General features: G+C 71.1%; 50 protein-coding genes and 1 tRNA gene (1 of these 51 cut by a window edge). 30 read left to right on the top strand and 21 right to left on the bottom strand.

Annotated features, from left to right (window positions below):
• Both Adu01nite_RS19825 and Adu01nite_RS19820 read left to right on the top strand, forming a co-directional pair.
• On the top strand, positions 1-156 hold the end of the coding sequence (locus tag Adu01nite_RS19825) for a DNA polymerase ligase N-terminal domain-containing protein (RefSeq protein WP_203728390.1). 933 nt of this gene lie to the left of the window's left edge; 156 of the gene's 1,089 nt are visible here — the last part of the coding sequence; its start codon lies beyond the left edge, outside the window; its stop codon occupies positions 154-156.
• Positions 157-416: 260 nt separating this feature from the next.
• Positions 417-1,751: an MGH1-like glycoside hydrolase domain-containing protein gene (locus Adu01nite_RS19820; protein WP_239132545.1), complete on the top strand. Its 1,335-nt coding sequence runs from the start codon at positions 417-419 to the stop codon at positions 1,749-1,751.
• Here Adu01nite_RS19820 and Adu01nite_RS19815 read toward each other — a convergent pair.
• The 4 genes from Adu01nite_RS19815 to Adu01nite_RS19800 all read right to left on the bottom strand — a co-directional run bounded on the left by Adu01nite_RS19815 (position 1,748) and on the right by Adu01nite_RS19800 (position 5,633).
• Positions 1,748-2,833, bottom strand: a complete 1,086-nt coding sequence (locus tag Adu01nite_RS19815; protein WP_203728388.1) for an S-(hydroxymethyl)mycothiol dehydrogenase — start codon at positions 2,831-2,833, stop codon at positions 1,748-1,750. The genes Adu01nite_RS19820 and Adu01nite_RS19815 overlap by 4 nt on opposite strands.
• A 41-nt stretch (positions 2,834-2,874) precedes the next feature.
• Positions 2,875-3,345: a MarR family winged helix-turn-helix transcriptional regulator gene (locus tag Adu01nite_RS19810; RefSeq protein WP_203728387.1), complete on the bottom strand. Its 471-nt coding sequence runs from the start codon at positions 3,343-3,345 to the stop codon at positions 2,875-2,877.
• Positions 3,346-3,508: 163 nt separating this feature from the next.
• A complete protein-coding gene (locus Adu01nite_RS19805; RefSeq protein WP_203728386.1) occupies positions 3,509-3,898 on the bottom strand; it encodes a cupin domain-containing protein in 390 nt (129 codons plus the stop codon).
• A 19-nt stretch (positions 3,899-3,917) separates the two neighbouring features.
• Positions 3,918-5,633 carry an EAL domain-containing protein gene (locus Adu01nite_RS19800; protein ID WP_203728385.1) on the bottom strand — a complete coding sequence of 572 codons (1,716 nt, stop codon included), beginning with the start codon at positions 5,631-5,633 and terminating at the stop codon, positions 3,918-3,920.
• A 387-nt stretch (positions 5,634-6,020) separates the two neighbouring features.
• On the opposite strand from Adu01nite_RS19800, the gene Adu01nite_RS19795 reads away from it, so the two are divergent.
• Both Adu01nite_RS19795 and Adu01nite_RS19790 read left to right on the top strand, forming a co-directional pair.
• Entirely contained in the window at positions 6,021-7,631 is a 1,611-nt protein-coding gene (locus tag Adu01nite_RS19795; RefSeq protein ID WP_203728384.1) for a restriction endonuclease, read from the top strand.
• A gap of 25 nt (positions 7,632-7,656) precedes the next feature.
• Complete coding sequence (locus Adu01nite_RS19790) at positions 7,657-8,247, top strand: DUF4190 domain-containing protein (protein ID WP_203728383.1); 591 nt, start codon at positions 7,657-7,659, stop codon at positions 8,245-8,247.
• On the opposite strand, the gene Adu01nite_RS47880 is transcribed toward Adu01nite_RS19790, so the two are convergent.
• A complete protein-coding gene (locus Adu01nite_RS47880; protein WP_239132544.1) occupies positions 8,233-14,052 on the bottom strand; it encodes an arginase family protein in 5,820 nt (1,939 codons plus the stop codon). The two genes, Adu01nite_RS19790 and Adu01nite_RS47880, sit on opposite strands and share 15 nt — an antisense overlap.
• Before the next feature lie 569 nt (positions 14,053-14,621).
• Here Adu01nite_RS47880 and Adu01nite_RS19775 point away from each other — a divergent pair.
• The gene (locus Adu01nite_RS19775; protein ID WP_203728382.1) at positions 14,622-15,944 is read left to right on the top strand and encodes a hypothetical protein; all 1,323 of its coding nucleotides are present in this window, start codon (positions 14,622-14,624) and stop codon (positions 15,942-15,944) included.
• A gap of 399 nt (positions 15,945-16,343) precedes the next feature.
• On the opposite strand, the gene Adu01nite_RS48720 is transcribed toward Adu01nite_RS19775, so the two are convergent.
• From Adu01nite_RS48720 to Adu01nite_RS19755, 4 genes are all read right to left on the bottom strand, one after another.
• Positions 16,344-16,604 (bottom strand): helix-turn-helix transcriptional regulator, encoded by a 261-nt coding sequence (locus Adu01nite_RS48720; RefSeq protein ID WP_203728381.1) that lies wholly within the window; start codon positions 16,602-16,604, stop codon positions 16,344-16,346.
• 337 nt (positions 16,605-16,941) lie between these two features.
• Positions 16,942-17,712, bottom strand: coding sequence for an SDR family NAD(P)-dependent oxidoreductase (locus tag Adu01nite_RS19765; RefSeq protein ID WP_239132543.1), 771 nt, complete (start codon positions 17,710-17,712; stop codon positions 16,942-16,944).
• A gap of 681 nt (positions 17,713-18,393) precedes the next feature.
• Positions 18,394-19,062 (bottom strand): hypothetical protein, encoded by a 669-nt coding sequence (locus Adu01nite_RS19760; RefSeq protein ID WP_203728379.1) that lies wholly within the window; start codon positions 19,060-19,062, stop codon positions 18,394-18,396.
• Positions 19,063-19,708: 646 nt separating this feature from the next.
• Complete coding sequence (locus tag Adu01nite_RS19755) at positions 19,709-20,086, bottom strand: YbaB/EbfC family nucleoid-associated protein (protein ID WP_203728378.1); 378 nt, start codon at positions 20,084-20,086, stop codon at positions 19,709-19,711.
• A gap of 91 nt (positions 20,087-20,177) precedes the next feature.
• Here Adu01nite_RS19755 and Adu01nite_RS19750 point away from each other — a divergent pair, with 91 nt between their 5' ends.
• The 5 genes from Adu01nite_RS19750 to Adu01nite_RS19730 all read left to right on the top strand — a co-directional run bounded on the left by Adu01nite_RS19750 (position 20,178) and on the right by Adu01nite_RS19730 (position 26,162).
• The gene (locus Adu01nite_RS19750; RefSeq protein WP_203728516.1) at positions 20,178-21,464 is read left to right on the top strand and encodes an AAA family ATPase; all 1,287 of its coding nucleotides are present in this window, start codon (positions 20,178-20,180) and stop codon (positions 21,462-21,464) included.
• Between the two features lie 38 nt (positions 21,465-21,502).
• The gene (locus Adu01nite_RS19745) at positions 21,503-22,531 is read left to right on the top strand and encodes a beta family protein (protein ID WP_203728377.1); all 1,029 of its coding nucleotides are present in this window, start codon (positions 21,503-21,505) and stop codon (positions 22,529-22,531) included.
• 106 nt (positions 22,532-22,637) lie between these two features.
• Complete coding sequence (locus Adu01nite_RS19740) at positions 22,638-23,495, top strand: bifunctional DNA primase/polymerase (RefSeq protein ID WP_203728376.1); 858 nt, start codon at positions 22,638-22,640, stop codon at positions 23,493-23,495.
• Positions 23,492-24,166: an activator of HSP90 ATPase gene (locus Adu01nite_RS19735; RefSeq protein WP_203728375.1), complete on the top strand. Its 675-nt coding sequence runs from the start codon at positions 23,492-23,494 to the stop codon at positions 24,164-24,166. The genes Adu01nite_RS19740 and Adu01nite_RS19735 overlap by 4 nt, the downstream gene beginning before the upstream one ends.
• Positions 24,167-24,431: 265 nt before the next feature.
• Complete coding sequence (locus tag Adu01nite_RS19730) at positions 24,432-26,162, top strand: GAF domain-containing SpoIIE family protein phosphatase (RefSeq protein ID WP_239132542.1); 1,731 nt, start codon at positions 24,432-24,434, stop codon at positions 26,160-26,162.
• Here Adu01nite_RS19730 and Adu01nite_RS19725 read toward each other — a convergent pair.
• From Adu01nite_RS19725 to Adu01nite_RS19715, 3 genes are read right to left on the bottom strand one after another with little or no spacing between them, the layout of a single operon-like run.
• Positions 26,159-27,577 carry a hypothetical protein gene (locus tag Adu01nite_RS19725; RefSeq protein ID WP_203728373.1) on the bottom strand — a complete coding sequence of 473 codons (1,419 nt, stop codon included), beginning with the start codon at positions 27,575-27,577 and terminating at the stop codon, positions 26,159-26,161. The two genes, Adu01nite_RS19730 and Adu01nite_RS19725, sit on opposite strands and share 4 nt — an antisense overlap.
• On the bottom strand, positions 27,574-28,656 hold the full coding sequence (locus Adu01nite_RS19720) for a hypothetical protein (protein WP_203728372.1): 1,083 nt from the start codon (positions 28,654-28,656) through the stop codon (positions 27,574-27,576). The genes Adu01nite_RS19725 and Adu01nite_RS19720 overlap by 4 nt, the downstream gene beginning before the upstream one ends.
• Entirely contained in the window at positions 28,653-29,213 is a 561-nt protein-coding gene (locus Adu01nite_RS19715; RefSeq protein WP_203728371.1) for a hypothetical protein, read from the bottom strand. Before Adu01nite_RS19715 ends, Adu01nite_RS19720 begins: the two co-directional genes overlap by 4 nt.
• A 152-nt stretch (positions 29,214-29,365) precedes the next feature.
• On the opposite strand from Adu01nite_RS19715, the gene Adu01nite_RS19710 reads away from it, so the two are divergent.
• Complete coding sequence (locus tag Adu01nite_RS19710) at positions 29,366-29,653, top strand: DUF427 domain-containing protein (RefSeq protein ID WP_203728370.1); 288 nt, start codon at positions 29,366-29,368, stop codon at positions 29,651-29,653.
• Positions 29,654-29,669: 16 nt separating this feature from the next.
• On the opposite strand, the gene Adu01nite_RS19705 is transcribed toward Adu01nite_RS19710, so the two are convergent.
• Positions 29,670-30,002 (bottom strand): hypothetical protein, encoded by a 333-nt coding sequence (locus Adu01nite_RS19705; protein WP_203728369.1) that lies wholly within the window; start codon positions 30,000-30,002, stop codon positions 29,670-29,672.
• Positions 30,003-30,048: 46 nt separating this feature from the next.
• Positions 30,049-30,453, bottom strand: a complete 405-nt coding sequence (locus Adu01nite_RS19700; RefSeq protein ID WP_203728368.1) for a YbaB/EbfC family nucleoid-associated protein — start codon at positions 30,451-30,453, stop codon at positions 30,049-30,051.
• A 173-nt stretch (positions 30,454-30,626) separates the two neighbouring features.
• Here Adu01nite_RS19700 and fxsA point away from each other — a divergent pair, with 173 nt between their 5' ends.
• Genes fxsA through Adu01nite_RS19685 form a run of 3 tightly spaced genes read left to right on the top strand, consistent with a single transcriptional unit; the run spans position 30,627 to position 34,119 of the window.
• Entirely contained in the window at positions 30,627-30,812 is a 186-nt protein-coding gene (gene fxsA / locus Adu01nite_RS19695; protein WP_239132541.1) for an FxSxx-COOH cyclophane-containing RiPP peptide, read from the top strand.
• 15 nt (positions 30,813-30,827) lie between these two features.
• Positions 30,828-32,402 carry an aKG-HExxH-type peptide beta-hydroxylase gene (locus tag Adu01nite_RS19690; RefSeq protein ID WP_203728367.1) on the top strand — a complete coding sequence of 525 codons (1,575 nt, stop codon included), beginning with the start codon at positions 30,828-30,830 and terminating at the stop codon, positions 32,400-32,402.
• A 31-nt stretch (positions 32,403-32,433) separates the two neighbouring features.
• On the top strand, positions 32,434-34,119 hold the full coding sequence (locus Adu01nite_RS19685; protein WP_203728366.1) for a putative bifunctional diguanylate cyclase/phosphodiesterase: 1,686 nt from the start codon (positions 32,434-32,436) through the stop codon (positions 34,117-34,119).
• Here the strand turns inward: Adu01nite_RS19685 and fxsT are convergent.
• On the bottom strand, positions 34,114-36,534 hold the full coding sequence (gene fxsT, locus Adu01nite_RS19680) for an FxSxx-COOH system tetratricopeptide repeat protein (RefSeq protein WP_203728365.1): 2,421 nt from the start codon (positions 36,532-36,534) through the stop codon (positions 34,114-34,116). The genes Adu01nite_RS19685 and fxsT overlap by 6 nt on opposite strands.
• A 73-nt stretch (positions 36,535-36,607) precedes the next feature.
• Here fxsT and Adu01nite_RS19675 point away from each other — a divergent pair, with 73 nt between their 5' ends.
• On the top strand, positions 36,608-36,925 hold the full coding sequence (locus Adu01nite_RS19675; RefSeq protein WP_203728364.1) for an STAS domain-containing protein: 318 nt from the start codon (positions 36,608-36,610) through the stop codon (positions 36,923-36,925).
• Here Adu01nite_RS19675 and Adu01nite_RS19670 read toward each other — a convergent pair.
• Complete coding sequence (locus Adu01nite_RS19670) at positions 36,915-38,207, bottom strand: MFS transporter (protein WP_203728363.1); 1,293 nt, start codon at positions 38,205-38,207, stop codon at positions 36,915-36,917. The genes Adu01nite_RS19675 and Adu01nite_RS19670 overlap by 11 nt on opposite strands.
• Positions 38,208-38,278: 71 nt before the next feature.
• Here Adu01nite_RS19670 and Adu01nite_RS19665 point away from each other — a divergent pair, with 71 nt between their 5' ends.
• The 9 genes from Adu01nite_RS19665 (at position 38,279) to Adu01nite_RS19625 (ending at position 47,199) form a co-directional block, all read left to right on the top strand.
• The gene (locus tag Adu01nite_RS19665; RefSeq protein WP_239132540.1) at positions 38,279-39,247 is read left to right on the top strand and encodes a GlxA family transcriptional regulator; all 969 of its coding nucleotides are present in this window, start codon (positions 38,279-38,281) and stop codon (positions 39,245-39,247) included.
• Between the two features lie 67 nt (positions 39,248-39,314).
• Entirely contained in the window at positions 39,315-40,982 is a 1,668-nt protein-coding gene (locus tag Adu01nite_RS19660) for a GspE/PulE family protein (RefSeq protein WP_203728361.1), read from the top strand.
• Between the two features lie 123 nt (positions 40,983-41,105).
• Entirely contained in the window at positions 41,106-42,245 is a 1,140-nt protein-coding gene (locus Adu01nite_RS19655; RefSeq protein WP_203728360.1) for a type IV pilus twitching motility protein PilT, read from the top strand.
• Positions 42,246-42,249: 4 nt separating this feature from the next.
• Positions 42,250-43,482 (top strand): type II secretion system F family protein, encoded by a 1,233-nt coding sequence (locus Adu01nite_RS19650; RefSeq protein ID WP_203728359.1) that lies wholly within the window; start codon positions 42,250-42,252, stop codon positions 43,480-43,482.
• 94 nt (positions 43,483-43,576) lie between these two features.
• The gene (locus Adu01nite_RS19645) at positions 43,577-44,038 is read left to right on the top strand and encodes a prepilin-type N-terminal cleavage/methylation domain-containing protein (RefSeq protein WP_203728358.1); all 462 of its coding nucleotides are present in this window, start codon (positions 43,577-43,579) and stop codon (positions 44,036-44,038) included.
• A gap of 65 nt (positions 44,039-44,103) precedes the next feature.
• A complete protein-coding gene (locus Adu01nite_RS19640; RefSeq protein WP_203728357.1) occupies positions 44,104-44,892 on the top strand; it encodes a prepilin peptidase in 789 nt (262 codons plus the stop codon).
• A 20-nt stretch (positions 44,893-44,912) separates the two neighbouring features.
• On the top strand, positions 44,913-45,938 hold the full coding sequence (pilM, locus tag Adu01nite_RS19635) for a type IV pilus assembly protein PilM (protein ID WP_203728356.1): 1,026 nt from the start codon (positions 44,913-44,915) through the stop codon (positions 45,936-45,938).
• On the top strand, positions 45,938-46,627 hold the full coding sequence (locus Adu01nite_RS19630) for a PilN domain-containing protein (protein ID WP_203728355.1): 690 nt from the start codon (positions 45,938-45,940) through the stop codon (positions 46,625-46,627). Before pilM ends, Adu01nite_RS19630 begins: the two co-directional genes overlap by 1 nt.
• Positions 46,627-47,199, top strand: coding sequence for a type IV pilus inner membrane component PilO (locus tag Adu01nite_RS19625; protein WP_203728354.1), 573 nt, complete (start codon positions 46,627-46,629; stop codon positions 47,197-47,199). The genes Adu01nite_RS19630 and Adu01nite_RS19625 overlap by 1 nt, the downstream gene beginning before the upstream one ends.
• Here Adu01nite_RS19625 and Adu01nite_RS19620 read toward each other — a convergent pair.
• Positions 47,196-47,348 carry a hypothetical protein gene (locus Adu01nite_RS19620; protein ID WP_203728353.1) on the bottom strand — a complete coding sequence of 51 codons (153 nt, stop codon included), beginning with the start codon at positions 47,346-47,348 and terminating at the stop codon, positions 47,196-47,198. The genes Adu01nite_RS19625 and Adu01nite_RS19620 overlap by 4 nt on opposite strands.
• Positions 47,349-47,374: 26 nt before the next feature.
• On the opposite strand from Adu01nite_RS19620, the gene Adu01nite_RS19615 reads away from it, so the two are divergent.
• The gene (locus Adu01nite_RS19615) at positions 47,375-48,028 is read left to right on the top strand and encodes a GntR family transcriptional regulator (RefSeq protein ID WP_203728352.1); all 654 of its coding nucleotides are present in this window, start codon (positions 47,375-47,377) and stop codon (positions 48,026-48,028) included.
• Here the strand turns inward: Adu01nite_RS19615 and Adu01nite_RS19610 are convergent.
• On the bottom strand, positions 48,022-48,915 hold the full coding sequence (locus tag Adu01nite_RS19610; RefSeq protein WP_239132539.1) for an LLM class flavin-dependent oxidoreductase: 894 nt from the start codon (positions 48,913-48,915) through the stop codon (positions 48,022-48,024). The two genes, Adu01nite_RS19615 and Adu01nite_RS19610, sit on opposite strands and share 7 nt — an antisense overlap.
• Before the next feature lie 96 nt (positions 48,916-49,011).
• Between Adu01nite_RS19610 and Adu01nite_RS19605 the strand changes: the two genes are divergently transcribed.
• From Adu01nite_RS19605 to Adu01nite_RS19595, 3 genes are read left to right on the top strand one after another with little or no spacing between them, the layout of a single operon-like run.
• Entirely contained in the window at positions 49,012-49,401 is a 390-nt protein-coding gene (locus Adu01nite_RS19605) for a response regulator transcription factor (RefSeq protein WP_203728351.1), read from the top strand.
• Between the two features lie 12 nt (positions 49,402-49,413).
• Entirely contained in the window at positions 49,414-49,872 is a 459-nt protein-coding gene (locus Adu01nite_RS19600; protein WP_203728350.1) for a response regulator, read from the top strand.
• 26 nt (positions 49,873-49,898) lie between these two features.
• A complete protein-coding gene (locus Adu01nite_RS19595; protein ID WP_203728349.1) occupies positions 49,899-51,920 on the top strand; it encodes a sensor histidine kinase in 2,022 nt (673 codons plus the stop codon).
• Positions 51,921-51,955: 35 nt separating this feature from the next.
• On the opposite strand, the gene Adu01nite_RS19590 is transcribed toward Adu01nite_RS19595, so the two are convergent.
• Genes Adu01nite_RS19590 through Adu01nite_RS19580 form a run of 3 tightly spaced genes read right to left on the bottom strand, consistent with a single transcriptional unit; the run spans position 51,956 to position 55,310 of the window.
• Entirely contained in the window at positions 51,956-53,095 is a 1,140-nt protein-coding gene (locus tag Adu01nite_RS19590; protein WP_239132567.1) for a glycosyltransferase 87 family protein, read from the bottom strand.
• Positions 53,096-53,130: 35 nt separating this feature from the next.
• Positions 53,131-54,459: a polyprenol phosphomannose-dependent alpha 1,6 mannosyltransferase MptB gene (mptB, locus tag Adu01nite_RS19585; RefSeq protein WP_203728347.1), complete on the bottom strand. Its 1,329-nt coding sequence runs from the start codon at positions 54,457-54,459 to the stop codon at positions 53,131-53,133.
• 53 nt (positions 54,460-54,512) lie between these two features.
• Complete coding sequence (locus Adu01nite_RS19580; RefSeq protein WP_203728346.1) at positions 54,513-55,310, bottom strand: S-methyl-5'-thioadenosine phosphorylase; 798 nt, start codon at positions 55,308-55,310, stop codon at positions 54,513-54,515.
• A gap of 71 nt (positions 55,311-55,381) precedes the next feature.
• Here Adu01nite_RS19580 and Adu01nite_RS19575 point away from each other — a divergent pair, with 71 nt between their 5' ends.
• Both Adu01nite_RS19575 and Adu01nite_RS19570 read left to right on the top strand, forming a co-directional pair.
• Positions 55,382-55,975 carry a YqgE/AlgH family protein gene (locus Adu01nite_RS19575; RefSeq protein ID WP_203728345.1) on the top strand — a complete coding sequence of 198 codons (594 nt, stop codon included), beginning with the start codon at positions 55,382-55,384 and terminating at the stop codon, positions 55,973-55,975.
• A 53-nt stretch (positions 55,976-56,028) separates the two neighbouring features.
• Positions 56,029-56,101 (top strand) — tRNA-Ala (locus Adu01nite_RS19570).
• The last annotated feature ends 117 nt before the right edge of the window (positions 56,102-56,218 follow it).

Raw genomic sequence — 56,218 nt, 5'->3', positions numbered from 1 at the left:
TTCCCTGGTGGCGGGCCGTTCGCGGTGGAGACGGCCCGCACCCAGGGACTACACACGGTGGTGGCCAAGCGGCTCGATTCGCCCTATTTGTCGGGCGAGCGCAGCGATCTCTGGCGGGAGATCGCCGTCCAGGGCCACGAAAATCACTCCGGATGACAGGTTGAACACGCGTCGCTTCGGAATGGGATGAGATCGAGCGGCCTGGCGGAATCGGACCGTCCGGATGCAGACCGCGAGCGCGAACGCGGCTAAAGTTCAGCGCCGAAGCCGCCGATGGGTGATCTGGACGCCCGGCGCACCCATGGTCCGTGCCGCGACCGCGACCTACCGGTTCCCTGACGGGACCCCATCGCAGCGGAAAGGGTTCTGACCAGATGCACGACAACCTTCCCCCGACCCCTGCCTCGAAGACTGAGATGTCTGCCGAACTCTGGAATTCCGCCGTCCGCGTGCTCGACACCAACTGGGCCGGCGACCACATGGTCCCCTCCCGCCGTCTCTATCCCCATCAGTGGAGCTGGGACGCCGCCTTCATCGCCATCGGTCTGGCCTACGTGAACCCGACCCGAGCCTGGCGTGACCTGCGGAGCCTGTTCGAGGCGCAGTGGCCGGACGGCCGCGTGCCGCACATCGTCTTCGACCCGGCCACCGCCGAGGGCGACTACTTCCCGGGCCCGGCGTTCTGGGACGTGCCGGCCTACGGCAACCGGGCCGCCCGCGGCAGCACCGGCATCATCCAGCCGCCGATGCACGCGATCGCCGCGTGGGAGGTCTACCGGCGCGCGTCGGCGCACGGCGCGAACTGCGGCCAGGAGGCCCGCACCGAGCTCGAGTGGCTCTACCCGCGCCTGGTCGCCCAGCAGCGCTACCTCACCACCGACCGCAACCTGGGTCGCGGCGGGCTGGCCAGCATCGTGCACCCGTGGGAGTCGGGTCTGGACAACAGCCCGGCCTGGGACGAGGCGATGGCGAACGTGCCCGCCGACCTGGCCCTGCTGACCACCCACCGGCGCCGCGACCTGGACGTCTCGCACGCCGCGCACCGCCCGACCGACCTGGACTACTCGCGGTACGTGGGCCTGGTGCTCAGCTACCGGGCCGACGGCTACGCGGACGCCGGCCTGCTCGACCGGCACGCGTTCGCGGTGGAGTGCCCGGCGTTCAACTCGATCCTGGCCGCCGCCGAGCTGTCGCTCGCCCAGATCGCCCGCGAGCTGGGGCTTCCGGCCGAGGCGGCCGCGCACCGCGACCGGGCCGAACAGCTCACCACGGCCATCGTGAAGCGGCTGTGGAACCCGGCGACCGGCACCTTCCACGCCCTGGACGTGCACACCGGCAAGCTCAGCCCGGCGAACTGCGTGAGCGGCCTGCTGCCGTTGATGCTGCCCGACCTGCCCGCCGAGCTCGTCGAGTCGATCATGACGGAGATGCGGTCGGAGCGGTTCGGGCTGCCGGTGCCGAGCTACGACCGGACCGCGGCCGATTTCGACACGATGCGCTACTGGCGCGGCCCGGTCTGGATCAACGTGAACTGGCTGATCCGGCGCGGTCTGCTGGTGCACGGCTTCCGGGACGAGGCCGAGGAGCTGCGGCTGGCGATGGTCCGGCTGGTGCACCGCAACGGGCACTTCGAGTACTTCCACCCGGCCACGGGTGAGGGCCTCGGCGCGCCGACATTCAGCTGGACCGCGGCCCTCTCCCTCGACCTGCTGGCCGACCGATCAGTGCCGACCTACGTAAAAGCCGGTTAGAACAAAACGACCGAGCGGAGTACGCCTCCGCCGTGCATCTTGCCGAAGGCCTCCTCGACCTGGTCCAGCGTGATCTCCTCGGAGACGAACGCGTCCAGGTCGAGGCGGCCCTGCTGGTAGAGCGCGGTCAGCATCGGGAAGTCCCGGGTCGGCAGGCAGTCGCCGTACCAACTGGACTTGAGCGCGCCACCGCGGCCGAACACGTCGAGCAGCGGCAGCTCGATCGTCATCTCCGGGGTGGGCACCCCGACCAGGACCACGGTCCCGGCCAGATCACGAGCATAAAACGCCTGCTTGTACGTCTCGGGCCGGCCGACCGCCTCGATCACGACATCGGCACCGTTGCCGCCGGTCAAAGCCTGGATCTCGGCAACGACGTCGGCGCCGCGCGCGTTGATCGTGTGCGTCGCACCAAAAGAAGAAGCCCACTCGAGCTTCTGGTCGTCGGTGTCGACCGCGATGATCGTCGTCGCCCCCGCCAGCGCGGCGCCGGCGATCGCACCGTCGCCCACCCCGCCGCAGCCGATCACCGCGACCGAGTCGCCCCGGGTGACGCCGCCGGTGTTGATCGCCGCGCCGATGCCGGCCATCACACCGCAGCCGAGCAGGCCCACCGCCGCCGGCCGGGCGTCGGCCGCGACCTTCGTGCACTGGCCGGCCGCGACCAGCGTCTTCTCGATGAACGCGCCGATCCCCAGGGCCGGCGACAACTCGGTGCCGTCCTCCAGCGTCATCTTCTGGGTGGCGTTGTGGGTGGCGAAGCAATACCACGGCTTGCCGCGCAGGCAGGCCCGGCAGTTGCCGCAGACCGCCCGCCAGTTGAGCACCACGAAATCACCGGGCGCGACGTCGGTGACGCCCTCGCCGACCGACTCGACCACGCCCGCGGCCTCGTGGCCGAGCAGGAACGGGAAGTCGTCGTTGATGCCGCCCTCGCGATAGTGCAGGTCGGTGTGGCACACCCCGCACGCCTGGACCTTCACGACCGCCTCGCCGGGGCCCGGGTCGGGAACGATGATCGTCGCTACCTCGACCGGTGCCCCCTTGGACCGGGCGATCACGCCCCGTACCTGCTGACTCATCCGTCGCACCTTCCGTCTTCGCTGACCAGATCACCAGCGTATTAGGCGGGCGGCCGGACCTCGACCGGTGTCTCCAGGAGGGCGTCGGCAAGTTTGGTCAGCTGGCGCACCTGGGCCGGGGTCAGCCGGTCGAAGATCAGCTGCTGGACGGCCTCGGCGTGGCCGGGCGCGGAGGCGACGAGCTTGTCGTAGCCGGCGTCGGTGAGCACCGCGATCTGCACCCGGCCGTCCTCGGCGTCCCGCTCGCGCTGCACCCAGCCGTTGGCCTCCAGCCGGGCCACCACGTGGGACAGGCGGGACAGCGAGGCCGAGGCGAGCTTGGCGAGACGGCTCATCGCCAGCCGGCGGTCGGGCCGTTCGGAGAGCGTGGAGAGCACGATGTAGCCCATGTGGGTGAGCCCGGCATCCCGCTGCAGCTGGGTCTCGAGCGCGGCCGGGACCTTGACGAGCACCTCGATGCAGCGGCGCCAGGCCAACTGCTGCTCATCGGTCAACCATCTGGGCTCGTCCATGGTGGAAGGTTATCGGCAGACGGCCAGAAGTATCTCATTGGGGCAACGGGACGGCCGCCAAACGGGCACGTCGATCGATGGCATTGACCACCACGAGTAATGTCGCCTCGGCGCGTCGCCGGGACCGGCTGGCTGGGGGGCCTCGGCCGGTCCCGGCGACGTGTCAGTTCTGCGGAGGCTCGTCCTTCCCTGCTTCCTCCAGACGGTCCGCTTCTTCCTTCGTCTTGTGCACCGCGCCGTCGGCGTGCTCCGGCGGGCCGTAGACGGTGTAGAGGACCAGCGGGTTCTCGCCGGTGTTGACGAAGTTGTGGGTCCGGCCGGCCGGCACCACGACCAGGTCACCCTGGGCGATGTTGCGCTCCTGGCCGGAGACGACGGCCTTGCCGACCCCGCTCACGAAGGTGAGGATCTGGTCCACCTCGTGGACCTCCTCGCCGATCTCGCCCTTCGGCGGGATGGTCATGACGACGAGTTGGGTGTGCTTACCGGTCCACAGGACGCGACGGAAATCGGGGCTCTTCTCCGCGACGGTGGCGATCGTGAAGTGTTCCATGGTCGAACGGATACCCAGGTCAGGCCGTGGGCAACCGTCCGGAGAGCAGCGGGGCGGGCCGACCGATCAGGTAGCCCTGGACGTAGTCGACGCCGAGTTCGCGCAGCAGCCGCAGGGTGGGCTCGTCCTGCACGAACTCGGCCACGGTGTGGATCCCGTACGCCTGGCAGACCTGCACCAACGCGCGTACCAGAACCTGATCCTGGGTGTTCTCGACCAGATCCACGACGTACTCTCCGTCGATCTTGACCAGGTCGATCGGGAAGATCCGCAGATAGCGGAAGGACGCGTAGCCGGACCCGAAGTCGTCGAGGGCGAGCTCGCAGCCGAGGTCGCGGATCCGGTCGGCGAACCGGCGGGCCTCGCTGAGGTTGCCGATCAGCGCGGTCTCGGTGATCTCGAAGGTGAGCTGACCGGGGTTGACCTGGTATTCCTCGATCAGCCGCACCACCTCGTCGGTGAGCCGCGGATCGCCCACCGACCGGCCGGACAGGTTGATCTGCAGGCAGGTGTCCGGCTGCTCGGCGGCGACCTGCATGGCCCGCTCGACCACCCACAGGTCGATGTCGTAGACCGCGTCGAGCCGCTCGGCGGTGTCCAGCACCTGGATCGGCGACTGCGGGCCGTCGGCCTCGTCGAGCACCCGCAGCAGCAGCTCGTGCCGGGTGACCTTGTTGGTCTGCAGCTCGAGGATCGGCTGGGCGTAGAGGGTGAACCGGTCGGTGCCGAGCGCGTCGGCGACCCGGGTGCGGTAGGAGCCCTGCCGGTCGCGCACCGGCACCGGGTGGGCCACGAAGGTGAGCGCCCGGTCGGTGTCGCGGGACTGCCGCCAGGCGTGCTCGGCGTCGATCAGCACCTCGTGGCTGCCGGCCTCGGCGTCCGGCGTGAACCGGACCAGGCCGCCCCAGGCGCGGGCGCGCAGCCAGGTGTCGGGCAGCACGAAGGTCTGCGAGCGCAGCGCCTCGACCAGCAGCTCGGCCTCGCGGCGGGCCATCGGCCAGGAGGTGCCGGCCAGCAGCAGGCCGATCTCGCTGGGCCCGACCCGGCCGAGCAGCGCGCCCTCCTGCACCACGCCCTCGAGCACCCTCGCTGCACGATGCAGCAGGTCGGCGTTGCGTTCGGGGCGGACCCCGTCGATCACCTCGCCGTGCTTCTCCGGCTGCACCCGGATGATCAGGACGGCACCGCCGCCACGTCGCTGGGCCCGGTCGATCTCGTCGGTGAACCGGTCCCGGGTGAGCAGGCCGGTGGCCGGGTCGGGGTCGATCAGTGAGGTCTGCACGGTCTCGCCGCGGCGGGCCAGCCGGGCGATCTCGCGGCGGGCACGCTCACGGGCGGAGACGTCGGTCACCGTGCCGCGGATGCCGCGGACGGTGCCGTCCGGGCTCTTCACCGGTTCGAGCCGGCAGTCCACGTCGAACCAGCCGCCATCGGCGCGCATCAGCCGGACGGTGGTCCGCACCGGGGTCCGGCTGCTCCACGTCTGGGTGACAGCGCCGAGAGCCTTGGCATGATCGTCGCGGTGGACGTAGCGGGTGAGGACCTTGCGGCTCACCTCGTCCTGATGAGGCGACTGACCGAGCATGCCGCGCAACCGGGCCGACCAGACGATCTGGTCGCCGTTGGCGGTGTAGGAGAACCATGCAGGTCCGAGCGCCGACTGGGCGTCGTCGGCCGGGAGCCGGGGTTCCGGAAGGGTCGGCGGCACGGTAGGCCGCTCATCGGGCGCAGCCATCACCCACTCACCTCCCCCCAAGCGTGCCTCAGCCCCGACCTATTACCACCCGTCACGGGCTCGATATAACAGGTCCCGACTGCGTCAAAGTTCCGACGGGTCCGCCCCCAGACCCGCTAACTGCAGCTACTCGCCCGATCAGAGTAGGGAATCAACCGATCGGATGACCACTGCACTGCGTAATTTCGTGGGCGGTTTAACGTCGAAGTCATAACGGACAGTTACTGCTAGTGGTGACTGTGGAACCTTGAGCGACTCCTACCCGCGGACCATGCCAACCATGCACGGAAAGCTTCATCACAGACGCGGCGCGTAACTGGATCCAGAAAGGCTGGATATGGTGGCGATTGAGTCTCACCGGACACCGACGCGGAGCGAGGACGACGCATGGGCATCATTCGGGACATGCAGCGGGCACGCGCCACGCAGGCATTCGACGCGCAACGAGCGGGCAACGCCGCCACCCGGCAGCGCGAGCTGATCAGGCGAAACGCCGACCTGGCGATCGCCGCCGCCCAGCAGGCGGCGTCCGACGTGGAACAGCAGCGGCAGAGCCGGCGGCTCTACGTCGAGGCGCGGACCGCCGACGCGGCCGCGGCCAACGCCGAGATCCGCGCGCGGATCAGCGACCTGGACGCGCTGCTGCTCTCCACCCTGGACGTGGACGATCACATCGATCTCGACCAGTTCAAGAAGCCGCTGGGGGTGCCACCGTTCGACCCCGGGCCGCTCGGCCGGCCCCTTCCCGAGCCGGCCTGGCAGAGCTACGTGCCGCCGCAGCCGCGCGGCGTCGGCAAGATCCTCGGCGGCGAGAAGCTGCACCAGAGCCAGACCGCCTACGCCCGCAAGGCCTACGAGCAGGCGCGGGCCCGGTGGGTGGAGGGCGAGGAGCGGCGCAAGCGCCAGCTGAAACAGCGCAGACAGGCGTACGACGAGACCAAGCGGGCGCACGAGGCCAAGATGCTCGCCTACAACGCCGAGGTGGACCGGTTCGCGGCCGCGGTGGCCGGCGCCGACCCGGCCTCGGTGGTCGAGTACTTCGCGATGGTGCTCGGCAACTCGATCTACCCCGACGACTTCCCGCAGCACTTCCGCCTGGCGTACCTGCCGAAGCAGAAGCACCTGCTCATCGAGTACCACTTACCGCCGATCGAGGTGATCCCGGTGGTCAAGGAGTACCGCTTCGACCGGGTCCGCGACGATCTGTCGGCGGTCCCGCGCGACGACGACGACGTCCGCCGGCGTTACGTGGACATCATCGCCCGGGTCACCCTGCGCTCGATCCACGAGGTCATCGAGGCCGACCGCGGCGGCCTGGTCCGGCAGGTGTCGTTCAACGGCATCGTCGACACCATCGACCGGCGCACCGGGCGCTTCGTCCGGCCGGTCCTGGTGTCGGTGCAGACCACCCGGGAGACGTTCGCCGCGATCAAGCTGCGCCGGGTCGACCCGGTCGCCTGCCTCAAGCACCTGCAGGGCGCGCTGTCCACCACCCCCGACGAGCTGACCTCGGTCCCGCCGAAGATCGATTTCGACGCCGACGCCGACCGCGACTACACCGAGGAGTTCAACGTCCTCGCCGAGATCGACGCGCGGCCCAACCTGGTCACCCTCACCGACGAGCAGTGGGAACACCAGATCGCCGACCTCTTCGGGGTGATGGGCCTGCAGATGGACGACGCGGCCCGCACCGCGGTGGGCGTCCGGTGGATCGCCACCGACCCCCGCCCGATCTTCGGCGGCAAGGTGGTGCTGCACGCCATGCGCGGCGGGGCGGCCGGCTCGGCGGCGGTGCACGCCCTGGCCGGCGCGGTCGCCGCGGCCGGCGCGACCAAGGGCATCCTGGTCTCGCTGGGCGGCATCGAACCGGGGGCGTACGAAGCGCTGGCCGGCCGGCCGCTGGAGCTGATCGACGGCCAGGCCCTGGTGACGCTGCTGGCCAACCACTGCCGGATCAAGGCGCGGATCGAGCTGGCCGGCAACCGGGTCCGCGGGTAGCTCGAAAGGGGCGTATTTTGCCCGCGTGACCGATCCATTCGCGCCGATCCCACGGCCGTACCAGAGCGAGATCAACGGCCTCGCCATCGCCTCCCTGATCCTCGGCGCCATCGCCTGTTTCCCGATCGGCATCGCCCTGGCGATCGTCGCCCTGGTCCAGATCCACCGGACCGGCCAGCGCGGCCGCGGCCTGGCCATCGCCGGTCTGGCCCTGGGCGGCTTCTGGGCCGTGGTGATCGCCGCGTCCACGGTGGCCGGGGTGGTGCTCGGGGTGCGCAACGCGACCCGGCCCGACCTGCCGGAGCTGCGCACCTTCATCGTCGGCCAGTGCCTGGACGACCTGAACGGCGATCTCGACGAGGTGCCGTGCGGCCAGCCGCACGACGGCGAGGTGTATTCGGTGTTCGACCTGCCGGCCGGTCGCTATCCCGGGGTCGACGCGGTGATGGCGCAGGCGGAGAGCCGGTGCGGCGGCGAGCTCGGGATCTACGTCCAGGATTTCGGGCTCGGCCAGACCTATCTCTACCCGCCCGAGGACGGCTGGCCGAAGTACCGCAACGTCACCTGCATCGCCTACGACCCGAACGGCCCACTGGTCGGCTCAGTCCGAAAATAGCGCCGGGATCAACTCGGCCAGCACCGCCCGGTCACTCGCCCGGCCCGGTTCGTACTCGGTGATGCCCAGCCCGGCCAGCGGGAACTTCTCGGTCAGCGCCCGCACCGCCGCCACCAGCTGGGCGGGCGTGACCCCGTCCGGCTCGGGCGCACCCACCGAGGCGAACAACTCCGGGTCGAGCACGTCCAGGTCGATGTGGAGGTAGACGGCGGTGGCGGCCGGGATCGCCGCGGACAGCTCGGCCAGCCCGACGTGGATGATCCCGGTTTCCGAGATGTACTCCTTCTCGGCCGGATCGAGCGCCCGCACCCCGGCCAGCACAACCTGCGACGGCCGTAGCGCCCGCGTCGGCAGCAGCGCCGCCGGCCCGTCCCCGAGCAGCGTGCGCAGCACCATCCCGTGGAACGCCCCGGACGACGACGAGTCCGGCGTGTTCAGGTCGGCGTGCGCGTCGAACCACACCACCACCAGCCCGTCACCGTGCACGGCCAGCGCGGCCTCGATCGGCGCCACCTCGACGCCGCAGTCCCCGCCGACGGTCACCACCGGCGGATCGGTCACCGCCGACCGGATCGCGGCCAGGTTGCGGGCCAGCAGCTCGATCGACGGCGGCTCGTCCGGGATCGGCACCCGCACCCGCTTGTCCCCCGGCACCAGGGCGGCGAGTTCGGCCGCTCCCGAGGCCAGCCGGCGGGCATCGGCCGAGCCGGAACCCTGCCACTGCCCGATCTCCAGGACGGTCCGGCGCGGCACCGGCGCGATCGCCAGCTCCTCGATGCGCTGCCAGACCGGGCGCATCGCGGCATCCGGTTCGCGGGCGAAGATGCTGCCCCGGATGCGCACGAACACGCAGTTGCCGACCCGTTCCAGGACGGCCTGCCGGCGCATGTCGCTCTCCCACTGCTCCGGCCCGTGATAGGTGTCGCCGTCGCATTCGATCGCCAGCCGCCGCCCGTCCGGGGCGTTCAGCACGAAGTCGATCCGGTAGGCGCCGATCCGGAACTGCGGCACCGGCCGGAACCCACGCGCGATGAGCCGCTTGAACACGTCCCGCTCGAAGTCACTCTCGGCGAGCGCCAGGCCCTTATTGAGATCAACATCGAAGACATTGCTTGCGTACGTCAGGAGCAGCGCCCGGGCATCGTCGGCGAGCAGGGACGATGCCCGCACCGAGTGGAAGATCCAGAGCTGGTCCCGGGCCCGGGAGGCCGCCACGTTGATCCGCCGGTGATATTCGCGCTTGGTGAAGGCCGCCACCCGCGAGTCGTTGTCGGACACCACCATCGACACGAGCACCACATCCCGCTCGTCGCCCTGGAAGGTGTAGGCGTCCCCGACCCGCAGCCGCCGCGCCTGGATCTCGTCCTCGCCGATCTCCTCCCTGAGGAGATGCAGCAGGTAACCGGCCTGCCCACTCGTGCTGAGCAGCGAGATCACGCCGAGCGTCTTGCCGGCGTAGGCCGGGTCCCGCACGATCGCCGCCACCTGGGCGACCAGCGCCGACGCCTCGGCCACGTTCACGTCGCCGAAGCCGGACAGCGACTGCCGCACCCCGTCGGCCAGGAACACCGTCCGGATCGGCGCGAACGACGGCCGGTCCGCCCGCAACGGCATGATCTTGCCGTCGTAGTAGTGCCGCGACGAGAACTCGATGATCTGCGGCACGCAGCGGAAATGCTCGGTCAGCAGGATCCGCTCCGGCGACCGCCGCACCGCGTGGTCGTACAGCGAGGACTCCGGGTCGAAGTGCTCCGCCGACGGCACGTCGCCGAGATGGCTGTGGATCAGCCCCGCCACCGACCCGACGAACCCCAGCTGCGGCCCGATCTGCTGATCGTCGCCGACCACCACGGCCCGCTCGGCCAGCGACAGGATCGGCAGCGAGAACAGATCGGCCTGGGACGCCTCGTCCACGATCACCACATCGAAGTGGGCACCCCCGGCGAACTGCTCGATCGCCCGGTCCACCGACATGACCCACACCGGAACGGCCTCGACCGCCGACTCCATGTGCCGCTGCGCATGCGCCTGCCACGCCGCCGCGGTGCGTCCGGTGCCCTTGCCGATCTTCCGCAGCGCGGTGGTCCAGTCGGCCAGCGCCGCCTTGCGCCGGTCGTCGAGGCTGCGCGCGACCTCCAGCCAGGCACTCGCGACGACCAGGTCGGCGGTCCGCCGCCGGATCTTCTCGCGGGCGTTCTCCACCCGCTTGGCCAGCACCGCCGGGTCGACACTGCCGATCACGACGTCGAACCAGGTCTGCGCCCGCCGCCACGCCCACGCATCCAGGCATGCCTGGCCGGAAACCGGCGGCACCCGACCGGCGTCGATCGCGGCGGCCCACTCCGGCGCCTCCTCGGCGAGCCGGTCCCGCAGGTCGGCGCAGCGTTCCGCGGCCGGTCGCAGCGCCGCGAGCCGGCGAACCTCGGCCAACTCGGCATCCCAGCCGTCCAACGTCGACCAGGCCTCGGCGAGCCGCGGCCACGGCGCCAGCCGATCGGCCACCGCTTTTTCCGCGGCAACCAGCGCATCGAACTCCAGCACCGCCGGCGCCGCGTCGAGCAACTCGGCAACCACGGCCAGGGCCGCCGGATCAAGATCAAGTTCATGCTGCGGTACGAGGTGGGCCAGGCGCTCGCCGAGCACCGGCCAATGGCGTACGTCCCAATCCAGAGATTGCTCCGCATCGGCCAGCAACGTGCCCGCCCAGATCTCCGGATCCCCCGGCGGAGCCGAGATCGCGAGCCGCTCGATCCACTCCGACCAGTGCCCACCGAGCCGCTGCCGGGCTTGCTGACGCCGCACCCAGGCGGCCACGACGTCGACATCCTCGGCCGTCCGAAGCGGCTCCCCGTCCACCCGGACCTCGTCGGCCAGCTTGAACAGCCCGGCTTGCAGCAGCCGACTCAGCCCACGCCCGGAATCAAACCGCTGCCGCACTTCGGCGAGCTGTGCGAGAAGACGTTTCGGCTCATTCGCGTACGCCGCCGGCACCGCGACCCGATGCCCCGCAAGCTCCCGGGTGAGCCCCGCAAGCTCGCCGAGCAGCGCCTCGGTGGCCGCGACATGATCCCCCCAGACGGCCCGCCAGTGCGGATCGCTGAGAAGCCGCCCAAGCCGATCCGTCCACCCACCTTCCCGCCGCCGAAGCCAGACGAGAGCTTCCCGAAGTTCCCCCCGAACCCGCTCCAGCCCGCCCCGCCGCGCCGCGCCGCCCACCTCGCGCCGCGGCCGATCGACCTCACCACCCCGCCGATGATCGGACTGACCTCCCGGCAGCCGCTCGGGGTCGGCACGATCAATCCGCTCGGGATCGGCACGATCAATCCGCCCGGGATCGGCACGATCAATCCGCTCGGGATCGGCACGAACAATCCGCTCGGGATCGGCACGAACAATCCGCTCGGGATCGGCACGAACAATCCGCTCGGGATCGGCACGCTGCGAGTGCTCAGGCTCGTCGCGCCGCAGCTGATCGCGCTTGTCACCGCGTACATCAGCCGTCTCTTCCTGCCGGACCTCGTCTATGTCGAGGCCCGCGGCAGCCAGGTCGGCCACCCGGTCGGCCAGCGTGGCTCGGTCTGCGCGCAGGCGTGCCGCCTCGGCCGCACCCGGCAGATCCGCCGTTTCCGGCAAAGGCCGCAAAGCGGCCCGCCGGTCCGGCGGTGACAGGGCGGCCGCCAACTCCAGCAGCGTGCCGAACTCCTCGCCGCTCAGCGGCGGACCGCTCACCACCGGATCCGGGATGCCGCCGTGGGCGGACGCCCGTTCGCGCAGCCAGGCGCCCACCTCTACCGGCGTCATCGGCACGCCGTCGATCGGATAGGTGACCGCTTCGCTCTCGGCGATCGCCCGCAGCCCGCCCAGGGTCGTCGCCAGCTCCCGCTCCGCCTCCTCCAGCAGGCCGGTCAGCCGCTCGACCCGGCGGGCCTCCGCCTCCTGATCCAGGGTGGCGGCCCGATCGGCCAGCTCGCGCGCCGCCAGCTGCAGCTGCACCAGCTGGTCGGTGGTGCGGCCGAGCACCGCGAGGCACAGCGACCGGATGCCCTCCGGCAGGCCGTCGCGCAGCACCCGCAGCGGGTCCTCCTTCTGCGCCACCACCAGGACCCGCTTGCCGTTCGCCATCAGATGGCAGATCAGGTTGCGGATCGTGTGGGTCTTGCCGGTGCCCGGCGGCCCCTGGACCGCGACGTTCCGGTGCTGGGCCAGGCGGCGGGCGATCGACTCCTGCGCCTCGTTCGTCGGCAGCGGCATGAGCAACCGCTCCCCCACGCGCCGCCAGGCCTCCGGCTGGTCATCCGGCATGCGCAGCTTCGACGGTTCGTGCGCCACGATCGCCGACAGCGCCCCGATGCTGGTCGTGTCGCCGGCCAGCAGCCGGTCGCGCAGGCTCTCCAGAAAACCGCGCAGCAGCCGCTGCTTCGGCCGGGCGAACAGGACACCGACGTCGGCGATGTGCGGCTGGCTGGTCTCGGTGCGCCCGTCCGTGACGATCCGGTCGTAGCCGAGGCGACCGAGCGCCCGCTCGAAGAGTTCCCGCCGCTCGAGGTCGTTCCACAGATCGACCTCGAGCGTGCCGGCCGGCCCCGCCAGCGCCAGGAGCTGGGCGAGGTAGCGCTCGTCGAGCCCGGTGAGCGCATCGGTCTGCAGCCGCGAGGGCCCGGCCGGCGAGACCGTGACCAGCGAACTGTCCGGCTCATACTCGATCAGCACCGGCGTAGCGATCAACGGATAACGAACCCGCTCACCGTTGATCGTCGTGTCGAGCAGCCCATGCCCCCAGACCAGCTCGGTGGTGGCCGCCGACATGTCCACCTGATGCATAAGGTCGAAGAGCTGCCGATGCAGCACCCGAGTCTTCTCGGCTTCCCCCGACGCATAGGCCCAGGGCCGCCAGACCCGATCCCGCCAGCTCTCGAACTCATCCCCCGCGTCGCCAGAGTTCGCCTCGGCAGCTCCCGCGCCACCCGACACCGACCCGGAGGACCGCGCACCACCCGGTTCCGTCCCGGCGGATCGGCCATCGGCGGTCGTTGCCCCGTCGGCTCTCTCATCGCCGGGAGTTGGTCCATCGGCCGCGCTTCCGCCCGCCGTCAGGCCGGTGACTATCTCGCCACCCGAACCCCGCGCCTGCCCCGCCCCCAAGCCCGGCCTTGGTTCGGTCACCATCTCGCCGCCCAGGCCCGGCGCCCGGTCTGCCTTCGCACTCGGCGCTGATTCGGCGACCATCTCGCCGCCCGGAATCTGCGCCGCGGCCGCCCCTGCGCCCTGGTCCGGTCCGGCGACCAGCCCGCCGCCCACTGTCGGCCCCGTGGTCGGCCCTGCGCCCTGGTTCGATCCGGCGACCAGCCCGCCGCCCGCGGCCGCCCCTGCGCCCGGCATTGGATCGGCGACCATCTCGCCGCCCGAGACCTTCGCCGACGCCCTCGCGCTCGACGGTCCGACGGTCGTTTCCCGGCCCCGAGCCGGCGTGGTGGTCGGCCTGCCGCCCGGCGTCGGTGGAGTTGTCGTCTCGCCGGTCCAGGTCGGTTCGGCGGTTACCGTGACGTCGCCGCGCAGGCGGCGGCGCAGGGCCGCCGGCACCGCGACCGGCGGCGGGAGGCTCGGCAGGCCGACGCGCAGCCAGGATGTGCCGTCGGCGGCCGGGCCGGCCTGGCAGGCCGGATGATCGGGCAGCGCGTCCAGTCGGTGGGCATCGCCGGGCACGGTGCGCGCGGGCCGCTCCATCTGCGCGCGAACGGCGAGAAGGTAGTCGGCGACCGCGACGGCCCGATCCCGGATCGTCGTGGGCGACTCAATCTCAGCCATCCTCCAAATTCTAGGCGGCCCTGTCCCGCCCTCGCCCGGCGCGAACCGGCGGGTCGCGCGACGCCCTTAACCTGGGGCACTGACCCCACCCGTTAAGGTGGCGCCGCTGATCTTGATGCGAGAGCGGGACGACGTTGAGCGAGAACCCACCCGGCACCCCCGACAACGAGCAGCCCCCGGCCTCACCGCCGCCGGCTTCACCCCCGCCTGCCTCCGCCGCATCACCGGCAGAGCCACCGGCCACCGGCGGTCCGCAGCCCTCGGCCTCCGGCGAGACCCCGCCGTCAGCCTCCGCTGATGTTCAACCCCCGGCATCCGGTGATGCGCAGGCACCGGGCTCACCCGCGGCCGCCTCCCCGCCGCCATCGCGTGATCCGCTGACTGCGCGTGATCCCCTGGCTGCGGGAGATCCGCCGACGCCGCCGTCCAGTGACCCGCTGGCACCACCGGCGCCCGCCGATCCGTGGGGCAACGCCACCGGCTCCTGGGATCACCACCAGCCGAACCCATGGGCCGTACCGCAGGCCGGCCCGACGACCAGTGGCGGCGAGTTGCCCGGCAGCGGTCAGGTGCCGCCTTCTTCCGCCGCCACGCCGCAGACCGGCGGGTCGCCTGATCCGCAGCACCCTGGAGCGTCGCCTTACTCTCCGCCCGCCCAGGGCGGCGCCGGGCCGGCCGGCCACGATGCCTACGGCACACCGCCCGGCGCCGGGCCCTACGGCACGCCGCCCGGCGGTGGCCCCAGCGGGCCGGTGCCCGGTCTCAATCCGGACGGCACTCCGTCCGGTTACAACCCTTACGGCCCGCCGGCCGCCTACAACCCCGACGGCACGCCGTCGGGCTACCACCCATACGGCGCTCAGCCGGGCTCCAACCCCTCCGGCCCTCCGAACGGCCCCAATGCCTACGGACCGCCGCCAGGATCGGACGCCTATGGCGGTCAGCCCGGCTACAACCCCTACGGCACACCGCCCGGTTACGGCGCACCGGGCTACGGGGCTCCCGCTTACGGCGCTCCCGGTTACGGCGCACCGGGCTACGGCGCACCGGGCTACGGGCCGCCGTACTCGGCGGTGCCCGGGCAGCTTCCGGCCTCGTACTATGCGGGACCCAGCGATCCGCTGGTCAGCCCGGACTTCTCCGGCTGGTGGTCCCGCAGCTTCCGGCTGGTGCAGGCGACCTGGCAGCCCCTGGTCGTGATCCAGCTGATCACCGCGATCCCGCTGATCATCATGCTCATCCAGCTCGACCTGCGCCAGGACACCCTGAACACCCAGCTGGACACCAGCGGCGCCATCGACTGGAACGCGATCATCAGCCCCTTCTACGCGGTGATCCCGGTAGCGCTGCTGGCCATCGTGTTCGACCTGATCGGCAGCCTGGCGTGCCTGCAGTTGCTGGTCCAGCGGGCAACCGGCCAGCCACTCTCGATCGGCGACGCGCTGAAGACCGCGGCCCGTCGCGCGCCGGCCCTGCTGGGCTGGGGCTTGCTCGCCGGCTTGATGGTCCTGGTCGGCCTGTTGTTCTGCATCCTGCCCGGCATCTACCTGCTCCTGGTGTTCTCGCTGCTGCCCGCGGTGGTCCTGCTCGAGCGGGGCAACACGATCGGCCGCGTATTCGCCCTGTTCCACGCCGACTTCGGCGCCGCCCTGGGCCGGGTGCTGGTAGCCGCCGCGGTCGCCTTCGGCATCAGCCTGGTCGAGGGCCTGATCACCGCCCCGATCACCGCCTCGGTCGGCCCGTCCACCGCGACCACGATCATCACCCAGCTGATCTCCGGCGTTTTCACGATCGCCGCCGGCGTCCTGGCCGCGGCGTTCCTGCTGACCACCTACGCCGACCTGCGCGCCCGCCACGAACCGTTCTCCACCGCCTACCTGCTCCCTCAATAGCCGAGAAACCCGCCCGCCCCATCGCCGGCACCATCACTCAGGCCGGCACGGCAAGATCAACAGCCCGGACGACGCGGCCGGCGATGGGTCAGCACAGGCCGGCGATTTGCCGTCGCCGCGACCGGCGACACGGCCGACGAGCGGCCGACGCCACGACCGGCGATACGGCCGACGCGCACCGACGCCACGGCTAGCGATACGGCCGACGCGCACCGACGCCACCCGACGGGCGACCGACGCCGCGGCCAGCGATGGGGGCCGACGCTGCCGCCCGCGATGGGCCAGCGCGGCGGGCGACGATGCGAGCGACGGGCGACGCGAGCGGCCGACGACGCGAGCCGCGATGAGGGCCGGCGCCGCGACCGGCGATGGGGCCGCAGCGCCGAAGCTTCGCGCGCTCTAGGTCTCGGCCCTGACGAGGTCGGCGCCCGGAGCGTGGACCTGTTCCTCCGAGGGTTTGTCCCGCTCCCGCGCGAAGAGCAACTGTCGCGCAATCATCCATCGCTCGACATCGCCGAACAGCCAGACCTTGCCCTGCGCCAGCGCGGCCACCGGCTCCGGGAAGTCGGATCGCGCGGCCAACTGATAGACCCGCTGCCGACTCACGCCGAGCAACTCCCGAACCTCATGAGCGCCGGCCAGGCGCATCGACTCCTCCATGCACACGACTATAGTCTCATGACAACCCACATGCTCGGATTAACCATGCCAATTCCCCTGCTCGGAGCCGGAATACCCGCGTGCGCCAACAGCCCGTCGGGAGTCACGGCGAAGCAGCATCGACCGAAGGTGGCCGCACCCCGACCCGGCGACTGCGCGAGCGTGCGACGAGGGCCCGATTTCCTGGATCTCGGCCTCTGACTGCCAGGGCGAGGCCCCAACTTCGGCGAAGTCGGTAGCCCTGATTCCCGGGCCCTGGCCCGTCGTTGAGTAACCGCCTGACCTGCGCGACGTTCGGCCGGAACCATGTGCAGATGGGTTGGCGGAGCGGGGTCGGTCAGGCCTCTTCCGGGTCTCGGCCCACCGCTGAGCGGCCGCCGTCGATCGGGACTATCGCGCCGTTGACGAAGGCGGCCTGCGGTGACAGCAGGAACGCCACCACGTCGGCCACCTCCGCCGGGCGACCCATCCGGCCCAGCGGCTGCAGCAGGCGGATCTCGCGGGCGAAGCGGTCCCGCTCCTCGCCGGGCAGGCCGGCGAGATACGCATCCGAGCGGTCGGTGGCGATCGAGCCAAGGGCAACGGCATTGACGCGTACGCCGAAAGGCCCGTAATCAACCGCAAGCGCGCGGGTCACGCCTTCGATGGCGGACTTGGCGGTCGCGTACGCGAAGGAACCCCGCACCGGCCGTTGTGCCTGGTGGGACGAGACGTTGACGATGGCTCCGCCGTCGGCGGCAGCCATGAAATGGCGGATCGCCGCGGCGCAACCCGCCAGCACCGGGTTGAGGTTGCGGCCGATCAGGTCGACGACCTCGCCGGCCGGCGTCTCGTGCAGCCAGGCATCCCGGAAGATCGCGGCGTTGTTGACCCAGCCGCGCAGCGGCGCGACGGCCGAGGCCGCCTCGGCCGCCTTGGCCGCGACAACCTCGTCGGCAGCGTCCCCGACGATCGGCAACAGTCGCCCGCCGGCCGGATGCCCGGCAACCCAGTCGAGCGCGGCCGGGTCGAATTCCACGATCGCGACCCCGTCGCCCTCGCCGACCAACCGCTCGACGATCGCGCGCCCAACGCCACGACCACCTCCGGTGACCACATGCGACTCCACCCCACCCACGACCTCTCGGAAAGCTGATCCCGCGGCACAGTCCCCGTCCGAGGCTATTCGCGGATTCGGCCGCGGGAAGTGATCCGCGCCAGGTGGTCGCGAGAAATGAGTCATGGTCAGTGCCCGCGATACGGTCCGGCGATGCAGAGGGAGGCCGGCGCGACCGGGCCGAGCTGGGCATTGAAGCAGGGTGACCGGCCGGTCGGGATCTTGGTGTTCGACGGGCACGACATGTTCTGGTCCGGCTGCCGGTTCGAGGCAGGACCGGGATGGGCTGACCGAGAGATCGCGGGATGCCTGGCGCGGCCGGGACACCGAGGCGGCGATCGCAGCTGACCAGGCGATCCATGCCGCCGGCCTGGTTCTGCGGCCGCGCGACGGGAGCGACGCAATCACGGACTTTCCTTCTCCGGATCGAGGGAGACGGGGCGCGCTTCCGCTGGTGAACTCATCCGCCCGGGGCAGCCGTGCCGCCCGCGAGTCGCTCCGTTGCGATTGGTCCGCTGGCCCGGAGCACCGCGGCCGCCCGCGCACCCGGCGTTGGATCGGCCGCCATCTCGCCTGCCGGGACCTGCGCCGACGCCATCGCGCCGGGAAGGTGCGTTGCCTCGCTGAGGCGTTCGGGGGCTGGGCGTTCCCCGAGGCGGGGCCGGTTGGCCGGCCGCCTTCGGGGAAGGCCGATCAGGGGAACTGCATGCGGCGGGGGCGTGGGATGACCGGCGGCGGTAGCGGCAGGTCGTCCAGGTGGCTCCAGAGCAGGTGGCCGTTGTCGGTTGATTTGATCTCGCCCAGGCACGCCCGCAGCAGACCCAGGTGCGGTGCACCGGCGAAGCCGGCGATCACCACCTCGGGCTTTGGGTCGATCTTGGAGATTGCGGCGCAGATCTTGGCTACCTCGCGCTCGTCGACGGCGTCGAGCGGGAGCGGGGTCTCGGCCTGGGAGCGGCGCCACGGCGGGCCGAAGCGGCGGAGCAACTCCCGGGCCAGCCGGCCGAACGAGCGGCCGACCTCGACGTCGCGCATCGACGTCTGGGCGGACTGGCCGTAGCACCACGGCACCACGACATGTCCATTGATCACGACGAGTTGGTAGACGGACTTCGGAATGCTGATGATCTCGGCTCCGGGAAGCGTGCCGAGGAAGAGCACCAGCTCTTCGTACGGGAGCGGCCACCGCGGATTCGCGATCACTCGTTCCACGGTCTGCGTCATCGCGGGGTGGGCGTTGACCTCACGGTCAATTGCGGTGCTCAACGCCTCCGGAACCCGGGTCCACAGTTCACCGGCCACCTTGTCGCCGAACTGCTCGACCACCCACTCGCTCGGACCGACCAGAACGTCTGGGCGCATTCGTTACCACCACCGTCCGTGTCGCAGGCGTTACTGCTGGCTTAGAAGAGTTCCACTTCCGGTGATCGACTGGAAGGGTCGGCTTCGCACATCGCAGAAACGCTCATGAATGAAAACGATTGCGACGATCAGAACTCAGCCACGACGATGGAGCTGCAGGTCGAGAGGCTGCGAAACATGCAACTTGCACGGCGAACCGCGCGTGCAAGTTGCATGTCGGCTTCGAATTTCAACCCGCATCCTTAGTCAATCACTTCCATATTTCAGAGTGGTGACCACCGCGCAAACATCCACTCACATTGACCACTGAATATGCCCTCACCTGCGCGGAGACATAGACCGAATCCGCATTCCCGCAAGATGGGCGCGCTCCCATCGGGAGCCCCGGGATCCACAGTGGCCACCGTCGCCGCCACCCCGACAAGATCCCTGCTAGAACCGCTGACACGCACCCAACAAGATAGCTGTCGGATTTCCGTCAGTCGCCCGGGTCGGGCACCGGTTCGCGTTTTATGCCCCTTTCCGCAAACCGCCCATCCGCACCGTCCACATGCAACTCGGACTCAAGATCCTCGCGCCACATAGTGGGACGGAAGATCATCGCGGCCACGCCGGGACAAACGAGCGGCAGGGGCCGGAAAGCCGCTCAGACGTCGAGGTCGCCGAGCCGACCGGAATAGGCCGCGATGATCGCCTGGCCGGTGGGCGAGTCGGCGCCGACCGATTCCTCGGTCACCGACGTGATCGCGGCAACGAGGGTGACCCGGGCCGCCCGCAGGGTCTTCAGAATCTCGCGGGCGGTCTCGGCGGCGGGCCGGTCCCGGATGCGTTCGTCCAGCTCCAGGTCGATCAGGTCGCCCGACGAGCCGACCGTGACGGCCACCAGGTTGTCGTCGCTGTCGGCCGTCGCGCGCACCTGGGCGAGCCGGGCGGACAGCTCGCGCTCCCGCGTGGCCCGCTCCTCGAAGCCGGCCGGCCAGGGATCGTCGCGGTCCCGGCTGTCGAACTCCCTGTCGTCGAACATGGATCAGCTCCCATCGCCGCCGGACTCACGGTAGCCCTGCCTGCAAAGCCCCGGGTCAGAGGCGCGCTACCGTGCCGGAGTGAGTGCGAACATGCCGGTCACCCCGGCCGCCGAGGCGGGGCGGGTGATCGACGCGGTGCTGCGCGATCTGCGCACCGGCGATCACCGCGGGATCGTCGTCGACTCGCCGCCAGGAGCCGGCAAGTCGACGCTGGTGGTGCGGGCGGCGGGCGAGCTGGCCGCGACCGGAACGCCGCTGATGATCGTGGCGCAGACCAACGAGCAGGTGGACGACCTGATCGAGCGGCTGGGCGTCCGGTCGCCGGAGGTCACCGTGGGCCGGCTCTCGGCGGTCGACTACCAGCCGTCCGACCGGGTCAAGGAACACCCGGCATGCCGGGTCGGCGCGAAGGTCGCGGACCTGCAATCACCGGCGGTTTCCATCGGTACGGCGGCCAAGTGGGCCACCGTGGCCGACGGCGTGTGGCCGTGGGCGATCGTCGACGAGGCCTACCAGATGCGGTCGGATGCCCTGCTCCGGGTCGCGGCCCGATTCGAGCGGGCGCTGTTCGTCGGCGACCCGGGCCAGCTGGACCCGTTCTCCACCGTCGACGTCGACCGGTGGACCGGCCTGTCCTGGGATCCGATGCAGAGCGCGGTGGCGGTGCTGCTCCGGCACAACCCGGACCTGCCGGTACATCGCCTGCCGGTCTCGTGGCGGCTGCCGCACTCGGCCGCCGCGGTGGTGGCGGAAGCGTTCTACCCGTTCACCGGGTTCCGGTCGGGGACCGGGCCGGGCGCTCGCACGCTGACCTTCGAGCGGGGCGGCGGGCCGCTCGACGACGTGCTCGACACCGCGGCGGCGACCGGCTGGGGCCTGCACCGCCTGGAGCAGCGCTTCACCATCCGGACCGACGCGGAGGCGGCCGCCGCCTGCGCGGCCCTGGCCGGGCGGGCACTGGCCCGGGGCGGCGTCGCGGTCTCCGAGGCGGGCGAGATGCCGCTGACCGCACAGCGGATCGCGATCGGGGCCGCCCATCGCGACCAGGCCGCGGCGATCCGGGCGCAGCTGCCGCCGGAGGCCGCCGGCGTCACGGTGGACACCGCGAACCGGCTGCAGGGCCGGGAGTACGACCTGACGATCGTGCTGCATCCGCTGTCCGGGCGGCGCGACGCGACCGCGTTCCACCTCGAGTCGGGCCGACTGTGCGTGCTGACCTCGCGGCACCGGCACGCGTGCGTGGTGGTGGCCCGGGACGGGATCGCCGAGCTGCTCGACGAGCACCCGTCGACCGAGCCGGTGCACCTCAATGTGCCGGTGAAGTTCCCGGACGGCTGGGAGGCAAATCAGGCGATACTCGCGCATTTAAATCGATGAGTGTCGCGAATCCGACAACCTACCGCTACGTTGAGTGAATGGCGGTCTTCACGACGGCGGGGTCCAAGCGCGACGACGCCTACCGTCCCATCCTGCGCCCACGCCGCGGCGAGCTTGCGGCCCTGAGTCATCTGGCAGCCCCGGACGCCGCCCGGGTCACGCCGATCCTCGAGTTGGAACCGGGGCCGAGCATCGTGCCGCTGATCCGGCAGTTGCCGCCGCGCACCGGGGCCATCGCGATCGACTTCGGCAGTCTGCCCGAACCGGGCGACCGGCTCGCGGCCCCCTCCGTCGACATGGCCGAGGAGCTCGCGGAGCTGGGCGTGGCCATGTTGCCGGTGCTCCGCCCGTACGAAAGCAATCGCCGCCTGGTGGCCCACGGCCTGGCCGCACGCATGCACCTGCGCCGCGCGGTTCTGCGGCTTCAGCCGCATGTCGACGCCGGGAATCCGGCGGAGGCGAACGAGGTCACCGAACGCATGCTGCGCGGCGCGGGGCTGGAGGTCGAGGAGATCGACCTGCTCATCGACCTGGCCGAGACCGCCTGCGTGGCGCATGCGGACACGGTCGAGGAGCAGTGCCGGCGCGTGCTGCGCTGGGCGCGGAGCCGGCCGTGGCGGTCGGTCAGCGTGGCGTCCGGAGCGATGCCGGCCAATCTGGATGATCTGCCGACCGACCAACCGGTCACGGTGGGACGTCTCGATGCGCGGGTGTGGGCCCGGCTGGGCGAACCCGGCGTGGGGTACGCGGATTACGGCGTGACCTCGCCGGTGCGCCGGCACGGGGTGCAACGGCATCGGCAGTTGCCGACGTTGCGCTACACCGACGAGCACAACTGGTGGATCTATCGCTGGTCGCGGCGGGGCGGGCGCAGCGACGACCGCTGCCAGAACCTGTGCCGGACCCTGGTGGATTCGCCGCACTGGCCGTCGGCGGGGGCCCGGTTCTCCTGGGGCGACGCCGAGATCGCCCGGCGGGCCCGGACCGCACACGGCGGCGGCAGCTCGGCAAGCTGGATGTCCTGGAGCACCTCCCACCACATCGCCCACGTCCTCGCCGCCCTCTGAAAACTTGTCGTACGCTTGTTCGAGTGAGACTTCTTCGCGACGGTGGAGACCGACGTCGTTCACTTGCGCGGAGGAGGGCTCGAGGAAGGTCGCGAAGAAGCCTCAAATGTCGCTGACAGCAGCGTTGGCCTACGCCCGGCATGGCGTTCCGGTCCTGCCGGTGCACACGCCTGACCTGCGTGGCACCTGTTCCTGCGACAGAGGAGTCCGATGCGATCGACCCGGCAAGCACCCCCGCCTGCGGCACGGCCTGACCGAGGCCAGCACCGATCCGCGCCTGATCGAGATGTGGTGGACGCGCTGGCCGGCGGCCAACATCGGGCTGCGCACCGGCATCGTGATGGATGTGGCCGACATCGACTCGGCCGAGGGCTGGCACGGCCTGACCCACCTGCTCGGCGGGTCGCTGCCGGCCGGCCCGCGGGTCCGCACCGGCGGCGGGTGGCATCTGTGGTTCCGCCCGACCGGGTTCGGCAACCGCGTGCACCTGCTGCCCGGCCTGGATTGGCGAGGCGTGGGCGGCTACGTGGTGGCGCCGCCCTCGCGGCACGCGCGCGGCGGCGACTACCGGTGGGTGCGCCGTCCGGGTGACGAGCCGCCCGGAGTGCCGGCCGCGCTGCGTGCGCTGATCGAGGGGCCGTCGCCGGTCGATGTTGTGCGGACGCCGATCGCGCACCCGGGCCGGTATGCCCGGGCCGCCCTGACCGCCGAGGCCGAGCGAGTGGCGGGCGCGCCGGTCGGCAGCCGCAACGACACGCTCAACCGGGCCGCGTTCGCGCTGGGCCGGCTCGTCGGCGCGGGTCTGCTCGACCCGGGTGACGTGCTGCGCGAGCTGGACCGGGCGGCCCGTTTCGCCGGTCTCGGGCGGGTCGAGGTGCGGCGCACGATCCGGTCCGGGCTCACGGCGGGTCGACGGATGCCGATCGATGCCGTGCCGGGGCGTACCCCACTATTGAGGGCATGACCGATCGACGAGGCTTGAAGCCTTACGACGTGGAGGTCGCGGTGGCGGCCGGGCGGGACGAGACGTGGGAGGCCGTCACCCAGCCGGCCGTGCTGCACCAGTGGTTCGGGTGGGATTACGACGGTTTGGGGGCGGAGATCCAGCAGATCTTCGTCGATCAGGCGGCGCTGCTCGCGCCGGAGCGGATGGGCTGGGCCGACGGGTCCTACCTGGAGGTCAATGGCGGCGACGACCGGGCGACGGTGCGGGTGATCCGGGAAGGCTCCGGGTCGGCCGGGTCCGAGCGGTATGACGCGATCGAGGAGGGCTGGCGGGCCTTCCTGATGCAGCTGCGGTTTCTGCTCGACCGGCGACCGAAAGGGCGACGGCGCACCCTCTACCTGACCGGGGAGACGACCGGGTGGCAGGCGCTGGCGCTGGCCGAGGGCGAGTGGCAGCGGTTCGGGCCGCGGGTGGGCTGGGCGGTAGACGGCGACGGCCATCTGGTCGTGGTGGCCGGCCGGCTGCCGCTGGACGACCGGGACGCGGGGCGGATGGAGGTGACGGTCTCGACCTACGGCCTGGACGACGCCGCCTTCGAGACGCTGCGCGAGGAGTGGACGAAGCGGTGGGCGCCGGTCGCGGCCGCCGCCGAGGTGACCACGGCGACGGACCCGTCCCCGGAGAGCTGACCGCGGCGGGCGGGCCGGCCAGGGCGGGCCGGCCAGGGCGGGCCGGCCGCGCTTCGGCAGACGGCTCGGGTGGGCGGAACGGGTGGGGTGTTCCCAGGATTTTGGCAGGCAGGAAGGGATGAACGGGGGGTCGATCGGGGGTTGCCGAGCCGGTAGCCTTGCGGGGCTGAAGCGGCCGGGGGGCGACGTGCTGCGGGGAGACTTGGTCGAGAAAGCTGCGAGTGACGTCCTGACGGACCCCGCTCGCCTGTGTGCGGTCGGGCGCTTGGGGCTCGGTCCGCACGCCGACGTGGCCTTCGACCGGATCGCCGTTCTGCTCGAGCGGCTCGTCGACGCTCCGGTGTCGCTGGTGACCGTGCTCTCGGCCGATCGGCAGTTCCTGCCGGGGCAGGTCGGGCTGCCGGAGGAGTTGGCGGCGGCGCGGGAGATGCCGTTCAGCCATTCGCTCAGCCGGCACGTGGTCGAGGCCGGGCGCATGCTGGTCGTCGAGGACATCCGGGGCGATCCGGTCATGCGTGACAATCCGTCGGTCCACGACCTCGGGGCGATCGCGTTCGCGGGGGTGCCACTCACCGACTCCGACGGCCACGTGCTGGGCACGCTCGCCGTCATGGATCGCGAGCCGCGCATCTGGACGAAGAGCGAGATCGCGCTGCTCGCCGACCTGGGCGAGGTCTGCTCCTCGGAGCTGCGGCTGCGCATCGAGCGGGAGATCGCCCACGAGGCCCGGCGCAACGCCGAGTCCGCGCACAACCAGCTCAGCCTGCTGGGCGAGCTCACCGAGACGCTGTCGGCCACGATGGACATCGACGCGGCGCTGAGCCGACTCGGCGCGACCGTCGCGGGGCGGCTCGCCGACTGGTGCGTGGTGGCGCTGGCCGAGCCGTCGGGAGTCGTCCGGCACGTGTCGGCGGCGCACTTCGACCCAGCGCACGCCGAGGCCGCGGCCCGCCTCGCCCAGCTCGCGGCGGACGCACCACGCGAGATGAAAGCCCTGGTGGCCGCGGTGCAACGCGCCGCCGGGCCGATCCGGCAGGACAAGGCCGACCCGAAGTCGCTGCGCACCCGGATGGCCGCCGCCGAGATCGCCGAGATCGCCGAGCGGCTCGGCTTCGGCTCCTACCTGGTCGCCCCGATCACCGCGCCGGTCGGCCGCCGCACGGTCGGGGTGCTGATGCTGGTCAACGGGGCCGGGCGGGGCACGTTCGGGGACGCGGAGGCGGGCACCGCGGTCGAGATCGGCCGGCGGGCCGGGCTGGCCGTCGACAACAGCCGGCTCTACGGGCGGCAGCGGCACGTGGCCGAGGTGCTGCAGCACAGCATGCTGCCCGAACTCCCCGACATTCCCGGCATCGAGCTGCACGCTCGGTATCTCCCGGCACAGATCGGGGCGGCCGTCGGTGGCGACTGGTATGACGCGTTCGTCCAGCCGGACGGCAGCGTCATGCTCGCGGTCGGCGACGTCTCCGGGCACGACATCGAGGCCGCGGCGACCATGGGGCAGGTCCGCAACCTGGTGCGCGGCGACGCCTACGGCCGGGACGACGAGCCGGGGCCGCTGCTCGCCCAGCTCGACCGGGCCCTGCACGGACTCGGCATGCCCGCCGCCGCCACCGCCGTGCTGGCCCGGGTCACCAGGGACGACGACGGCTACGACCTGACCTTCGCCAACGCCGGCCATCCGCCGCCGGTGCTGCTGCGCCCGGACGGCGAGGTGGAGGTCTGGTGGGAGGACCCGGAGCCGCTGCTGGGCCTGGTGCCGCGGGACGACCGGAGCACCCACCGCCGCCGGGTCCAGCCCGGCTCGACCGTCCTGCTCTACACCGACGGGCTGGTGGAACACCCGGGCACGCTGATCGACGACGGCATCCACCGCATCCGCGCGGCCCTGACCGGCAACGCCGCCCTGCCCCCCGACGAGCTCTGCGTCCGCCTCCTGAACACCGCCACCCGCCGCGACGACGACATCGCCCTGCTGGTGATCCGCCTGAATTAGGCGGGCTGCTGCTCTTCGTAGGGCGCGGGCGGGCCACCGTGGGTCCACGGGGTCTCGGTGGGGTCGGGGAACGCCGCGCCCGGCCGGTAGGCCTCGCTCAGCGTCGTGAGCAGGAGCTCCTCGCCGACCAGGGGCACCGTGCCGGGGTCGGCCACCAGCTTGCGGCCCATCCCGCCGGAAAGCTCCAGGAGCACGTCCCAGCCGGTCGTGGTGGGGGCGACCGAGATGACCCTGGCCTTCTGGGCCGGGCGCGCCGGGGACGTCAGGCTCGCGCCGGCCTCGACCCGGACCGTCTCGGTGGTGGCGACCATGATCCGGGGGCGCAGGACCGGGCGTTTGCCGGTGTCGTCGACCCGGTCCGGGTTGGCCAGCGTCACCACGCCGCCGAACGCCGCGCCGGTCAGCCGGTGGTCGGCCATCACCAGCGGGTCGTCGAAGGCGCGCTGCACGGCGTAGCGGGTGGCCGCGTTCTCCAGGCGCTGCAGGCGGGCGGCCGCGGCCACCGCACCGTCCCGGCGGGGCTGGGGTCCACCGCCCTCGGCCAGATGCTCCACGAAGGACGAGTAGGAGTCGCGGTCGCCGTCCCAGCGGCCCGCCACCCGGTCCCCCGGCGGCAGCCTGCGCAGCAGGGCCAGCGCCCGCCACATCTGCTGCCAGGTCGGCAGCAGCAGGTCGTGCAGCACGGCCGGCAGGGCCGGGTCGCCGTCGGCGATCAGCGGGGCGAGCACCCGGTTGTCGAAGTCCGGGTCGGTGGCCGGTCCGGCGACCGGGCCCGACTCGGCCTCGCGGGCGGCCGCCGCGCCGGACTCGATCCAGGCCATCAGGGACGCCAGGTGTGCGTCCTCGGCGCCGCTCTGGCCGGTCGCCCAGTGCATGCCGAGCGCCTGCACCGCGTTGAGCAGCAGCGCCGAGCCGGGCATCTCGGACGCGCCGGCCAGGAAGGTCAGCCATCGGCCGAGCAACGGCACGGTCGGCGGCACCGGGTAGTCGCCGTCCACCCGCCGGAAGCGGGTCGAGCGGCCGAACAGCCGCAGGAAGTCGATGCCACCGGTGTTCGGCACCCACACCTGCGGGGCGTCCAGGAAGCGGTGGCGGACGTCGCGGCCACGATCGACGGCCACCGCCTCGGTGTCGCCGGCGAACGACGTCAGGTACGGCACGAGCTCGGCGGCCAGCGCGTCGGCGAAGGCGAACCGCTCGTCCCGGTTACGCGGCTGCGCCACGAACAGCAGGCGCGGCTTGTCGGCGGCGGAGCCGACCATGGCGGCCAGCGGCGCGTTGGCCTCGCCGGCCATCGCGAGCGGGATCAGCACGAACGGGTGGTCATGGACGTGCAGGTGCCGCACGGTGGCGATCAGCTGGGCCCGCCCGGCCGCAAAGGCCTGCGCCCGAGCCAGAGCGACAAGCGTGCTCATCCGGCAGCGCGGCCGGCGGAGACGCCCGCAGCACGGTCGGCAGCGGGGCCGGCGGCGGCGAGCGCCGAAGCGCGCAGGCGGGCCGCGGTGCGCAACAGAGCGGCCGCCTCGTCCTGCTCCGGAGTCGGCTCCGCGGCGCCGGTCGACAGATCGAGGGCGAGCGCGACCGTGTCCACCCCGCCGAGGGACTCGCGGACCGACCGGCCCAGCGCCGCCGTGGTCCCGGACGCCTCGTGCCGGCAATAGACCGACATCTCGCACGATGAGAGGCATTCGGGAACATACCGCGCAGAGACCGCTTCGAGGGACGAGATGAGCGTTTCGGGGGAGAGGGACATGTCGAAAGACACGGAGGGCGGTAAAGCGGCGATCAACGACGAGACCGACGACAGACGGGACAACTGGCGCTTCAGGGTCGAAAGCTGCTTGCGCACGTCCAGAACCACGGCGGCCGGCTGGAGCGAGAAATTCTCCGGGCAGACCAGCACCACCTCGTGGCTGACCCGGTCCTCGCCGAGCAGGTCGCGCAGGGCCAGCACATACACCGCGGCCTGCACCGCGGCCGCCGACACCTTGGCCGCGTCGGCCTGGTCGTCGACGATCGCGAACGACTTGATCTCGACGACCCGCAGCCGGCCCTCGCTCTGGAACGCGATCAGATCGGGTTCGAGGAAGACGGTCTGGCCGGCCACCGACAGGGTCAGCAGCGGGTGGTCGATCAGCGCCGACGTTGACGACGCCAGCAGCTCACGGGTGCGGCCGTGCCGGGCGGTCAGCGTGTCGTCGGTGTCCTCGCCGAGGTCCTGATAGTCGACCACGCCGACGTCGAGCACCGACCGGAGCAGCGCGCAGTCGTCCGCCTTGAGCATCGCCTCGAAGGCGTTTCCCCTGGCCAGCGCGAAGCGGGACTGCCCGAAGCTGCCCGCGAACCCGATCGTCTCGGCCAGCTTGACCTTGTCGACCCCGGCCGCGTCGAGCACCGAGCGCCGCTCGCATCCGGGGTTTCCGGTGAGCGCCGCGATGGTCCGCGCATTGTGCCTTTTCGCCGCGGCCGAACCGCGCAGCCGATCCGCGTTCACCCAGGTCCTCGCTGGTGCGGCACGGTCGGCACACCGAAGAGTTGCTGCCGGGGGTCGAGCGCGGCGGCCCGCGCCACCGCGTCGTCCCGGGCCGGCGCCTCGGCCGCGATCTCGGCGACGAGGCGCGGTGCGGTCAGCGCGGCACGCGCTGCCTCGGCAAGGTCAACTGCTTCCGACCCATGGGGTACGCGTTGAGCAAGCTCCCGCATCAGGCGAACCGGCGACCGCCCGGGCCGCACGACCGCGAACTCGGCCAGCCGGGCGATCATCGCGAGCTCGTCGGCCCGGCGCTGCGCGGGGGTGACGATCCGCAGGTCGAGCGGCCACTCGGCGAGCGCGAGCAGGCCGGGGGCGGCGGTCAGGTCGGGCCGCAGCGCCGCGCACAGGCCGGTCGCCCGGGCCCGGATCAGCCCGGACACCCCGGCCATCGACAGGTCGCCGTCGAAGAACGCCTCGTGCACGTCGACCACGAGCCGGGCGCCGGCGGGCGCGCCGAGCAGGAGCAGCGCGTGGCGGGCCTGCTCACCGGTGCTCGGCAGGGTGCTCAGATGGTTCACCGGGCCGCTCTCGGGTCGGGGTCTGGCGGAATCGACTCTAGATCTTCTTACACCTGGGCGGCAATGTGGGGACGATCGCCACGTTTCACCCACGGTAGCGATTAAGGTTCGCATATCGGACGCCGGGCGCGGCGCGCGCTACGTTCGGTCTTATGCCGAAGGCCATCTGGAACGACGAAGTTATCGCGGAGAGCGACGACACCGTGGTTGTCGAGGGCAACTACTACTTCCCGCGCACGTCGCTGCGCGAGGAAGTGTTGCAACCCTCCGACACCCACACCGTCTGCCCTTGGAAGGGCAAGGCGTCCTACTACACGTTGTCGTCCAACGGGCACACCGCCTCGGACGCGGCCTGGTTCTACCCAGAGCCCAAGCCGGACGCCAGGGCCGTACGTGACCGGGTGGCCTTCCGCAGCAAGGAAGTCCACGTAGAAGCCTGACCACCGTGGGGCCCGCTCACGCGATGCGCGGGTGGGCCTCCTCGATCGCCGTCACCTCCAGGTAGTCGAGCATGTCCCGTTGTTCCTCGATGTCGAGCGCGCTGAACGCCTCGTACGCCGACGACCGGGAGTGCTCCGTCTCGGCCGCCAGCAGCGCGATGATCGCCGACCAGGCCAGCGAGACCCGGTCGAAGAGCCGCGCCCGCCGCAGCGACGTCAGCCTGCTCAGCATCGCCACCTTGGTCGCCGCGTCGTCGTCGTGCGCGACCCGGTCGGAGAGCTCGAACAGCGCCTTCCCCCGGTACGGATGCTCGGACTCGACCATCCTCGCCAGCTCCGCGTTGCTCATCGAGTCGACCGCGGGGGCCGGACCGCGCCGGGGAAGCTGGGGAACGTCACCGGGCACGGCTGTCCCTTCCGCTCTCGTATCCGTTGCCGGGCGACTGCTGCGGCAGGGTGGGCACATTCTGGAACGTGGGGAACGGCATCACCGGCATGGCCGGCCCATCCGGTTCGATCCTGGTCAGCGTGTCGAGCACCGCGCGACCGGCCTCGGTGTCCGCGCCGACGGTCTCGTCGACGACGGTGGTCACCTGCTCGGTCAGCGACGCCTGCGCTCGGCGCATGGTTCGTAGGATCTCGTCCGAGAGCGTCGCACCGCTCAACCGCTGCACGCGGTCGTCGAGCTGCAACCCGGTGACGGCACCGGACCCGGTCACGGTCACCGTGACCACTCCGTCGTCGCCGGTCGCGGACGCACTGAGCGCCGCGAGCCGATCCGCGAGATTTCCACCCGGCACAGTTTTGTCCTCCGTTGCCGACTTTCATGCTGTTGGCGTCCTATGAGATCACGGCTGCGCAACGGAGGCATCCGCACCCGCCCGCAGTCCGCCCGGGCACCACCCACCTCAGCGACCACCGTAACCTCAAGGCAATACGTTGATTGTTGCCACCGGCAGGGAGAGTGGGTGTCGTGGATCGGACCGCCGAGGACAGTGCCGAGGAGTGGCTCTCGCCGATGGTCGATGTCTCCGGCCTGTCCCTCGACGATCTGGCGGCCCGCGAGGACGACTCGGCGCTGACCCGGAGCCTGCGCCGGCTCGCCGCCGAACGGGACGAGCCGGGCGAGCCGATCGCCGGCTTCAACTCGGCCCTGTAATCGGCGCGGTAACACTTGCGAACCTTCCGGCTGACCGACGCGGCGTTCGGGGATCTTGCCGCCGGTCGCCCTTCGGCCGACACCGTCGACCTCCTGCGCCGGGCGCAGGCCAGCCGCCATCTCCTCCTGCTGAGTGCGATCCGCAAGCTGGGCGGCCCCATCCCCGAGCCGATTGATGTGTACGACCCGATGGCCGCGCTGCACACCTCCGCAACACTCGCGGCCCTGCACGCCGGCGCCGCTCCCCCGCCACCCCGGGTCAGCGCCGCCCACGAACTGACCGCCACCCACGACGGCCTGACCCTCCGGGTCCGCCTCGAGGACACCGACCCGCTGCGCGCCCGGCTGGGCCTGGCACCTTCCCGACAGCTGCTTCCGGCCGAGGTGGCCGAGTGGCAGCGCCTGCTGTCGGCCGGGTGGGTGCTGCTGACGACCCGGCACCGGGCGGCGGCCGAGGTGCTGGCCGCGGGCCTGCGGGTGATCGTCCCGGTGGAGGCCGATCCCGGTTCGGGCGGGTTGAGCGCCACCTCGGCCGAGGCGTTCGGGGCGGTGGCCATCTCCACCCCCGGCGACCCGCACTCGTTCGCGGTGGGCCTGCTGCACGAGTGCCAGCACAGCCTGCTGAACGCCACCACCTCCCTGTTCGACCTGGTCACGCCGGGTGGCCCGCGCGTCTGCTCACCATGGCGGGACGATCCTCGGCCGCTGTCCGGCCTGTTGCACGGCGCCTACGCCTACCTGTCGGTGACCCGCTTCCGGCGCACCGAGGCCGCCACCCGCGTTCCGGCCCCGCGAAGGGGTCCAGTGGCCCTGACGCCGCACCCGCTGCCGGCCGAGACTTCGGTTGCCCACCTTCCCGCTGCCGAGCCGCCCGTACTCACCGAGACGGGACCGCGCGGGCCGGCGGCGGGAAGTGCGGGCCTTCGCGGGCGCCTCGCCGAGTTCGAGTTCGCCCGGTGGCGGGCCGCCGTGGCCGAGGCCGCCGGCACCCTGCTGGACAGCGGGCAGCTCACCGCGGCCGGCACCCGGTTCGTGCGGGCGATGCGGGACGAGGCCGCCGGCTGGCTGAGCGAGCCCGTCGACCCACGGGTCGCCCGGCTGGCCGCGGGGGCCAACGCCGAGCATCGGGCCCGCTGGCGGCTACGCAACCTGGAGGTCGACCCGGCGGCCGTGGCCGAGCTGGTCGCGGCCTGGCGGCGTGGGGCGGCGGCGCCGGCCGTGCCGGAGGCCGGCCTGGCGGCAGATCGCGGGCGGCAGCTGGAGAGCAGCGAGCGACTCCGGCTCGTGCACCGGTTACTGAACGAGGGTGACCACCGGGGCCGGGCCGGAAGCGGCCTACGGCCCGGTGACGACGCCTACCTGGACGGAGATGCGGGTACGGCTGCCACGTCGTACTCAAAAGGGTTGGCATTTTCTTCTGATCTTGATCGTTGGTCGGGGCTTGCCGTCGTCTCGTCGCATGCGGCCATGCGGGATCGGCCGGAGCTGGTGCGGGCGGTGACGCTCGCGGCCGCGGAAGCCGGAGAAGTCAGAAATGTCGGACCGGAAGCCGTCGCCGCGTGGCTCAGTGGATCTCTCATGTCCGCCTGACCGGGACCGATGAAAGGCCCGGAGGTGAGGCATGAGTCCCGGCAAGGTCCTGGATCGGCTCCGGCATGGTGTCGACGACATCATGATCTTCGCGTCGCTGATGGTCCTGGCGTGGCCGATGGTCTTCGCCAGGCTGACCGCGGAGGAGGCCCGCGCCCTCGACTGGCTGCTGCCGGTGGCGGTGGTGCTGTTCGCCGGCTTCGCCATCGCGTGGCTCGCCAAGCGCTGGCCGCTCGCCCAATACGCGCCGGTCTCGGCCGCCATCGTGATGGCCGCGATCGTGCACCGCGGCGGCACCCCGGCCGAGGAGGGGCTCACCTGGCTGATCATCCTGGTGGCCGGGACGATCCTGGTGCGGCAGTTCCTCGGCACGCACACCAACGACGGCCTGATGCGCGACCTCACCCGGGAACGCGCGATCCTGGCCCGCCAGGCGTTCCGTGACCCGCTGACCGGGGTCGGCAACCGGGCCATGTTCATGGAGCACGCCACCGACGCGCTGGCCGACGCCGACGACACCATGACCGCGGTGATCCTGCTGGACCTGGACGGGTTCAAGGGGGTCAACGACACCTACGGGCACGCGGCCGGCGACGAGCTGCTGCGGGTCACCGCGCAGCGCCTGAACGCGAACGTGCGGTCCAACGACACCGTCTCCCGGCTCGGTGGCGACGAGTTCGTGGTGCTGCTCCCCCGGCTCACCGACGACCTGATCGCCGACACCGTGGCCAACCGCATCCTGCGCGACCTGCTGCAACCGCTGGCCATCGACGGCCTGGTGCTGACCATCCAGGCCAGCGCCGGCATCGCTTTCGCCCGCGGCGACTCGCTCGACGTGGACGGCATCCTGCGCGAGGCCGACGAGGCGCTCTATCAGGCCAAGGCCGACGGCAAGGGGGTTTCCCGGCGGTTCGACCCGGCCCGGTTCGCCGAGGCCGAGCAGCGCCGGCACGCCGAGCACGAGCTGCGGGTGGCGCTGGCCGAGCGGCAGTTCGAGGTCTTCTACCAGCCGATCGTCGACCTGGCCGGCGAGCACACGGTCGGCGTCGAGGCGCTGGTGCGCTGGCAGCACCCGACCCGCGGGCTGCTGCAGCCGGCCGCCTTCCTCGACCTGGCCGAGGAGATCGGCCTGCTGCCCGAGCTGGGCAACTGGATCCTCGAACAGGCCTGCGCGCAGGCCGTCGCGTGGCAACGCGAGAACCCGGACTTCGAGCTGAACGTCAACCTGTCCGTCTCCCAGCTGTCCAATCCGCACCTGACCGACGAGGTCCGGGCGGTGCTGGAGCGCACCGGCATGCCGTCCCGCCTGCTGGTGCTGGAGCTGACCGAGACGATGGCGCTGACCGACCTGGCCGAATCGGCCCGGATCCTGGCCTCGCTGAAGACGCTGGGCGTGCGGATCGCGCTCGACGACTTCGGCACCGGGTTCTCGTCGCTGAGTCACCTGGGCACGCTGCCGGTCGACATCGTGAAGATCGACCGCTCGTTCGTGCAGGCCATGCCGTCGAGCGCGAACGACGCGTCGGTGGCCGAGGCGGTACTGCAGATCGCCCGCACGTTCGGGCTGTCCCCGGTGGCCGAGGGCGTCGAGGACGAGGAGCAGGCGGCCTGGCTGCGCAACCTGGACTGCGCACACGCGCAGGGCTACCACTTCGCCCGGCCGATGCCGGCCGGCGAGCTCACCGACCTGCTGGAACGTCAGTCGGCGCGGCTATAGCGGCGGCAGGTCCAGATCGGTCTCGAGCCGCTCGCCGGCCGCGACCCGGACCAGCAACGGGTGCCCCTCGCCGTACGCCTTGGCCAGCGCCGCGGTGGCCTGATGCCGGGCCTCCTCGTCGCCGCCGTCGAGCACCGCGTTCCACCCGCAGGCCAGCGTGTCGGGGTGCTCGGGGCCGCGGACCAGCATGGACCGCTGCCAGGTGTCGGTGGCGAGCTGCTGGGCCTCCTGCCGCTCGCCCAGCCCGAACAGGTCGGTGGCGTAGCCGTTGGCGCAGGCCAGCGTGAACGGGTGGTCGGCGCCGACACTGCGGCGCAGGCCGCCCAGCGCCTCCTGGTCGATCCGGCGGGCCTCGCCGTGCCGGCCGCTCGCCCGCACCACGCCGGCCAGCCCGGCCGACGCGGCCAGGGTGAACGGATGGTCGTCGCCGAGCACCGAGTGGTAGCGGATCACGGCCCGTTCGAGCAGCTCGTGGGCCCGGTCCGGGTCGCCGGCCGCGCGGGCCGCGTTGGCCAGCGTCACCACCGCGGCCAGCGTCTCCACGTGCAGGTCGCCGAAGCGGCGGCGGGTCAGCGTCGCGGTCGTCTCGGCCAGGCTCACCCCTTCGGGGAGCCCGCGGCGGCGGGCCGCCATCGCCGCGACCCGGGCCGCCCACAGCGCGAACGGGTGGTCCTCGGGAATCTCGCCGCGCACCGCGGCGAGGACCTCGCCGGCACCGGTGTAGTCGCCCAGGCCGAACAGGTCGAAGGCGAGCCCGGCCCGGGACGACAGGATTTCCGGGTGGCCGTCGGCGAGGATCGCCTGCCGCTGCCGCAGAGTCTGCTCGTCGATCGTCCGGGCACCCCGGAAGTCGCCGAGCAGCCGCAGGTCGGCGGCGAGGTTGTTGGCGCAGCGCAGCGCGGTCGGGAAGCTCTCGCCGAACAGCCGCCGGTAACGCACCAGGTTGTCGCCGTCGAGCTGGCGGGCCTGCCCGAAGTGGCCGCGGATGCGCAGGTCGGCGCCGACGCTGTTGGCGGTGGCCAGGGTGGTCTCGTCGTCGCCGTCGAGCACCTCCCGCTGGGCGCGCAGGGTCTGCTCGTTGAGCAGCCGGGCCTCGGCCGTGCGGCCCACCGCCCGCAGCGCGTTGGCCAGGTGGAACGACGCGAGCAGGGTCTGCTCGTCGTGCTCGCCGAGGGTGTCGCGCCAGCGGGCCACCGCCGCCGCGGCCAGCGCCCGGCTGGAGTCGTAGTCGCCGCCCGCGTAGTGGTAGCGCACCGCGTTGATCACCAGCTGGCGGATCTCCTCGGTGCCCGCGCCGAGCACATCGGAGTGGATCAGGTGCGGGGTCAGCTCGGCGTAGCGCGGGTGCCCGGCCGGGTCGTCGGGGTCGCCCGGGTCGGCCGCGGCCAGCATGCCGCGGACGGTGCCGAGCAGCGTGCCGTGCCGCTCGGAGGAAAGCCCCTGGCCGAGCATGCCGCGCACCAGCGGGTGCACGATGAGATGCTCGCCGGGCGGGTCGAGGTCGGCCAGACCGTACTTGCCGATCAGGCGCAGCGCGGCCTTGAGCCGCCGTTCGATGCCGACCGTGCGGGCCAGCTCGGCCGGCAGCGGCAGCATCCGCGCACCCCACAGCAGCCGCCAGGAGACCGGCGCGTTGCCCAGGAAGGCGCACAGCTCGAGCAGTTGGTAGGCGGCGGGCGCGTGGGCGCGCAACGCGTCGGCGGCCAGCCCCCAGGCCACCCGGATCGGGGTGGGGAACGCCAACTCCTCGGCGAGCGTCTCGTAGCGCTCCAGGTAGTCGGCGACCGGCCAGCCGGTCGCCGCGCGGACCGCGGCGGAAAGATCGAGGGCCATCGGGACATCGGCGAGGCGGTCGGCCAGCCGCTCGGCGTCGGCGACGGCGAGTTCGGGGGTACGCCGCCGGAGCAGGTCGACGCTGTCCAGGCGATCGAAGACGCCGACCGGCATCGCCTGAGCCACCTCGGCCGGCCACCGTGGATTGCGGCTGGTGATCAGCACGTGCCCGGCGCCGCTCGGCAGATAGGACTTGATCTCCTCCGGCCGGTTGGCGTCGTCGAAGACGACCAGCCAGTTGCGGAACGGCTCGCCGCGGCTCAACGCGTCGCGGACCGCGGCCAGCGTGCGGTTCATGTCGCCGGTCTCGGCCAGGCCCAGGCGCTGGGCCAGGCCGATCAGCGCGGCCCGGGTGCCCGCGGACTGCTCGGCGGGGATCCACCACACCAGGTCGTACGTCTCGGCGTAGCGGTAGACATATTCCACCGCCAATTGGGTACGTCCAGTGCCGCCCAACGGATGCTCGGCCCCGGGCAGCAGGACAACCGGTCCGGTCGCCAACCGGCCCCGCAAATGGGTCAGCAGATCCTCGCGACCCACGAAACGGGGATTACGCGGCGGCAGACCGCCCAGGATCGGCACACCACGCTCCTCACGTGTTTGGTGATGCCGATTACCGTACGTGGAACCATGACGACTGTGGAAGAAGGACCCGTTGTCTGACGAGATCGTGACGAATCTCGACCGGGACGCCGACACCACCACCCTGTCCCTCGCCGGCGAGGTCGACGTGCTCACGGTCGACCAGGTCCGGGTCGCTCTGGAGGAGGCGCTGGCCGATCGCCCGCGCGAGATCGTGGTCGATCTCAGCGAACTTTCCTTCATCGATTCGACCGGTCTCGGCGCGATCATTTTCGGTTTTCAGCGCGCCCGGGACGCGGGCATCCGGTTCCGGCTGGCCCACCCGACCCGCACCGTGCACCAGATCCTGATGCTGAGCGGCCTGCTGGAGGTCGTCGAGGTCACGCCTTGACGGCGCTCTGGACCAGTCCGATGCCCGGCGCGATCGGCTTGAGCCGCTTGCCCGCGAAGAGCATCAGGCTCAGCAGGCTGGCCAGGATCGCCAGCGCCCCCGCGCCGTACCAGGCCGCGTTGTAGGTGCCGAGCTGGTCGCGGAGCAGGCCCGCGGTGGTGGCCGCGGCGGCCGCGCCGAACTGGTGCGACGCGAAGACCCAGCCGAAGACGACCGGCCCGGACGCGCCGAAGTACTCCCGGCACAGGGTGACCGTCGGCGGCACGGTGGCCACCCAGTCGAGGCCGTAGAAGAGGATGAACACCACCATGCTCGGGTGCGCGGTCGCCGCGAACAGCGACGGCAGCACCAGCAGCGACAGCCCCCGGCCGAAGTAGTAGACGCCGAGCAGGATCCGGCTGTCGACCCGGTCGGTGAGCCAGCCGGAGACGATGGTGCCGGCGATGTCGAAGAAGCCGACCAGGGCGAGCAGGCTCGCCGCCGTGGTCTCGGTCATGCCGTGGTCGTGCGCGGCCGGGATGAAGTGCGTGCCGACCAGCCCGTTGGTGGTGGCACCGCAGATCGCGAAGCCGCCGGCCAGCAGCCAGAACGGCCGGGTGCGGGCGGCCTGGCCGAGCGCGCGCAGGGCGGTCCGGGCGGCACCGGCGGGTGCGATCGGCTTGGGCTCCTCGTATTCGCCGCCGAGCGCGCCGAGACCGATCTGCGCCGGGTGGTCCCGCAGGCGCCACCAGACCAGCGGCACGACCAGGAGCGCGACGCCGGCCACGGTCAGGGCCGCGGCCCGCCAGCCCTGGCTCTCGGTGAGCCGGGCCAGAACCGGCAGGAAGACCAGGTTGCCGGCCGCGCCGCCGGCCGTGAGCACGCCGGTGACCAGGCCGCGGTGCTTGACGAACCAGCGGTTGGTGATCACCGCGACGAAGCCGAGCGCCATCGAGCCGGTGCCGAGCCCGACCAGCACGCCCCAGCAGAGGATGAGCTGCCAGCTCTGGTGCATGAAGATCGTCAGGCCGGAACCGGCGCTCACCAGCACGAGCGCCGCCATGATCACCCGGCGGATGCCGAACTTCTCCATCAGGGCCGCCGCGAACGGCGCGGTCAGGCCGTAGAGCAGCAGGTTTACCGAGACGGCGGCCGAGATCGTGCCGAGCGACCAGCCGAACTCGTCGTGCAGCGGGCGGATCATGACGGACGGGGTCGCGCGGAAACCCGCCGCGCCGACCAGGGCGATGAAGGCCACGCCGGCGACGAACCAGGCCGGGTGAATGCGGTACGTCTTCTGCACGGTACCGATCCTCGTTTCTTCCGGCCGCTCGGGCGAGTGGCCGGAAGGCCATCATGCGCAAGAATTGGGCCATGGCGCACGTTGTCGCAGTACTGATCCTGGACGGCGTGGTCGGCTTCGACCTCGGCGTCCCCCCGCAGGTATTCAACGCCGCCCGGCGCTCGGACCACGACCGGTTTTACTCCGTGCACGTGTGCGGACCGGGGCCGGCCCGCAGCACCGGGGGCTTCACCGTGGTCCCCGACTACGGCCTCGAGGAGCTCGCGGTGGCCGACACGGTGGTCGTCCCGGGCATCGGGCGCGGCGGCCCGGTCCGCGACGGCACCCTCGACCCGGCGGTCCGGGACGCGCTCCGGGCCGCCCACGAGCGCGGCGCCCGGATCGTCTCGATCTGCACCGGCGCCTCGGTGCTGGCCGCGGCCGGCCTGCTCGACGGCCGCCCGGCCGCCACCCACTGGGCCTGGAGCGACATCATCCCGCCGCTCTACCCGCAGGTCGACTGGAACTTCGACGTCCTGTTCGTCGACGACGGCGACATCCTCACCTCGGCCGGGGTCGGCGCCGGGGTCGACCTCTGCCTGCACATCGTCCGCAGCGACCACGGCCAGGAGGCGGCCAACCGGGCCGCCCGCCGCTGCGTGGTGCCGCCGTTCCGGGAGGGCGGCCAGGCGCAGTACATCGAGCGGCCGGTGCCGCCGAGCGCGGGCATCGGCACCGAGCCGACCCGCAACTGGGCGCTCGACCGGCTGGCCGAGCCGGTCAGCCTCGAGGAGATGGCGGCGCACGCCCGGATGAGCGTGCGCACGTTCACCCGGCGCTTCCGGGACGAGACCGGGATGAGCCCGCGGCAGTGGCTGCTGCGCCAGCGGGTGACCCACGCTCAGCTCCTGCTGGAGTCGACCGATCTGGGAATCGAGACGGTGGCCCGCCGGTCCGGCCTCGGCAGCGCCACCGCGCTCCGGCAGCACCTCCAGGCGACGATCGGGGTGGCACCGAGCGCATACCGGAAGACCTTCCGGCCGGTGCGTCCTGTGTCATAGCGGCTCAGATCGCACCGCCGATGTCCGATTGTGGGGGCAAGACCGAATTGTCTCCGCTGAGGATGTAATGGATCAGACCTTCCGCCCGCTGCTCGACGCGCTCAAGCAGATCGGTGTCGATGCGCGCGCGGTCGACGCCGCCGCGGAGGAGGCACAACGCAGCGGGCGCTCGGTCCGGGCCGTCCTGATCAACGACCAGGTCGTCACCGAGGAGCAGCTCACCTCGGCCGCCGCCGCCGCGTTCGGGATCAACACGGTCGACCTGGTCAGCTTCACCCCCGACCCGGTGGCGCTCAAGCGCATCCCGCTCTCGGTGGTGCTGCGGCACCGGGTCCTCGGCCTGTCGATCTCCGGCGGCGAGCTGGTGGTCGGCGTCACCGACCCGGGCGACGTGGTGGCGCTCGACGACGTGCGGGCGGCCACCGGCATGATCGTGCGCCCGGCGGTGGTGGCCCGCTCCGAGGTCCGCCGGATCATCGAGAAGCTCCAGCGCGAGTCCAGCGACCTGGCCGAGATGGCCGAGGAGGACGCCGACGAGCAGGCCGCGATGGCCGCCCAGTCGGCCGGCGTGGACGACGCGCCGATCGTGCGCTACGTGAACAACCTGATCGAGCAGGCCGTCATGAACCGGGCCTCCGACCTGCACCTCGAGCCGACCGAGGACGAGATGCGGGTCCGCTACCGGATCGACGGCGTGCTGCACGAGGTGGACATCGTGCCGCGCGGCGTGATGGCCGCGCTGATCTCGCGCATCAAGATCATGTCGGGCGTCGACATCACCGAGAAGCGGATTCCGCAGAACGGCCGGATCACCGCGCTCATCCGGGAGCGGCCGGTCGACCTGCGGACCGCCACCCTGCCCACGGTGTGGGGCGAGAAGATCGTGCTCCGGGTGCTGGACACCGGCGGCATCGACCTGGACATGAACAAGCTGGGCTTCACCCAGCACAACCTGGACCGGTTCGCCGGATCGTTCACCAAGCCGCACGGGATGGTGCTGGTCACCGGCCCGACCGGGTCCGGCAAGTCGACGACGCTCTACGCGACGCTGGGTCGGATCAGCAAGCCGGAGATCAACGTGATCACCGTCGAGGACCCGGTCGAATACCGCCTGCGCGGGGTCAACCAGGTCCAGGTGAACGCCAAGGCCGGCCTGACCTTCGCGGCCGTGCTGCCGGCCATCCTGCGGTCCGACCCGGACGTGGTGCTGATCGGTGAGATCCGGGACAGCCACACCGCCCAGATCGCGGTCGAGGCGTCGCTCACCGGCCACCTCGTGCTCTCCACCCTGCACACCAACGACGCGCCCGGCGCGGTCACCCGGCTCACCGAGATGGGCATCGAGCCGTTCCTGGTCGGTTCGTCGCTGGACTGCGTGCTCGCCCAGCGGCTCTCCCGGCGGCTCTGCGACTGGTGCAAGGAGGCGTACGTGCCGTCCGAGGAGGAGCTGGTCGGCGCCCGCTGGCCGTTCGACGACCTGGCCGTCCCGGAGGCGCTCTACCGGCCGGTGGGCTGCCGCAACTGCGCCAACACCGGCTACCGGGGCCGGCTCGCGATCCACGAGGTGATGCCGATCTCGCCGGAGATCGAGTCGCTGACCATCCGCCGCGCCTCCTCCAACGAGATCCGCGACGTGGCCCTCGACCAGGGCATGTACGAACTGCGCGCGGACGGCCTGGCCAAGGCGGCCGGCGGCCTCACCTCGGTCCGCGAGATCTCCCGCGTCGCCATCTGACGGCACGGCAGCCTACTCAGCCGAGGGCAGCTTCGCCCGATTCTCGGCAAAAACCCACTAAACCGGGCCGCCACGGTGCCGAATTTAGGTGGCATCACGATCGCCGACAGATTGCCGGGTGCGATGTATACGACCGACCAGCCGGTGCCACAGCAGCAGGTGGCGCCGATGGCACCGCCCGCCACCGCGACGGGCGATCTGGCCGTGCTCAATCAGATGCTGGTCACCCTGTGCGAGATGCGCGGCTCCGACCTGCACCTGACCGTCGGCACCCCGCCGATGATCCGGGTGCACGGCTCGCTGCGCCCGCTGCCCGGCTACGGCAACCTCAACTCGGCGGACACCGCGCTGCTGGCCCGCGCGGCGATCACCGCCGAGCAGTGGCAGACCTTCCAGGACAAGCAGGAGCTGGACTTCGCGCACAGCATCGTCGGCGTCTCCCGCTTCCGCGGCAACCTCTACGTGCAGCGCAACTCGTGCGGCGCGGTCTTCCGGGCCATCCCGCACGAGATCAAGCCGCTCGACGAGCTCGGCATGCCGGACACCGTGTCCCGCTTCGCCCACCTGCCCCGCGGCCTGGTGCTGGTCACCGGCCCGACCGGCTCCGGCAAGACCACCACGCTCGCCTCGATCCTCGACCTCGCCAACCGCAGCCGCGCCGCGCACATCATCACCATCGAGGACCCGATCGAGTTTCTCCACCCGCACAAGCGCAGCGTGGTGAACCAGCGCGAGGTGGGCTCGGACACCGAGGACTTCGCCAGCGCGCTCAAGCACGCGCTCCGGCAGGACCCGGACATCATCCTGGTCGGCGAGCTCCGCGACCTGGAGACCACGTCGACCGCGCTGACCGCGGCCGAGACCGGCCACCTGGTGCTGGCCACCCTGCACACGCAGAGCGCCACCCAGACCATCGACCGGGTCATCGACATCTTCCCCCCGCACCAGCAGCTCCAGATCCGGGCTCAGCTGGCCGCGTCCCTGCAGGGCGTGGTCACCCAGGCCCTGGCACCGAAGGCGGACGGCAAGGGCCGCGTGGTGATCGCCGAGATCCTCACCGCGACCCCGGCCATCCGCAGCCTGATCCGCGAGGGGAAGTCGCACCAGATCCCCTCGTTCATGCAGGCCGGCGGCAGTGAGGGCATGCTCGCCTTCGACCAGAACCTGGCCGAGAAGGTCCGTGAGGGCCAGGTGACGCTGCAGGTGGCCCTCGAGCTGTGCCACTCCCAGGAGGAACTCAAGCGACTCATCGGCCGGATGTGATGTCATGCCCGCGACCAGGACTTTCCACTACAACAGCATCGACGCGACCGGCCGCAAGACCAAGGGCACGGTAGAGGCGCCGAACGAGGCCGCCGCGACCCAGATGCTGCGGCAACGCGGCGAGGTGCCGCTGGAGGTCGCCGAGGCCGGCCAGGGCCTGAACCGGGATCTGAAGATCCCCGGGCTGGGCGGCAAGACCAAGCTCAAGGACCTGGCCATCTTCGCGCGGCAGTTCGCCACGATGACCGCGTCCGGCATGTCGCTGCTGCGGTCGCTGGCGATCCTCGAGGACCAGACCTCGGCACTGTCGCTGAAGAAGGCGCTCGGCGAGGTCCGCGCGGACGTGTCCGGCGGTGTCTCGCTCTCGGCGTCGATGGCCAAGCACGACAAGGTCTTCCCGCGCCTGATGATCGCGATGGTCCGGGCCGGCGAGACCGGCGGCATGATCGACCGCGCGCTGGAACAGATCGCGGACAGCCTGGAGAAGGACACCGCCCTGCGCGGCAAGATCAAGGGTGCGCTGACCTATCCGGCGATCGTGCTGTCCTTCACGTTCGTCCTGATCGCGGCCGTGTTGATCTTCATCGTCCCGATCTTCGAGGCGATGTTCAAGAGCCTCGGCGGCCAACTGCCGGCGATCACCCAGTTCCTGGTCGACACCAGCCACAACATGTGGTGGATCGGGCCGATCATCGTGGGCACCATGGTCGGCGGCTCGATCGCCTACAAGCATCAGCAGCGTACGAGTGCCGAGTTCCGGCTGTTCGTGGACAAGGCCAAGGTGCGGGCGCCGGTCTTCGGCTCGCTGTTCCAGAAGCTGGCGATGAGCCGCTTCTCCCGCAACCTCGGCCTGTTGCTCAACGTCGGCGTGCCGGTCATGCAGGCGCTGGCCGTGGTCGGCGAGACGACCGGCAACGAGGTCATCAATATCGCGATGAAGGACGTGCAGGGCGCCGTGCGGGACGGCCAGCCCATGTCGTCCGCCATGCGACATCACAAGATCTTCCCCGAGATGGTCACGCAGATGGTCGAAGTGGGGGAAGAAAGCGGTCAGATCAGTCAGATGCTCGACAAAGTTGCCGATTTCTACGACAGGGAAGTCGACAGCGCCGCCGAGTCCCTGACCGCTTCGATCGAACCGATCATGGTGCTCGTCATGGGTGCCGTGGTGGGCGGCATGGTGGTCTGTCTGTACCTCCCGATGTTCACGATTTACCAGAACATCCAGACCAACTGAGCCTCAAGTCGCGCCGCGAATGACCGAATCTTCCGGCGCCTGCACTATCCACACCCTTCCCCGCTTCACAGCTCAGCCATGGAGGCACCCCCAAATGACCGACATCATCAACCGGCTCCGCTCGAAGAAGGGCGACGAGGGCTTCACCCTCATCGAGCTCCTGGTCGTCGTGGTCATCATCGGCGTGCTCGTCGCGATCGCCGTCCCGGTGTATCTGAACTACCGCAAGGGTGCCGCCGACAAGTCGGCGCAGTCGGACGTGCGCGGTGGTGTCAGCGCGGTCGAGCAGTTCTACACCGACCACGGCAACACCTACCCGACGACGGCGAAGAGCGCTGTCAGCACCGCGCTGACCCTCGCGATCAGCGGCGACACCTCGACCCAGACGATCACCGTGTCTGACAAGTCCCAGATCGGCTACGTCAACAAGACCACCAGCTACCTGATCTGCGGCACCAACAGCGGTGGCAGCGGCAAGTACTACCTCTACGACAGCTCGACCGGCGGCTCGGTGAAGGCGGTCACCGCGACTCTGAACCTGGACACCTGCTCCTGACCACCCCCGGTGGTGGCGCCGGCGGCGCCACCACCGCACACCGATGAGGCCGAGGAGGTCCGGACATGCCGCAGGCGTTCCTGCTCGGCGTCACCGGCCTGCTCGGCCTCGCGGTCGGTTCGTTCCTGAACGTGGTCATCCACCGGGTGCCGCGCAACGAGTCGCTCGTCCGGCCCGGCTCGCACTGCCCGCACTGCGGCAGCGCGATCCGCAATCGGCACAACGTCCCGGTGCTCGGCTGGCTGATGCTGCGCGGACACTGTGCCGACTGCGCGGCCCCGATCAGCATCCGCTACCCCCTGGTGGAGGCGGGCACGGCCGCGCTGTTCGTGGCGGTCGCCGCGAAGTTCGGCTGGTCCTGGGAGCTGCCCGCCTACCTCTACCTGGCCGCCGTGTCGATCGCCCTGGCCGCGATCGACATCGACCTGATGCGGCTCCCCGACAAGATCGTCCTGCCGTCGTACGCGGTGGCGCCCCTCCTGCTGCTGCCGGCGGTGATCGCCGAGCACAGCTGGGACGCGGCCGTCCGCGGCCTGATCGCCGCGGCCGTGCTCTACGCCGGCTACTGGATCCTCGCCGTGCTCCCCAAGGGCATGGGCGGCGGTGACGTGAAGCTGGCTCCGCTGCTCGGCCTCTACCTCGGCTGGCTGGGCTGGAGCTCGGTGGTCGTGGGCGCGTTCGCCGGCTTCCTGCTCGGCGGCGTCGCCGGCGTCCTGCTGATGGCCGCCCGGCTGGCGACCCGCAAGAGCCGCATCCCGTTCGGCCCGTACATGCTCGCCGGCGCCTTCCTCGCGGTCTTCGCGGCGGCGCCGATCGCGGACTGGTACGCGAACCTCATCCTCCCCACCGCCTGAAACCCCCGGAAGGAACCGTCATGGCCGGTGCAATACCGATCGGGCTGGACATCGGCTCGTCCACGATCCGTGCCGTGGAGGTCCGCCGCACCAAGGAGGGCTACACGCTGGCCAACTTCGGCCAGGCCGCCCTCCCGCCCGGCACCGTCACCAGCGGCGTCATCCAGGACCCGCTGACCGTCACCACGGTGCTCAAGCAGCTCTGGACCACGCACAAGTTCGGCACCAAGCACGTCGCCATCGGGATCACCAACCCGCAGCTGGTGGTGCGTGAGATGTCGGTCGCCAACCTACCGGCCAAGGAGCTGCACCAGGCGCTGCCGTTCCAGGTCAAGGACGCGCTGCCGCTGGCGGTCGAGAAGGCGGTGCTGGACTTCTTCCCGCTCGAGGACCCGGGCAGCAACCCGACCGTGCGCGGCCTGCTGATCGCCACCCCCAAGGACGCGGTCCTCGCCGCGGTGGACGCGGCGCAGAAGGCCGGCCTCTCCGTCGACGCCGTCGACCTGGCCTCGTTCGCCCTGCTGCGCGCCGCCTCCCGGCTGGACACCCAGGTGGAGGCGATCGTCGACATCGGGGCCGACGTGACCAGCGTGGTGGTGCACGCCGACGGCGAACCGCTGATCGTCCGGACCGTCCCCCGCGGCGGCCACGAGATCACCGCCTCGATGGCCACCCGGCTCGGCGTGTCGCAGCAGGAGGCCGAGATGGTCAAGTGCCGCTTCGGGCTGCACGGCGACGGCAACCCGGTGACCGTCGACGCCGCCACCGAGGCGGTCCGCCCGATCGCCAGCGAGCTGCGCAGCTCGTTCACCTACCTCGCCTCCGGTGAGCGGCAGAAGCAGGTCACCCGGCTCGCGCTCTGCGGCGGCAGCGCGCTGATGCCCGGCCTCGCCGAGCACCTCCAGCAGCAGCTCGGCATCACCGTGATGTACGCCGACAGCGCCGGCCGGCTGCGGGACACCCGCAAGGGCCGGGAGAACGGCTTCGACAGCTTCGTGCCCTCGGCCGCCGTGTCGATCGGCCTGACCCTGGGAGCGGCAGCCTGATGACCACCACCAGCACGGCTCCGGTGCCGGCCGACGCGGCCGTCTCCCCCGAGCAGGCGATGCGGATCCTGCCGATCCGCGCCAACCTGCTGCCCGACGAGATCATGCAGGGGCGCAACGCGCGCCGCACCCGGGTCCTCCTGGTCGCCGCGGTGGTGCTGGTCGCCCTCGTGATGGGTGGCTGGTACTGGCTCGCCGACAAGGAGCGCGACCTGGCCGCATCCGACCTGGCCTCGGTCAGCGACCAGACCGAACGGGTCCGGGCCGAGACGAAGGCCAAGGAGTACCAGAAGGTCACCGACGCGATCACCGGCCGGGACGCGATCGTCGCCGACCTCAAGGTGGCACTGGCCAAGGACCTGCCCTGGGCGACCCTGCTGGACGCGGTGCGCGGTGCCGGCACCAAGCACGGGGTGGAGTTCACCAACGTGGTCAGCACGCTGATCACCGACCCCTCGGTCGCGGCGAAGAGCGACAACGTCGCCACGATGCAGATCTCCGGCACCGCCAAGAGCAAGGCGACCATCGCCGACTTCCTGGATTCCGTCGCCAAGGTCGACGGGGTGCAGGACGTCTACCTCACCGCCGCCACCGAGGTGGACTCCGGCTCCTGGACCTTCACCATGACCGCCGCCGTCGGCAAGGACTACCTCTGCGGCAAATACACCACGACCTGCGGGAGCAAATGATGGGTGCCCGGGGGAACAACCGGCTCTGGCTGCTCGGCGGGGTGGTCGCGGTCGTCATCATCGTCGCCGCCACCTTCCTGCTCGCGATCAAGCCGATCTACGCCGAGAAGGCCGACCTGCAGACCCAGGTGGACGACCAGGACCTGCAACTCGTCGAGCTGAAGGCCGACCTGACCGAGCTGAAGGCCCAGGCCGCGGACTACGACACGTACAAGGCCCAGCTGACGGCCAAGGAGGCCGCGCTGCCCTCGAAATACAGCATCCCGGAGTACCTGCGGGCGCTGCAGACCTCGGAGAAGGCGGTGACGGTCGACGTCAGCAGCATCGGGGTCAGCGTCCCGGCCAAGATCGACGGGTCGGCGACGGTCTACTCGGTGCCGATCACGCTCAGCGTGTCCGGCAAGATCGCCGACCTGTCCAAAGTCATCAACCGGCTGCAGAACGTGCAGAGCCGCGCCGTCCTGCTCACCTCGGTCGCGTTGAGCGGGGAGGACTACAACACCATGACCGCCACCATCGCGCTCGACGCGTTCTGCCGGTCCAGCACCGCCTGTCAGATCTCCACCAGCTAGGTGACCCGCCAGACCGAGGTCTCGCCGAGCAGCGTCGGGCAGATCAGATAGGGGCCTGCGTCCGGCGGGGGTGCCGGACGGTCGAGATCGATGAGGGGTATCACCGTGGCCATGGGTTCGGCATGCCCGGCGAGTGCGTGCGTCGGCATCTGGTCACCGTGAGTACTCTGCCGGTATGTCTTATGCGGTCCCTCCGACTCGCACCGCAGCCGTCGTCCGGCAGTTGCGCAACGAGATCGTCACCGGCGAGCTGCCACCGGGAACCCTCATCAAGGACGCCGAGCTCGCGTCCCGGCTCGGCGTCAGCATCACCCCGATCCGCGAGGCCATCGCCCAGCTCTCCGTGGAGGGCCTGATCGACATCGCGCCCAACCGGACCAGGCACGTCACCCAGGTGACGCAGAAGAACGCCCTCGAGCTGATCGACGTGATGAGCGTGCTGGCCTGCGCCGGTTTCGAGTGGGGGGTCGACAATCTCACCGACACCCACCTCGACCTGATGCGGCAGCGGCAGAAGGAGTTCACCGAGGCGCTGCGGTCGGGCAACGTGCTCGCGGCCAGCGCGGCCGGCGCCGACTTCAGCACCATCGTCATCCTCGCCAGCGGCAACCGTGAGTTGCAGTCCATGGTGGACCTGGTGGTCGCGCGCACCATGCGGATCCTCGCGATGACCGCCGAGAGCGGCCTGTGGAACGTGTGGATCGGCGGGCACGACGAGATCATCGCGCTGCTCGCGGCGGGCGACCGGCCGGGCGCCCTGGCTCGCTACCGGCAGATCTACGTCGACTACCGGGACCGGGTCGAGCGCGAGCTGTTCGACGATCAATAGGCTGCCAAGATCCCCGGGATCGCGTCGATCGCCGGCAACCGGACCGCGAACCGGGTGATCCCCCACCGCCGCTCGACGTCGCGTAGCTTCGCGATGATCTCGTCCTGGGTGCCGGCGAAGACGAACGGGCCGGCCGCCAGGTCGGCCTCCTTCTCCTCCATCTCGATCGCCCATTCCGCGTACGACCGGGCGGCGTCGTCGGTGATCAGGAAGCGCTGGACCAGCGCCTCCGTCGGTTTGTCGCCGCACAGGCCGACCTGCGCGTCGATCTGATCGATCGCCCAGCGGGTGGTGTGCGAGTGCCCGTCGGGCAGGGTGCGGCCCAGCCCGGACAGGCCGATCAGGTCGGCGTGCTCGGCCGCCCACGCCAGGAGGCGGGTGTTGCCGCCGCCGATCAGCAGCGGCACCGGCTCCTGCACCGGGCGCGGCTTGGTCAGCCCGTCGCCGGCCAGGATCGCCCGGGTGCGCTCGGCGACCTCGATGCAGTGATCGACCCGGCCACGCACGCCCGGCCGCTGTTTGCCGACCGCCGCCCACTCGGCCGGGGTGTGCCCGGCGCCGAGACCCAGCACGGCCCGGCCGCCGGAGACCACGTCGAGGGTGGCCACGTCCGCGGCGAGCAGGATCGGCTCGCGCACCCCGGCATTCGACACGTACGACCCGAGGCGCAGCCGGCTGGTGACCGCGGCCGCCGCGGCCAGCGCCACGAACGGCGAGGCACACGCGCCCGGATGGTCGGCGACGTAGAGCGCCGCGAACCCGATCTCCTCGGCCCGGCGGGCGAGATCGGTCCAGTCGGCGGCGGCGGTCGGCTGAGCCTGCAGCGAGAAGGTCACCATCGCTCGATCCTCACCGATGTGACGGGTGTGGCCCAGCGGTTCTGCCATCAGCAGACGGTGCTACCGGAAGGCAACCGGAATCTCGTTCAAGGTCACCCCGTCGCGGACGATCAACCCGTCGCAGAGCTGGAAAGGAGTTTCCTGATGACCGAGAACCTGATCCTCGTCGCCGAGGACGACGCCGACGTCCGCGACATGCTGACGTTCGCCCTCGAGGCGGCCGGCTACCGGACCGTGGCGGCCAAGGACGGCAACACCGCGGCCCGGATCCTCACCGTGGCCAGGCCGGTCGGCCTGATCACCGATGTGCGGATGCCGGCTCTGAACGGCATGGAGCTCTGCCAGCTCGCCCGTCGCAACCCGGAGATCCGGGACACGGCGATCCTGATGATCTCGTCCAACGCGCACGCCTACGACGTCGATGCGGGACTCGGGGCCGGCGCGGATCGCTACCTGCCCAAACCACTCTCGCCCAGGCGTCTGGTCGCCGAGATGCAAGACCTGCTCACCAACCGGTACCCGTCCATCCGCTAGGAGGTCCACCCGATGACTGCTCCGGTCTTCACCGAGCCGCGCCCCGACGAGTTCATCCAGGCACTCACCTCACGGCCGATCGCGCCCCCGCCCAGCTCCACGATCCTGATCGCGGACGACGATGACGACATCCGTGACGTCATCGCGTTCAAGCTGCAGGTGGCCGGTTTCCGCACGCTGAGCGCGGACAACGGCCGGTCGGCGCTGAGCATGGCCGTCGAGTCCCGCCCGCGGATGATCATCCTGGACGTGAGCATGCCGCAGCTGGACGGGCTCAGCGTCTGCTACGAGCTGCACGCCCGGCCGGAGACCGCGCAGATCCCGGTCCTGATGATCAGCGGCAGCCACCGGACGGACGACGTCGACCGGAGCTTCGCGATCGGCGCCGACGACTACCTGCCGAAGCCGTTCACCCAGGTGGAGATGCTGCGCCGGGTGAACTGGCTGTTGCTGGCCTCCGGCCAGCACTAAAAACCGCGCTTCCGAAAGGCTGGGATATGCCGGACACGTTGATCCGATCGTTGCGACGCACCCTCGGTTTCACCGTGCTCTACATCCTGGCTACGGTCGCCGGGCGGTTCACCGTCATGGACGGCGGCAACCTCAGCCTGGTCTGGCCGGCGGCCGGCGTCCTGGCGGTCTGGTTCACCACCCAGCGGCGGTCGCCGTGGCGCTGGATCGACGCGGCGTCGCTGGCCACCGTCACGATGGTGGTCAACATGGCCACCGGGGCGAACGCCCGGACCGCGGTCGTGTTCGTGCTCGCCAACCTGGTGCAGGGGATCGGTTTCGTCCGGCTGTTGGAACGATGGGTGCCCGGCGTGTGGACGCCGGGCGGCCCGCCGCTGACCCGGCTCACCGAGCTGTGGCGGTTCATCGCGGCCGCCGCGGCCAGCACGGTGGCCGGCGCGACCCTCGGCACGGCCGGCATGTGGCTGGTCACCAGCCATTTCTCCTACGAGTCGGCCCTGGTCTGGCTGGCCCGCAACACGGTCAGCATCCTGCTCGTCGGAGTCGGCCTCCGGCGGATCATCTGGCTCTGGCAGTGCCGCCGGCAGCGGACCGGGCCGAGCGCCTGGTCCCAGCTACGGCCGGCCCGCCGGGTCGAATATGTGAGCCTGGTCGCCGTCTCCCTGCTCGGCTACACCACGGCCTTCTGCCTCTCCGACGGCGCCCCGATGGCCTTCGCGCTGATCGGCCTGACCATCTGGGCCGGCCTGCGGATGCGCACCACCTTCGTGGTCCTGCACGACCTGACCTTCGGCACGCTCACCGTCCTGTTCACGCTCAACGGCACCGGCCAGTTCGCCGAGATCGGCGCGAACTGGCTGCGGGCCCTGGTGGCGCAGCTGTTCGTCGGGATGGTCGCGGTGGTCGGCCTGGCCCTGTCACTCGGCCGGGACGAGCGGGCCGCGCTGCTCGAGCAGTTGCGCGAATCCGAGCGGGTGGCCGTCGAGCAGGCCCGGACCATGACCACCATCGTCGACTCGATGGCCGAGGGACTCGGCGTCATCGACGAGGACGGCCGTCTGCTGGTCCGCAACCCGGCCGCCACCCACCTGCTCGGCGTGGCCACCAGCACGAAGACGGTCGGGCACAGCCAGTTCTACGGCCTGTTCCACCCGGACGGCACCCCGCTCGACAACGAGGACATGATCCACCGGCTGATCTTCAGCGGCCGCTACGAGAAGCCGATGGACCTGCTGATCCGCAACCCGGCCATCCCCGACGGCCGGATCCTGCAGGTCAGCGGCGTCGAAGTGGCGACCACCGCGGACGGCCGCCGACAGGCCGTGGTGGTCTTCCACGACGTCACCGCCGACCGCCGGCACCGCGACGAGCTCGCCTCGTTCGCCGGGGTGGTGGCGCACGACCTGCTCAACCCGCTCACCACCATCGAGGGCTGGTCCGAGACGCTCGCCGACGACCTGGGCGGCCCGCAGGGTGAGAGCGTGGCCCGGATCCAGCGGGCCGCCGAGCGGATGCGCAGCCTGATCAACGGGCTGCTGGCCTACACGACCGCGCGGGATGCGAGCCTGTCGCCGACCGCCGTCGACCTCAACGACGTGGTCGGCGACATCGCCACCGGGCGGCTCGACAACGCGGCCAGCCTGTCGTTGCCGATGCCCCGGTTCGAGATCGACGACCTGGCCGTCGTCGACGCCGACCCGGTGCTGACCCGGCAGCTGCTGGAGAACCTGATCGGGAACGCGATCAAGTACACGGCGACCGGGGTGGTGCCGCGGATCGCGGTGTCCTGCGAGCCGACCGGGGACGGGTTCGTCCGGGTCGCCGTCGACGACAACGGCATCGGTATCCCGGCCGGGCAGCACGAGGCGATCTTCCAGAACTTCCACCGGGCCCACGCCGCCGCCGGGTATGCCGGCACCGGCCTGGGGCTGGCGATCTGCAAGCGGATCGTGGAGCGGCACGGCGGCACGATCACCGCGGCCGGCAACGATCTCGGCGGCTCCCGGATGACGTTCACCCTGCCGATCCTCCGGGGCGGCGTGCTGTGAACCCGCAAAAATCGGAACTGCCCGCGCTGCGGTTGTCACGTTCCCCGCGCGTACCTCTCAAATTCTTTGTTTTCCGCGAAGCGCAACTCGGCTGCGGGTTCTCTGGTGACCGTGAGTAATACCGCGATGCTCAGCCAGACGTAGGTGTTGCTGCCGGGGAAGGCCGCCCAGCCGTGCGGGTGTGCCCACCAGATCCAGACGATGCTGCTGCTCATCAGGGCGAACCCGGCCCCGAGGGCGAACAGGAGACGGCGCCGCAGATCGGCCGGCTCGGTGCGCAGCACCCGGTCCAGCAGCAGGAACAGACCCGGGATCAGCCACACCAGGTGATGCACCCAGGTGATCGGGCTGATCAGGCAGGCGATCACGCCGGTCACCGCGAACCCCGCGGTCGGGCTCGGCCGGCGGGTGCGGACCCACCAGCACCAGTACGCGACGACCAGCGCCACCCCGGCCAGCCACCACGTCGACGGCGCGTCCAGCCTGGCCACGACGCCGCGCAGCGACTGGTTGGAAACGTAGTAGAGCTTGCCGATCCGGCCGGTGTCCCAGACCGCGTCGGTCCAGAACGCGCGGGAGGCGTCCGGCGCCACCAGCAGGGCCAGAATCGTCGCGGCGGCGGTGGTGACCGCCGCGGTCGCCGCCGCCCGATAGCGCCGGGCGAGGATCAGATAGCCGATGAAGATCACCGGGGTCAGCTTGATCGCGGCGGCCACCCCGATGCCGACCCCGGCGAAGCGCTTGTTGCGCAGATCGCTGCAGACCAGCACCAGCAGCAGCAGGTTGACCTGGCCGTAACTGAACGTGTCCCGGGACGGCTCGAACACCAGGAAACCCAGGAACATCAGGGCACACGGGGTCCAGACCGGCCGGCCGCGGCGCTGCAGGATCGGGACGAAATACCAGCGCAGCAGCAGGATCACGCAGATCGAGTTCAGGGTGAGGCTCGCCGCCACCGCGACCGGCCAGGACGTGATCGCCAGCGGGCTCATCGCCAGCGCCGCGAACGGCGGGTAGGTGAAGCCGTATTCGGTGCCCTGGTAGCGGTATTGGTAGAGGTCGCCGCCGTCGATCAGCCAGTAGCGCACCGCACCGCGATAGACCCCGAGGTCGAAGAAGTGGCGGAAGGTCGGGATCGTCGCCAGGAAAACCGCCACGGCGACGGCTACCGCCATCACGAAAACAAGCTGGGCGGTCTTCGAACGGGCGATCACCTCGCCGCCCGCACGGTTTCGGGCAGGGTCACTGCTACGCGTACGACGAGGAACGCCGCGATCCCGATCAAGGCGCCCACGACGGCCAGCAACACGCGCTCGGCATCGGCGGCGAACCCGTCCGGCAGCACCACCAGGACGAGCGCCGCGCAGAAGGCGGCCAGGCCGCGCCGCACCTTGGGGTCGACGGCCACCGCGGCCAGCGGCACCAAACCCCACACCACGTACCAGGGCCGGATCGCCGGGCCGAACACCACCACCGCCGTCAGCACGATGCCGAGGCAGTAGACCGGCCCCAGCCTGGCACGATAGGTCCACACCACGCCGGCCACCACGACCATCGCGAGCAGGCCCGCCCACCGCCCCAGCAGGCCGCCCGTCCAATGGCCGAGCAGGCCGGTCAGCGACCAGTTCTCGGTGGTGATCGGGGTGGCCAGCGCGCTGATCCAGCCGTAGCCGGTCCCCGCCACCGCGGTGATCGTCACGGTCGCGGCCACCGCGGTCACCGTCACCTTCGCCCACGGCCATCGGCCGCCCTGGGTGGTCCAGATCGCCGCCACCGCGACCAGCCCCAGCGCGGCCGGCCACTTCACCAGCCCCGCGGCCACCACCAGCAGGGTGCCCAGGATCGGCCGCTGCCGGACCGCGGCGGCCAGCCCGGCCGCGAGCAGACCCACCATGAGAGCGTCATTGTGCGCGCCGGCCACCAGGTGGATCAGGACGAGCGGGTTCAGCACCGCCAGCCAGGTCGCGCCGGACTCGCTCACCCCCGCCGAGCGGGCCAGGATCCGCAGCGAGACCGCCAGCATCACGATGCCGGCGATCGCCACCAGCCGCATCGCGACGATGCCGAGCAGCAGATGGGCGCTGAGTAGACCGGCCACCCCCTGAGCGACCAGCAGGAACACCGGACCGTACGGGCTCGGGGTGTGCTGCCAGATGTCCGGCACCTGGTCGGCGACCACCCCGCCGAGCACGGCCGGCCCGTGCCGGTAGACATCCATCCCCGAGTCGATCATCAGCCCCTGCGCGAGGTAGCTGTAGACGTCCCGGCTGAACATCGGCGGCGCCAGCAGCAGCGGCGCGGCCCACAGCGCGAGGGTGCGCCAGTGCGAGTCCTGCGCCGCCACCCGGCCGACCCACCACCAGGCCAGCAACAACAGCAACAGTCCGGTATAGACACAGACCAGGCCGAGACGTTCGTGGCGGCCGGCGGGAAAGAAGGGAACCCCGACCGGCAGCGCCCCCGCGCCGAGTCCACCCACTGCTATCAGGGCGGACCCGGCAAATCCGACAGCGCGCGCCGAGGTGTGATCGTTGAGCACGGCTGCACCTTCTCAATGGAGGGTGTCTCGCCGTAGTCGCGGACATTGATTCCTTATGGCAAAGCGAAAGGCAACTTGATGCCGTCGAGCGCGGCCGAGCACGGACAGGCACGCTCGACGGGGAGCTCGGTCACGGCTTCCAGGAGTACGCCACGGAGCCGCTCGGTGTTCTCCGCGAACACCCGGAACACCTCCTCCTGGGTCACCCCCTCGTCGCCCTCCACCCCCGCGTCGAGGTCGGTGACCAGCGCGATCGTCGTGTAACAGAGGGCCAGCTCGCGGGCCAGCACCGCCTCCGGGTGCCCGGTCATGTTGACCACCGCACCGCCGATCGAGGTGAACCAGCGGGACTCGGCCCGGGTCGAGAACCGCGGCCCCTCGACCACCACCATCGCGCCCCCGTCCACCGGCGCGACGTCCCGCGCCGCCGCCAGCAGCACGCCTCGCCCGGCCGGGCAGTAGGGGTCGGCGAACGACACGTGCACCGCCCCTTCGTCGTAGAACGTCTGCACCCGCCCGCTCGTCCGGTCGATCAGCTGATCCGGCACCACGAACGTGCCCGGCCCCAGCTCCGGCCGCAGCCCACCGACCGCGCAGGGCGCCACGATCTGGCGTACTCCCAAGGCGCGAAGAGCCCACAGATTCGCCCGGTAGGGGATTTTGTGCGGCGGGAACCGGTGATCTCGTCCGTGGCGCGGCAGGAAGGCGACCCTGCGGTCCCCCACCTGCGCCACCGTAATCGGGTCGGAGGGAGGTCCGTAGGGCGTGGACACCTCGACCTCCACGGCGTTCTCAAGGAGCGCGTAGAGCCCCGATCCGCCGATGACACCGATCTCCGCGGCAGCGTTCATGGGCAGACCTTATCCGGGCCCCGAATCACGGGCTAATGTGCTGAGCATGGCGTTGGCGCGGAGGGTCGCTCATGCATAGCGAGGGTCAGCGGATCGGAGGCCGGTCGATGGAGTCGATGACCGGCCGGCTGCTGGTGGCGACCCCAACCCTCAAAGATCCAAATTTCGACCGTACGGTCGTGCTGCTGGTGGCCCACGAGGCCGGCGGCGCCCTCGGCGTGGTCCTCAACCGCGCCACCGAGGTCCCGGTCGCCGACGTGCTGGGCAACTGGGGCGAGCTGGCCGGCGAGCCCGCGGTGCTGTTCGAGGGCGGCCCCGTGCAGCCCGAGTCGGCGATCTGCCTGGCCCGCACCCGCCCCGAGGTGAAGAAGCGGATAACCGGCTTCCACCAGGTGTCCGGAGCGCTCGGCACGGTCGACCTGTCCGCCGACCCCGACCGCATCCGCGACAGCGTGGCCGGCATCCGGGTCTTCGCGGGCTACTCGGGCTGGTCCGCGGGCCAACTGGAGGACGAGATCGCCGCCGGTTCCTGGTTCCTGTTCGACGCCCTGCCGGGCGACCCGTTCATAAACCGCCCCGACGACCTGTGGGCGATGGTCCTGCGCCGCCAGGGCGACATACTGGCCGCGGTAGCCCACTTCCCCCCGGACCCCCTCCTGAACTGACCCCGGCGGGTTGTGTAGTATTTCTTCCGTGCCCGGGCAACCGGGGGCGGTAAGGGGCTGTGGCGCAGCTGGTAGCGCACCACACTGGCAGTGTGGGGGTCAGGGGTTCGAGTCCCCTCAGCTCCACGAGTCTGGGGCTGGATCCTGCTCGCGGAAAGCGCGAGCCGGGCCAGCCTCGTCTTGTTTGGCGCCGACTTCGTCGGCGCGTAGCGGGGGCTTCGCCACCCGCACCCCCGCTGCCGT

It is taken from the genome of Paractinoplanes durhamensis (assembly GCF_016862175.1).
Lineage (GTDB): Bacteria > Actinomycetota > Actinomycetes > Mycobacteriales > Micromonosporaceae > Actinoplanes > Actinoplanes durhamensis.
This window is presented reverse-complemented; position numbering and strand designations above follow the sequence as displayed.

Coding starts and splice junctions, on each gene's coding strand:
- Adu01nite_RS19820 (WP_239132545.1), top strand. CDS start 417: ATGTCTGCCGAACTCTGGAATTCCGCCGTCCGCGTGCTCGACACCAAC.
- Adu01nite_RS19815 (WP_203728388.1), bottom strand. CDS start 2,833: ATGAGTCAGCAGGTACGGGGCGTGATCGCCCGGTCCAAGGGGGCACCG.
- Adu01nite_RS19810 (WP_203728387.1), bottom strand. CDS start 3,345: ATGGACGAGCCCAGATGGTTGACCGATGAGCAGCAGTTGGCCTGGCGC.
- Adu01nite_RS19805 (WP_203728386.1), bottom strand. CDS start 3,898: ATGGAACACTTCACGATCGCCACCGTCGCGGAGAAGAGCCCCGATTTC.
- Adu01nite_RS19800 (WP_203728385.1), bottom strand. CDS start 5,633: ATGGCTGCGCCCGATGAGCGGCCTACCGTGCCGCCGACCCTTCCGGAA.
- Adu01nite_RS19795 (WP_203728384.1), top strand. CDS start 6,021: ATGGGCATCATTCGGGACATGCAGCGGGCACGCGCCACGCAGGCATTC.
- Adu01nite_RS47880 (WP_239132544.1), bottom strand. CDS start 14,052: ATGGCTGAGATTGAGTCGCCCACGACGATCCGGGATCGGGCCGTCGCG.
- Adu01nite_RS48720 (WP_203728381.1), bottom strand. CDS start 16,604: ATGGAGGAGTCGATGCGCCTGGCCGGCGCTCATGAGGTTCGGGAGTTG.
- Adu01nite_RS19760 (WP_203728379.1), bottom strand. CDS start 19,062: ATGCGCCCAGACGTTCTGGTCGGTCCGAGCGAGTGGGTGGTCGAGCAG.
- Adu01nite_RS19755 (WP_203728378.1), bottom strand. CDS start 20,086: ATGTTCGACGACAGGGAGTTCGACAGCCGGGACCGCGACGATCCCTGG.
- Adu01nite_RS19750 (WP_203728516.1), top strand. CDS start 20,178: ATGCCGGTCACCCCGGCCGCCGAGGCGGGGCGGGTGATCGACGCGGTG.
- Adu01nite_RS19745 (WP_203728377.1), top strand. CDS start 21,503: ATGGCGGTCTTCACGACGGCGGGGTCCAAGCGCGACGACGCCTACCGT.
- Adu01nite_RS19740 (WP_203728376.1), top strand. CDS start 22,638: ATGTCGCTGACAGCAGCGTTGGCCTACGCCCGGCATGGCGTTCCGGTC.
- Adu01nite_RS19735 (WP_203728375.1), top strand. CDS start 23,492: ATGACCGATCGACGAGGCTTGAAGCCTTACGACGTGGAGGTCGCGGTG.
- Adu01nite_RS19725 (WP_203728373.1), bottom strand. CDS start 27,577: ATGAGCACGCTTGTCGCTCTGGCTCGGGCGCAGGCCTTTGCGGCCGGG.
- Adu01nite_RS19710 (WP_203728370.1), top strand. CDS start 29,366: ATGCCGAAGGCCATCTGGAACGACGAAGTTATCGCGGAGAGCGACGAC.
- Adu01nite_RS19705 (WP_203728369.1), bottom strand. CDS start 30,002: ATGAGCAACGCGGAGCTGGCGAGGATGGTCGAGTCCGAGCATCCGTAC.
- Adu01nite_RS19685 (WP_203728366.1), top strand. CDS start 32,434: ATGAGTCCCGGCAAGGTCCTGGATCGGCTCCGGCATGGTGTCGACGAC.
- Adu01nite_RS19665 (WP_239132540.1), top strand. CDS start 38,279: ATGGCGCACGTTGTCGCAGTACTGATCCTGGACGGCGTGGTCGGCTTC.
- Adu01nite_RS19660 (WP_203728361.1), top strand. CDS start 39,315: ATGGATCAGACCTTCCGCCCGCTGCTCGACGCGCTCAAGCAGATCGGT.
- Adu01nite_RS19655 (WP_203728360.1), top strand. CDS start 41,106: ATGTATACGACCGACCAGCCGGTGCCACAGCAGCAGGTGGCGCCGATG.
- Adu01nite_RS19650 (WP_203728359.1), top strand. CDS start 42,250: ATGCCCGCGACCAGGACTTTCCACTACAACAGCATCGACGCGACCGGC.
- Adu01nite_RS19645 (WP_203728358.1), top strand. CDS start 43,577: ATGACCGACATCATCAACCGGCTCCGCTCGAAGAAGGGCGACGAGGGC.
- Adu01nite_RS19640 (WP_203728357.1), top strand. CDS start 44,104: ATGCCGCAGGCGTTCCTGCTCGGCGTCACCGGCCTGCTCGGCCTCGCG.
- pilM (WP_203728356.1), top strand. CDS start 44,913: ATGGCCGGTGCAATACCGATCGGGCTGGACATCGGCTCGTCCACGATC.
- Adu01nite_RS19630 (WP_203728355.1), top strand. CDS start 45,938: ATGACCACCACCAGCACGGCTCCGGTGCCGGCCGACGCGGCCGTCTCC.
- Adu01nite_RS19625 (WP_203728354.1), top strand. CDS start 46,627: ATGGGTGCCCGGGGGAACAACCGGCTCTGGCTGCTCGGCGGGGTGGTC.
- Adu01nite_RS19620 (WP_203728353.1), bottom strand. CDS start 47,348: ATGCCGACGCACGCACTCGCCGGGCATGCCGAACCCATGGCCACGGTG.
- Adu01nite_RS19615 (WP_203728352.1), top strand. CDS start 47,375: ATGTCTTATGCGGTCCCTCCGACTCGCACCGCAGCCGTCGTCCGGCAG.
- Adu01nite_RS19610 (WP_239132539.1), bottom strand. CDS start 48,915: ATGGCAGAACCGCTGGGCCACACCCGTCACATCGGTGAGGATCGAGCG.
- Adu01nite_RS19605 (WP_203728351.1), top strand. CDS start 49,012: ATGACCGAGAACCTGATCCTCGTCGCCGAGGACGACGCCGACGTCCGC.
- Adu01nite_RS19600 (WP_203728350.1), top strand. CDS start 49,414: ATGACTGCTCCGGTCTTCACCGAGCCGCGCCCCGACGAGTTCATCCAG.
- Adu01nite_RS19595 (WP_203728349.1), top strand. CDS start 49,899: ATGCCGGACACGTTGATCCGATCGTTGCGACGCACCCTCGGTTTCACC.
- Adu01nite_RS19590 (WP_239132567.1), bottom strand. CDS start 53,095: ATGGCGGTAGCCGTCGCCGTGGCGGTTTTCCTGGCGACGATCCCGACC.
- Adu01nite_RS19580 (WP_203728346.1), bottom strand. CDS start 55,310: ATGAACGCTGCCGCGGAGATCGGTGTCATCGGCGGATCGGGGCTCTAC.
- Adu01nite_RS19575 (WP_203728345.1), top strand. CDS start 55,382: ATGCATAGCGAGGGTCAGCGGATCGGAGGCCGGTCGATGGAGTCGATG.